Below are 56,957 nucleotides of genomic sequence, written 5' to 3'. Positions count from 1 at the left end.
TAGCGCTTGCCGGTGATCTGACGTTCGGCGCGTTCCTTCTCGACGAGAGGGAGGTGTGTGTCCAGATAGGTTTCGATATGTCCTTCAAGCACTTCGAGATGCTCTGAGAAGAGGTGGTTGGCATCCGGCACGACTTCCGTCGTGATCTCGATCCCCTTCTGCACGCGCACTTTTGACATCACGCGTTCGACATCGTCGGGCGGCACGATCTTGTCGGCGCCGCCATGCACGATGATGCCAGAGGCAGGGCAGGGGGCCAGGAAGGTGAAGTCGTACATATTGGTCGGCGGGGCGACCGAGACGAAGCCGGCGATTTCGGGGCGGCGCATCAGAAGCTGCATGCCGATCCAGGCGCCGAAGGAATGGCCGGCGACCCAGCAGAAGCGGGCGCCCTGGTTATAGCCCTGCACCCAGTCCAGCACCGTGGCGGCGTCGGAGAGTTCGCCCTGGCCCTGATCGTAGCTGCCCTGCGAGCGGCCGACTCCGCGGAAATTGAAACGCAGCGTGGCGAAACCACGCTTGCGGAACACGTCGTACATCATGTCGACGGTGGGGTTTTCCATGTTGCCGCCGCCCAGCGGGTGGGCATGAAGGATGAGGGCAACCGGTGCCGTCTCGTCTTCGCTCGGGCTGTAACGCCCCTCAAGCCGGCCGGCCGGGCCGGGAATGATCACGTCAGGCATTCACACTCGCCTTTTTCGGGTCTTCGGTGTTGATCCTGCGAATATGCGGCAATTCGTCCATTGCGCTTGTGCGACGGTGCGCCCATATTCTTGACTAATCCACTCGGATATTGGACGCGCGTCCCTGCAAGCAGGACCGCCCCCGTTCCGGAATGGCGGGTCTTAGCATGATCGGGCCGCGGGATGCGAGCGTTTAAGGAGGTAAACGCATGAAGCTGAGCACCAAGGGGCGCTATGCGGTGATGGCAATGGCCGATCTCGCCAATGCCAGCGGGGATGGGCCGGTCACGCTGAGCGATATCGCGTCGCGCCAGTCGATCTCCCTGTCCTATCTCGAGCAGTTGTTTGCCAAACTGCGCCGGGCGGACATCGTGTCCTCCATTCGCGGCCCCGGTGGCGGTTATCGCCTGAGCCGCGAACCGGGCGATATTCGCATCTCCGACATCATCGTTGCCGTCGACGAACCGCTGCGTGCAACACGCTGTTCGCAGACCAAGGGCTGCCTGGCCGACGGGCGCCGCTGCGTAACGCACGACCTGTGGGACGAGCTGGGCCGTCATATCTTTCTCTTCCTGTCCTCGATCACGCTGGAGGATGTGCTGGAGCGGCGCCTGCTGGGCGCAGCCAGCGGTGCGACGGGCCGGATGGGACACGGAGCGGCCGGACGGCACGAGCACGCTGCTGCCGAATAGCCATGCGGATCTATCTTGACCACAACGCCACCACGCCGGTGCGGCCGGACGTGATCAGGCTCATGACGGATATCATGGGCGAAACCGGCAATGCGTCCTCGGTGCATGCCGACGGTCAAGCCGCGCTGCGCCGGGTCGAGATCGCACGCCGGCAGGTCGGCAAGGCCCTTTGCGCAAGGCCGGAGGATGTGATTTTCACCGGTTCGGGCACAGAAGCGCTGAACCTGGCACTGAACAGCGCCGTGGCGTCGGCACCGGCGGTGACCATTCTGCATTCGGCCATCGAGCACGAGGCGGTGGCCGCGACGGTGCAGGCGCTGGGCGTGCCGGTTGAGGAGATTCCGGTGACGCCTCAGGGTATTGCCGATCTGGGCTGGCTGGAAGACCGGCTGGCGCACTGGGACGGGGATCGCGACGGACGCCCGGTCCTGGCGCTGATGCTGGCAAACAACGAGATCGGTACGATCCAGCCCGTCGCCGGGGCCGTGCGCCTGGTCAGGGACCGCGATGGTCTGGCCGTGGTCGATGCCATCCAGGCCGCCGGCAAGATCCCGGTCGATACAGCCTCGATGGGTAGTGATTATACGGCCATATCGGCACACAAATACGGTGGCCCGCAGGGCGCAGGTGCCCTTATAGCCAACTGCAATGCCACTGTAAGGCGGCATCTTCACGGCGGCGGACAGGAGAAGATGCGGCGTGCGGGCACCCTGAATGTCGCGGGTATCGCCGGTCTGGGCCTGGCCCTGGAACAATCTACCGCCGGACTCGGGAATTTCGCCGAACTGGCCGAAATCCGAGACCGGATGGCGGCGGGGTTGAAGGCCGTGGCCCCGGATCTCCAGATTCTGGGCGAGGGCGCACAGCGTCTGCCGAATACGCTGGGCCTGGCCTTGGCCGGCTGGAAGGGCGAGACCCAGGTCATGGCTCTCGATCTGGCCGGTTTCTCGATCTCCGCCGGTGCGGCCTGTTCCTCGGGCAAGGCCCACGGATCGAAAATCGGCAATGCGGTCGGGCTCGACAAGAGCACTTCGCTCGGATTCGTGCGTGTGAGCCTGGGTTGGAATTCCACGGCGGATCAGGCAGACGCCTTCGTCGAGGCTTGGAGCGAGGCTTTCCGGCGCGCCTGTCCCGCATCGAACACGAAAACTCTAAACGCGGTGAGCTGATATGCCTGCGGTCAAGGAAACCATCGAAGACGTCAAGAAGCTCGAGGCCGACAAGTACAAGTACGGCTTCACGACGGATATCGAACAGGAATTCGCGCCCAAGGGGCTGAGCGAGGAAACCGTGCGTTTCATCTCGGCCAAGAAGGGCGAGCCCGACTGGATGACGCAGTGGCGTCTGAAGGCCCTGGAGCGCTTCTTTGAAATGAAGGAGCCCGACTGGGCGAAGGTGAAATATCCGCCGATCGATTTCCAGGACATCTACTATTACGCCGAACCCAAGAGCGGCGCGAAATACGACAGTATCGACGACGTACCGGAAGAAATCCTGGCCGATTTCGAGAAACTGGGCATTCCGCTGAAAGAACAGGAGGTCCTCCTCGGCGTGAAGGGCTCGGAAAACCGGGTTGCCGTGGATGCCGTATTCGACTCGGTCTCCGTGGCCACGACCTTCAAGAAGGAACTCGCCAAGGCAGGCGTGATCTTCTGTTCGATCTCCGAAGCCCTGCGCGATCACCCGGATCTCGTGCGCAAATATCTCGGCTCCGTCGTGCCGGCCTCGGACAATTATTTTGCCACGCTGAACACGGCGGTCTTCTCCGACGGCTCCTTCGTCTATGTGCCGCCGGGTGTGAAGTGCCCGATGGAACTGTCGACCTATTTCCGCATGAATGCGGAAGGCACCGGCCAGTTCGAACGTACGCTGATCATCGCCGACAAGGGCGCCTACGTGTCCTATCTGGAAGGCTGCACGGCGCCGATGCGCGACGAGAACCAGCTCCATGCCGCCGTGGTGGAACTGGTTGCGCTGGACGATGCGGAAATCAAGTATTCCACCGTGCAGAACTGGTGGCCGGGCGACGAAAACGGCAAGGGGGGCGTCTATAATTTCGTCACGAAGCGGGGAGACTGCCGCGGCCGGAATTCGAAAATCTCCTGGACCCAGGTCGAGACCGGTTCGGCGATCACTTGGAAATATCCGTCCTGCATCCTGCGCGGCGACAATTCGCGCGGCGAATTCTACTCCATTGCCGTCACCAACGGACATCAGCAGGCCGATACGGGCACCAAGATGATCCATCTGGGCAAGGGCACGACCAGCCGCATCATCTCCAAGGGGATTTCCGCGGGTACGTCGGACCAGACCTATCGCGGCCTTGTTTCGATCCACGCGAAGGCCGAGGGTTCGCGCAATTTCACCCAGTGCGACAGCCTGTTGATCGGCGACAAGTGCGGTGCCCACACCGTGCCCTATATCGAGTGCAAGACGCCGAAATCCGTCCTGGAACACGAGGCGACGACCACGAAATTGTCCGAAGATCAGCTCTTCTACGCCCGCCAGCGCGGCCTCGGTGAAGAGGCGGCAACCGCACTCCTGGTCAACGGGTTCGTGCGCGAGGTGCTGCAGGAATTGCCGATGGAGTTCGCGGTCGAGGCCCAGAATCTCCTGAAGGTGAGCCTGGAAGGGAGTGTGGGATGACCGTGTGCCGCTACGTCGCCTTGGCCGGCCTTTGCGCGGCTCTGACAGGGTGTGTCGTCGTTGCCGACCGCGGATCGGCGGAGACCGGCGTGCATCGCGCGCCGCCACTGGAAACCTGGCGCGTCGACGACCTGCCGGACTGGGCTCCGTTCTCGTCGGTCGTGCGCGGTGGCGATACCCTCTATGTATCGGGGCATCTGGGACGCTTGCCGGGTGGCACTACGCTGATCGAGGGCGGCGCCGGACCCGAGACGACGCGTACCATCGCCAATATCGCACGCTCCCTGAGACTGGCCGGGGCCTCGCTTGACGATGTCACCAGCTGCACTGTCTATCTCACCGACATGTCCGACTATCAGGTCATGAACAACGCCTATGCGGCTGCTTTCGGCGACCACCGGCCGGCCCGGGTCACGGCGGGCGTGCAGGAGCTGGCCCTGGGCGCGGCGGTCGAGATCGACTGTATCGCCTATGCACCGGAGGGAGAGCGATGAGCCGTTCCCCCGTTGCCCATATCGACGACATCGCCATGACGGATACGGCCCATGGCGAGACATTCGGTGCCAAGCTGGGCCGGATCGGGCCGCAGGTCGGCATGGACCAGCTGGGCTGCATGCTGACCGTTGTGCCGCCGGGCAAGCGTGCCTTTCCGCGTCATAATCATCATGTGCTCGAAGAGGCGATCGTGATCCTGGACGGCGAGGGCGAATACCGGCTGGGCGAAAAAACCTATCCGGTGCGGGCCGGCCATGTGATGGCAGCACCGGCGGGTGGCATCGAGCGGGCGCACCAGCTGGTCAACACCGGCAGCAGCGATCTGAAATACCTGTGTTTCTCGACCATGCAGGGTGTCGATATTGTCGAATACCCTGACAGCGGCAAGGTCGCCGCGGTGCGCTGGTCGGATGCTTCCGGCGATGCGCCGGACTTCATGCACCGCGCCTATCGGGGCGAGCCCGTGGACTATTGGGAAGGTGAAGAATAGTGCTGAAAATCGATAATCTCCACTGTCAGGTCGACATTCAGGACGGCGAGGACAAGCCGATCCTCAAGGGTGTTTCGCTGGACGTTCCGGCCGGCGAAGTGCACGCCATCATGGGGCCGAACGGGTCGGGCAAGTCGACCCTGTCCTATGTGCTCACCGGCCGTGAGGGCTATGAGGTAACGCAGGGCTCGATGACGTTCGACGGCGAGGATCTGGCCGAACTGGAACCGGAGGAGCGGGCCGCGCTGGGCCTTTATCTCTCCTTCCAGTACCCGGTGGAGATTCCGGGCGTTCCGACCATGACCTTCCTGAAAGAGGCCCTGAACGCCCAGCGCGCGGCACGTGGCGAGGACGAGGTTTCCGCACCGGAATTTATGAAGCTGATCCGGGAACGGGCCAAACGGCTGGGCGTGGAAATGGACATGCTCAAGCGTGCCGTGAATGTGGGTTTTTCCGGCGGCGAGAAGAAGCGCATGGAAATCCTCCAGGCGCTGGTGCTGGAGCCGAAATTCCTGATCCTGGACGAAACGGATTCGGGCCTGGATATCGACGCCCTGAAAACCGTTGCCGATGGCGTCAACGCCCTGCGCGCGCCCGATCGCGGCATGCTGGTGATCACCCACTATCAGCGCCTTTTGGACCACATCACGCCGGACGTCGTGCACATCATGGCAAATGGCAGGATCGTTAAGTCCGGCGGTCCCGAGCTCGCCAAGGAGCTCGAGGCGGAAGGCTATGACAAGTATCTCGGCGAGGCGGCGTGATGTTCTTTTCGCCTTCACCTCATTTGTCATCCCGGCCGGATACCCCGCAAAAGCGGGGTGCAGAGCCGGGACCCATAATCCCGGTGTTGCACGCTTGTCCCCGGACAGCGAGCCTGCTTCCGACCCGCATCGGCGCGTATGGGTCCCGGATCTTCGCCCGGCTCAAGGCCGGGCATGCGTCCGGGATGACAGCGTTTGAAACCGGAGTGAGCGCATGACAGCCACCACACTCACTCATACCCCCGCCGAAACGGCCCTCATCACCGCGCTGGACGGCGCCACGGGCTGGCGCGCGCAACTGCGCGAGGCGACCCGCGAGCAGGGTTTGCCGACCAAGCGCCACGAATTGTGGAAATGGTCGGACCTGCGCCGTGCGGCGAACGATATCGAAGCGCCGGGCAAGCTGGTCGTCGAGGGGCTGGACGATGCGGTCTTGCGCCCGGATGACGGCGCCCGTCTGAACCTCGTTCTGACGGCGAAACCGGGTGCCAGCGCGGCCGATACCGAGATCGTAGTGCCGGCCGGTCATGCGGTGACCCTGGTCGAGCACTACCGGGCCGAAGCCGGCGCGCTGGGTAATTGGCACCTAAAGATCACGCTTGAGCCGGGTGCGCGGCTGGACCGCATCTGCGTGGCCGCAGCTGCGCCGGAAGGCGTGTTCATCGCTTCAGCCGAAATCCTGCTGGAGCCGGGTGCACAGCTCAATCAGCGCACGCTGGATTTCGGCGCGAAGCTGTCGCGCATGGAAACCCATATCACCCATCCCGGCGAGGGAGCCGAAGTGGATCTGGGCGGGGTCTATCTGCTCGCGGCCGGACATCATGCCGACACCACGACCTTCGTGCGCCACACCGGACCGGGCGGGCAGACCCGGCAGCTGGTCAAGGGTGCCGCCGCCGCACATGGCCATGGCGTCTTCCAGGGCAAGTTCATCGTCGACCGTATTGCCCAGCAGACCGATGCACGCATGACGCACCGGGCTTTGATGCTGGACGAGCGCGCCGAGATCGATGCCAAGCCGGAACTGGAGATTTACGCCGATGACGTTCAGTGCGCGCATGGTAATGCCTTGGGCGCCATAGACGAAACGGCGCTTTTCTATATGCGGCAGAGAGGTCTGCCCGCCTCCCGGGCCCGGGCACTGCTGATCGAGAGCTTCCTGGCCGAACCGCTGGACGGTATCGCCGGCGAAACGCTGCGCGAGACGCTGAAGGGCGAGCTGCGCGAACGGCTGGAGGCCTTGTCGTGACCCATCAGGCCAAAATCCCCGGTGCCCTGAACGTCGAGGCCATTCGCGGCGAATTTCCGATCCTCGAGCGCGAGATCAACGGAAAGCCGCTGGTCTATCTCGACAATGCCGCATCGGCCCAGAAGCCGGAGTTCGTCATAGAGAGCGTGGCGGGCGTTTACCGTGCCTCCTATGCCAATGTGCACCGCGGACTGCACACGCTGGCCAACGAGACCACCGAGGCCTTCGAGGCGGCGCGAGAGGATGTGCGGCGTTTTCTCAATGCGCCGTCGGCCGATCAGATCGTCTTCACCCGCGGGTCCACCGAGGCGATCAATCTGGTTGCCCACTCATTCTGCCAGAAGCTGGCGCCGGGCGATGAGATCATTATCTCCCAGATGGAGCATCACTCGAATATCGTGCCGTGGCGTTTGGCGTGTGATGCCGGAGGCTTAGTCCTGAAATGGGTGCGCGTGACCGATACCGGCGAGCTGGATTACGAACATCTGGCAGACCTGGTCAACGAGAAGACCCGGCTGATCGCGCTTACCCACATGTCCAACGTGCTGGGCACGGTCAACGATACCGCCCGGATCAGGACGATCGCCAGCCATCACGACGTGCCGGTCCTGCTGGACGGGTCGCAGTCTGCCGTACACCTGCCCGTCGATGTGCAGGCGCTCGATTGCGACTTCTTCGTTTTTACCGGCCACAAGCTCTACGGACCCTCCGGCATCGGCGCGCTTTACGCCAGGGGCGACTGGCTGGAGCGTCTGCCGCCCTTCATGGGAGGGGGGGAAATGATCGCCGACGTCTTCGAAACGCATGTGACCTTCGCCGACGCGCCGCACAAGTTCGAGGCGGGCACGCCGGCGATCGCCGATGCGATCGGGCTGGGCGCTGCGATCCGCTGGGTCGAGCGGCATGACCGCACGGCCATCATGGAACATGAGCGGGCCCTGATGGACCGCGCCGTGGCCGGCCTGTCGGAGATTGACGGGTTGCGCATCATCGGCACCGCCCAGGACAAGGGCGCGATCATCAGTTTCGACATGGCTGGGGCGCACCCGCACGATATTGCCCAGATCCTCGACAAGTACGGCGTGGCCGTGCGCGCCGGCCATCACTGCGCCCAGCCGCTGATGGCGCGCATGGGGGTCAGCGCGACGGCGCGGGCGAGTTTTGCGATCTACAATACGATGGATGAGGCCGATGCGTTCGTGGACGCATTGAAAAAGTCCCGCGAGTTTCTCATTTAGGCAGTGCAATGACCGAGACGACCAACAGAGATGTGATCGACCTCTCCGCCGCGCGGAGTGCGGAACCGGCTTCGACAACCCCGTCGACGCCGGAAGAGGTGGCGAATGCGGTGTCGCCGCCCCCGGGCGAGATTCCGCCCGAGGAGCTGGCGCGGATCACCGACGATGTCGTGGCGGCGCTGAAGACCGTCTACGATCCGGAAATCCCGGTCGACATTTACGAGCTGGGCCTCATCTACAAGGTCGACCTGGAGGAGGATGGGACCCTGAAGGTGCAGATGTCGCTGACCGCGCCGGGCTGTCCGGTCGCCGGCGAGATGCCGGGCTGGGTGCAGGAAGCGGTGGAGAAGGTGGACGGGGTCGACAAGGCACTGGTCGATCTGACCTTCGAACCGCCCTGGACGCCCGATCGCATGTCCGACGAGGCCCGTCTCGCCCTCAACATGTTCTAGGATCGAATTATGGCTCTACGCGAACGCCCTAAGGCCGTCACTCTGACCGATGCCGCTGCCGAGCGCGTCAAGGCCATCATGGCCCAGCGCGGAACCGGCTTCCTGCGCGTCGGCGTGAAGAATGGCGGATGTGCGGGCATGGAATACGAGATGGAGTACGTGGACACCCCGGACGGGCTCGACGAGCGCGTCGAGGACAAGGGCGTGGAGATCGTGCTGGAGTCGAAAGCTCTGCTGTTTTTGCTCGGTACGCAGATAGACTATGAAGTCACGCCGCTTCATGCGAAATTCGTCTTCAACAACCCCAACCAGACCGATGCCTGCGGGTGCGGGGAAAGCGTGACGATCGTTCCTGTGAAGGAAATCTGAGGCGCCATGAAACTCATCATCTCCACCACCTCGCCCTATTCGCGAAAATGCCGCGTCATGGTGCGCGAGCTCGGGCTTGCCGGCCAGGTGGAGGAGGTGGAGGCGCATCCCTTCGACGACGATCCCGACCTGTTGAGCGCCAATCCGCTGGGCCGGGTGCCCTGTCTGATGATGGATGACGGCCAGGCGCTCACGGAAAGCGCGCTGATTGCCGACTACATTGCCGAACAGGCCGGGGATCCGTGGCCGCGCGACTGGAATGACCGGCGCCTGGAGGCGTTGGGCAACGGCCTTCTCGATCTCACCGTGATGCGCCGGGTGGAAATGGTGCGCGACGAAGGCATCCGCTCCGATTTCTGGATCGGCCGCCGCGAGCGCGGCATTCTGCGCGCGCTGGACGAGCTGGAAGCGGGCATGGGGGAGGTCGACAATCCCATGGCGCAGGGACCGCTGACCATGGCAGTGGCCCTGTCCTATCTCGATTTCCGCTATCCGGAGAGCCATTGGCGCGAGAACCGGCCGCAATTGCAGGCCCTGGCCGAGGCCTGGTCGGCCCGGCCGAGTTTCCAGGCAACCCGGCCGCCGGCCGACGGCTGATACGAAAAGGCCGCCCGGAGGGGACGGCTTTCTTCATTCCACTGGATTGGGCTCCGCCTCAGGCGGCGTCGCGGGTGGCGCCAGGCGTATCCGTGGTCGACCGGTTGCGGCCTTCCGTCTTCGACTTGTAGAGATTGGCGTCGGATCGCTCGATGAGTTCCTCGATCGATTCGCCGTCGCGATAAGTGGCAACACCCAGAGAGACGGTGATATTGCCCAAATCCTCATTGGTCGATTTGCGCAGCAACTTCTTCGATTCCACGGTCTTGCGGATGCGTTCGGAAATCTCTGCGGCCGTACCGGCATCGGTATTGGGCATCACGATGCCGAATTCCTCGCCGCCATAGCGGGCGACCACGTGATGCTCCTGGGAATGGCGGGTCAGGCAGCCGGCCACAAAGCGGATGATCTGGTCGCCGGTCTGATGGCCCCAGGTGTCGTTGAAGCGCTTGAAAAAGTCGATATCGCACAGGACCAGGCTGAGCGGCTGTTTCTTGGTTTCTGCCTCGCGCCGGGCGCGTCGCAGGGTCTCGTCGAAACGCTTGCGGTTGGCGATACCGGTAAGGGCATCGGTCATGGCTTCCTGGCGCACCTTCTCCAGGTGCGAGCGCAATTGCGTCACTTCGTTTGAGGTCGCCTGCAGCTTGTCTTCCAGAGCCTGGCTGCGGGCCTGCATGCGGGCCGTGGCCGAGACCAGGGATTCCACCAGGCGGCGCATGCTTTCGGCGTCCTGGGCGTTGTCCAGCTGGCTGGTCGCGCCTTCCAGGGCCTTGCCGTAGGCTGCCGTGTCGCGTTCGGCATCCTGCAATTGCTGCTGGACTGAACCAAGCTCGCGGCACATAGCGCCGCCGCTTTCCAGGATGGCGTCCTGGATGGCCTTCCACTGGAAGTACTGCTCGAACAGGTCGGCGTTCAGATTGTCGGTGAAGGCCTGATCGGTCTCGATGTGCTGGCGCACCGATTCGCAGAGTTCTGGATTGGTGTCGCTGGCGTAGCAGATCCAGACAGCATAATTCTCCGGCGTTGGCGGAACGCCGTACTGTTCCATGAGATCCAGCGCCTTGTGCGCGAACTCACGCCCCTCATTGCCCAGCAGTCGACCGTTCACGAATCTGTCCTTTTCTCGGCAGGCGACCCGTCCCTGCCTGCGTTACGTGGAACGCTAGCCCTGAAAGGAAAAGAAGAGGTAAAAATTGCTCATCAAATATGACAGAGCTGCGGTTGAATGCAGGTGAGCGAAGCCTGCGTGGACGCCGCGACGGTCAGGTCATGAAATCGGGAACGTGGTCGCCGAAACCCACAACGGGACCATCATTGTCTTTGGGTTTCTGTGGTTTGGAAGACGATCTTCGCGAGGGCTTTCGGCTTTTCTCGCCCGCGTCCGTCCCGGCTCTCCTCGTCTCCTGCTTTTTATCCTTGGGGGCGCTACGCGACCGTTTCGGCGGTGCGCTGTCTTCCTTGGCAGGAAGCCCGGCCAGGTCGAGTTCGGGGATGTCCTGCTGGATCAGTTTCAGCACTGCGGACAGGGACTTGTCGTCGGCGGGAGTGGCAATGGTAATGGATTCACCCGTCTTCCCGGCACGTCCGGTCCGGCCGATCCGGTGTACATAATCGTCCGCATGATGCGGTGTGTCATAATTGAAGACATGGCTGACATCGGGAATGTCCAGTCCGCGTGCTGCCACATCGCTGGCGACCAGGAAGCGCAGCTCGCCCGACTTGAAGCCCGCCAGCGTCGCGGTGCGGGCTGACTGGTCCAGATCGCCGTGGATCGGAGCGGCGGAAAAGCTGTGGCGCTGCAGCGAGCGGGCCACGATATCGACGTCGCGCTTGCGGTTGCAGAAAATGATGCCGTTCTTCACGCCGTCGCGATTCATCGCCGCGCGCAGGGCGGCACGCTTGTCCTTGGCAACCGAGGAGTTCAGACGCACCAGGAATTGCTTGATATTGGCGCCGGTCGTGGCCGGGCGGGCGACTTCGACACGTTCCGGATCGTTCAGGAAACGATCGACCAGGCTCTTGATTTCCTTCGGCATCGTGGCCGAGAAGAACAAGACCTGCCGGCGCGGCGGGACCATGTTGAAAATGCGTTCCAGATCCGGGATGAAGCCCATGTCCAGCATGCGGTCAGCTTCGTCGACGACGAGGAATTGCACGCCCGTCATCAGCAATTTGCCGCGCTCGAAATGGTCCAGTAGGCGGCCGGGCGTCGCGATCAGCACATCGGCGCCCTTGTTGAGGATCTCTTCCTGGGGACCGAAGGCGACGCCACCGATCAGCAGCGCCATGGAGAGTTTCTGGCCTTTCGAATAGGTCTCGAAATTCTCCGCCACCTGGGCGGCCAGTTCGCGCGTGGGCGCGATGATCAGCGAGCGCGGCATGCGCGCCTTGGCGCGTCCGCGCGAGAGGCGTTCGATCAGCGGCAGGGTGAAGGAGGCCGTCTTGCCGGTGCCCGTCTGGGCGATGCCGAGGACGTCGCGTCCGGCCAGGGCCGGCGGAATGGCGCCGGCCTGAATCGGGGTCGGCTCGGTATAGCCGGCCGCTTCAATGGCTTCGAGGAGTTTCGGGCTCAGTCCGAGTTCGGCGAACGTCATGGCGTCCTTTGGTCAAGACACTAAGAAGTACGGCCGCGCCGTTATGGCGCGGCCGCAGGTGGGCGCAAAATACGGACACGCTGCGTTGTGTCAACGCAACAGGGCTGAAAGCCTAGTCTCTATAGGCAAATGGCGTGTCGTCCGTGATATTGATGTAACGGTCCCGCAGCCGGGTCTGCCGTGATTCCATCTCCGTCGGCTCGCCATCGATGAATATCGCCGTCGGCGCGCTCATCACTTCCAGCGGGTCGCCATCCCAGACCACGACATCGCCTGCATAACCCGGTGCCAGGGCGCCGTAGCGGTCGCCCACGCCGAAGATTTCGGCCGGGGTGAGGGTGATGGCGCGGAAAGCCGCATTCCAGGCAACGCCGTTGGCCACGGCATTGCCGGCATGCTGGGGCAGCAGGCGTGCATTGAAATACCCGTCTGCGGTGAGGGTGGCATAGGCCACCGTCACGCCGGCGGCGTGGAGCCGTGCGGCGTTTTGCAGCGAGGAGCCGATCGTATCGAAGGATGACGGCAGGTCCTGCAGCGGATCGATGATCGCCGGGATGCCGGCCTCGGCCAGTTCGTCGGCCACGATCCAGGCTTCGGCTGCGCCGGCGATAACGATCTGCAGCGGGGCATTGTCTTCCTGGAAGCGGATTGCCCGGCGGATGTCGGCCGCCCGGTTGACCTGCAAGATCAGTGGCATGCGTCCGCGTGCCACCGGCAGCAATGCGGCCGCGTCGAACCGGTTGAGCGCGTCGCCTTCGTGATCGCCGGCGAAACGGCCCGGATAGCCGCGCGCATCGGCGAGGGCGGCTTCCAGATAGGCCCAGGCCGCCGGACGCGAACCGCCGGCTTCGCTGGCCCCGGACTGCGACAGGTCAGCCACGACGAAACTGCCGCTCTGGAACAAGGAATCCGCGGCTCCGGACGTGTCGATCAGCGCACCGTGGCCGGCAAAGATATTGTGTCCGGTCGACGGGAACAGCGCCGCCCGGGTGAGGCCTTCGATCCGGTTGGAGGCGATGTGCGTACCGGCCGGATTGAAGCCGTCGGCCACGTCCAGCGCGACGGAGAACGGGCTTTCGCCGGCACTGTGGTCGGTGGTGGACCCCTCCAGCGCGACCTCGATCAGCCCAAGCTGGGAATAGGGAGCGAAGAGGCCGGGTGTGATCCAGCCGCCTTGGGCATCGATCACCGTGGCGTCGGAGGGCACGTCTGCGCCCGTACCGACCGCAACGATATCGCCGTCGCGAATGACCACCGTCGCGTTCTCCAGAATGCCACTATCGGTATTGGTGACCACGCGGCCATTGGTGACGGCGTAGGTCTGGGCGGCGGCGGGCGCTGCGAGCGTCAGGCCGACCGCCAGGGCTGAAATCAGCTGTCTCATTACTGCTCTCCTTCGCCGGGCTGGCCGAGCATGAAGTCGCGGACGGGCTGTAGGTCTTCATTGCGGCGGTCATAGCTGAGTGCGCCGTCGATCCACACCTGATCGGCCCGTGTGTAGGTGGAGTAGGGATTGCCGGACCACAGGACGATATCCGCGCGCAGGCCTTCCTGCAGGGCGCCCGTCTGATCGCCGATACCCAGCGCGTGCGCCGGATTGGAGGACACCCAGCTCCAGGCCTCCGCCTCGGAAATGTCCAGACCGGCGCGGCGGCCGTCGCCGAGCGCCTTGGCGATTTCCTGGTTCAGCCGCTGGATGCCGTTGTCGTCGTCGGAATGGATCATGGCACAGGCGCCGTTTGCGTGCGTCATGGCCAGGTTTTCGCGAACGCTGTCATAGGCTTCCATCTTGAAGCCGCCCCAATCGGCCCACACGGCGGCACACGAGCCCGCCTCGGCCAGGAGGTCCGGGATCTTGTAGGCTTCGACCGCATGGTGGAAGGTCGTGACCTGATAGCCGAACTCCTCCGACATATCGATGACCTGGGCCATCTGGTCGGCGCGATAGCAGTGCATCTGCACCAGAATCTCGCCCTCCAGCACACCCATCAGCGTGTCCAGTTCCAGGTCCTGGGTCGGCGGATCGGCATCCTCGCCGGCTTCCGCCTCGGCCCAGTATTCCTCCCAGCTGTCGCGATAGTCCGATGCCCGGATCCAGGACGCCCGATAGCCGGCCATATTGCCCATGTCGGTCGCCGGCGAGCGGCCGCGGTTGCCGTACACGCGCGACGGGTTTTCGCCGCAGGCCATTTTCAGGGTGTAGGGCGCATCGGGAAACTTCATTTCCTGCACGGTGCGTGCGGCCACATTGCGCAGGGTGATGCCGCGGCCGCCGAACAGATTGGCCGAACCGGGCAGGATGTGCAGCGTGGTCACACCCCCGGCGAGGGCGTGTTCGAAGCCGGGGTCCTGCGGCCAGACCGAGTGTTCGGCCCAGACTTCCGCGGTCACCGGTTCGGTCGCCTCATTGCCGTCGCTGTGGGCATTGGCGCCGGGCGAGGGATAGACGCCCAGATGCGAGTGGATGTCGATGATGCCGGGCGTGACATAACGGCCGGCCGCGTCGATCACCGTGGCGCCTTCGGGCGCTTCCAGACCGGTTCCCACGGCCGCGATCCGGCCGTTCTCGATCAGTACGTCGCCATTGTCGATCTGTCCGCCTACACCGTCGAGCACGGTGCCGCCACGGATCAGGGTGACGCCGCTCGGGCGCGGCCGGTAGGTCGACGGGTACGGATCCAGATTGATCCGGACGATCTCGCCGTCGCCGGAATCGGATCCGTTTGTGCCGCCATTGTCGGACGGTTCGGAACCGCCATTGCAGGCGGCCAGCGCAAACGCGGCGGTCAATGCCGCTGCGGCTGGCAGGCTTGCTGTCAGTTTCATTGCGATATCCCCATTGGCACCCGCCGACACTCCCTGGCGGGCGAAGAGGGCCGATTGAACGCGCTTCGTGGGCGAGCGTCAAATGACGAAACCGGACATGGCCGGGGAAAACCGTCCTGGGCAGCAGGTTCAGCCGAACAGGATTTCCAGACGCGTACGCATACCGGCGGCGATCGTGTGACGGTCCGCGGGCACCAATCCTGTTGAATGGTACAAACGGCCGGCCCGGACACCCGGGCCGGCCGGCCTTGTCAGTAATCGCCGCGGGCGCGATCGATCAGCCCGCCGAAGAAGACGGCATTCATGAACATTTTCTCGTTGCCGCGATATGTGGCGCGGAAGTTCGGATTGTCGGCGAACAGGATCACCGTGCCCGAACCCAGCCGCTGCGCCACCACGGCCGGCGTGCCGCCGATCTCGTCCCGGCGCCGCTGGGAGGCATAGCCCGACAGCAGCGGGGCGTCGGTATATTCCACCACCACGGCGAAGGGGTCGTCCTCGGGTCGTTCCAGGGTAAGCGTGGTGTTGCGGTGCAGCGCGAGGAAGCGGTCAGCATAGCCGAAACCGATCGGGTGCGTCGTGTCCAGATCGCCCGCGAACAGGGCCCCGCCGATGACGTGTTCGGCGTCGTCGATGGCCATGTCGGCATAATTGCGGCGTTCCAGCGGTTCCGCTTCCGCTTCGTCTTCCTCCTCGGCCGCTTCCACCCCGAGGAAGGCGCCCTGGGCCATCTCGGCGGCCTGCCGCGTGGCGACGAGAATGCCGCCGTCTTCGCGAATCCACTGCGCGATGCGGTCCCGCGCCGCCTCGGGAAGGCTCGTATTTCCGCCGCCGACGATGACCAGGTGGGTGTAACGCGACCAGTCCAGCCCGGAGATCTCGTCCTTGCGGCGCAATGTCACCGGGATATGCATGCGGTGATCGAGCTGGTGCCAGACTTCGCCGGCATCATAGCTGGTCAGTCCGTCGCCGAAGAGAAGCAGCACTTCCGGTCGCTCGACCGAGCGGAAACCGCTGGAATCGCCCAGATCGGGCGAACCGCCCGCCGTCGATCCCGAGGTGACCGAATAGACCGCCACACCGTCTTCCGTGGCCGCCCGGGCAACCAGGTCGTGGATGGCGCGGCGGCCCAGTTCCTGACCGACCAGCGGCACGAAGACGGCGCCGGGACCGAATTCGAGATCGCCCTGGGGGGTCGAAATGGTCGCCGGTTCGGTGGCCACGCGCACGCGGATATCATTGTCGAGCAGACGATAGAGCGCGCGCGGGGCGTAATAGTCCGACCAGCGCAGGACATAGCCGTAGGAGGAGGGCTCCGGTGCCTCGCGGCCGATCGGGGCCGGCTCCACCGCCTCGCCGAGCAGGCCGGCATTGAACCGTCCGCCCAGGGCCGCGTAGTCGAGATCGTAAGCCAGCGGCAGGGTCCAGCCGGACACGTCGTAGAACACATTCTCCTCGAATTCGGTGACGCGGTCGAAGATGGAGCGGATCATCGTGTATTGCGGCTGGGCCAGTTCGACCACATAGGCCTCTCCGGCACGATAGGCCTGCTCGTCGATCTCCACATCGCGCGCCAGCGCGTTGACGCGGATATCGTGGCGGTCGAGCAGGTCGAGGAAGAAGGCCGCCCGCACCGGATCGCCTTCGGCGGTGAAGACGAAGGCCCGGTCATCGTCATTGCGCGCCTGGCGCATCGCATCATTGAAGAACTGGCGCTGATAGGCGCCGATCTCGTCGCGCTGGGCGAGGGCGCCGGAGACGGTTGTCAGCGAGGTGCGAAAATGCGTGCGCACATTGTCGGCATGGCGCACCAGGCCGCGATCGGCCTCGATCAGGCCGCCGCGTGCCGCGCCGACCTCGAACAGGATGCCCAGCGAGCCATTCACCTGGGGATAGGTCGAGCCCTTGCCGACATAGAAGTTGTCGAAGCCTTCCTCTGACGTATAGAGCCGGGCCTCGCTGTCGAGGAAGTTGATGTGGTGCTGGGCGATGCCGCGGGTCAGTTCGCGGGCGCGTTCCGGGATCAGCGGATTGCGCCGGCGCGGTTCGCCGGGGTGGAAGTAGAACGTGCTCTCGGTACCCATTTCGTGGAAATCGGCCGAGACCATCGGTTTCCAGCGATGCCACTGCCTCAGCCAGGCTTGGCTTTCCGGCTGGGTCTGCAACAGCCATTGCCGGTTGAGATCGAACCAGTAGTGATTGGTGCGCGCTTCGGTCCACAGATTGTGCTGTTCATGATCCGGATCGGTGACGGGCACCGTGCCGCCGAACGTCTCGACATGATTGACCCGGCGCGAATGGCCGTCCGGATTGAAGATCGCCGTGATCAGGATCACCGCCTCGCGCAGATCGGCCTCGATCTCCAAGCCTTCCGCGGCGGCGTAGTGGTAGAGGGTGGGGATGGCCGCATCCATGCCGGCCGATTCGGCGCCGTGGACGCCGTAATTGAGCCAGACCACGGCAGGCAAGTCGGCCGGCTGGGCGCCCGGTTCCAGCTGGGCGAGATGGGCTTCGCGAATCGCGTCCAGCCGGGCGTGGTTCTCCGGCGAGGTGACCACGAAGAACAGGATGGGCCGGCCTTCGTGGGTATGCCCGATGGTCTCCACGGTGATCCGGTCGGAGAGCTCTGCCAGCTGGGTAAGATACGTCACCATCTGGTCGTGCCGCACCGGCCTCTCGCCGACACCGAAGCCCAGAACGTCCTCCGGCGCGGGGACGCTCTCGTCATAGGGCATGGCGTCAACCTGGTAGAATTCGATCGGTTCGGCGTGTGCCAGCGAAGTCATCGCGGCGAGCGCACCGGCAAGTGCGGTCAGTCGGACCATGTCTCTCCCCTTGTATCCGTTCGGGAAGGAAGCTAGCGCCGTAGCGGCCCGAGGCCAATGCGCGAAGGTGTGCTTGGTCTAAAGATCCAGCTCCGCTTCGTCGACAAAGGCCGCATTGTCCTGGATGAATTTGAAGCGCGCTTCCGGCTTCTTGCCCATCAGGGTCTCTACCAGCTGATCCAGTGTCGGCAGGTCGTTCTCGTCGATCACCACCCGTGCCAGCGTGCGCTTGTCCGGATCCATCGTGGTTTCCTTGAGCTGGGCCGGTGTCATTTCGCCCAGACCCTTGAACCGGCCCACCTCGACCTTGGCATTGGCCTTGAACTCGTCGCGGACGATCTGTTCGCGGTGCGCATCGTCGCGGGCATAGAGCGTGCGCGAGCCCTGGGTGAGCCGGTAGAGCGGCGGCTGGGCCAGGAAGAGACGGCCGGAATGGATGAGTTCCGGCATGGAGCGGTAGAAGAAGGTGATCAGCAGTGCGGCGATATGGGCACCGTCGACATCGGCGTCGGTCATGATGACGACGCGTTCATAGCGCAGATCGTCCAGATTGAAACGCGATCCGGTCTGACAGCCCAGCGCCTGCAGGAGGTCGGAGATTTCCTGGTTGGCGGCGATCTTGTCGGCTGTGGCCGAGGCGACGTTCAGGATTTTGCCGCGCAGCGGCAGGATGGCCTGGGTCTGGCGCGAGCGCGCCTGTTTCGCAGACCCGCCGGCCGAGTCGCCCTCGACGATGAACAGCTCGGTACCCTCCGAACCGGCGCGCGAACAGTCGGCCAGTTTGCCAGGAAGGCGCAGACGGCGTGAGGCGGTCTGTCGTTTGACGTTTTTTTCCTTGCGCCGCCGCATGCGCTCGTCGGCGCGCTCGATTGCGAATTCGACCAGTTTGGCGGCTTCCTTGGGTGCGCCGGCCAGCCAGTGGTCGAACTGGTCGCGCACCGCGGTTTCCACCAGTTTGGTGGCCTCGGGGGTGGCCAGACGTTCCTTGGTCTGGCCCTGGAATTCCGGATCGCCGATGAAGACCGAAACCAGTGCGCCAGCCCCGCCCAGAACGTCGTCGGGCGTGATATTGGCCGCCTTCTTGGCATGGGTGTGTTCGGCATAGGCGCGCAGGCCCTTGGTCAGCGCCGCGCGCAGGCCCTGCTCGTGGGTGCCGCCCTGGGGCGTGGGTACGGTGTTGCAGTAGGACTGGCAGAATCCGTCGGCCTCGCTGCCATAGCCGTTGGCCGACCAGGTTACGGCCCATTCCACACCGCCGGCGCCGTCCTCGCGCTCGACACGGCCGGCGAAGACGTCGGCCGTGATCAGCGAGCTCTTCGCCGCGAGTTCGCTCATCCGGTCGGCGAGGCCGCCGGGAAAGCAGAGCAGGTCTTCGGACGGGATATCAGTACCGTCCACGAGGCCTGGCGCACAGCGCCACTGAATCTTCACGCCGCGCCGCAGGTAGGCCTTGGAACGGGCCATGGCATAGACCCGGGCCGGCTTGACCTGCATCTTCTCGCCGAAGATCTGGGTATCGGGCCTGAAGCGGATCCTGGTGCCGCGCCGGTTGGGAGCCGGGCCGACCTTTTCCAGCTTGCCCTGGGGCAGGCCCCGGGAAAATATCTGACGCCACAGGGTCTTGTCGCGGGCGACCTCGACTTCGAGCTGTTCGGACAGCGCGTTCACCACCGATACGCCCACCCCGTGCAGGCCGCCGGACGTCTTGTAGGCACTGTCGGAAAACTTGCCGCCGGCATGTAGAATGGTCATCACAACTTCGAGCGCCGACTTGTCGGGATATTTCGGGTGCGGGTCGACGGGAATGCCGCGGCCATTGTCGGTCACGGTGATATAACCGTCCTCGCCGACCACGACCTCGATACGGTCGGCCCAGCCGGCCACGGCCTCGTCCATAGAATTGTCGAGGATTTCCGCAAACAGGTGGTGGAAGGCGCGCTCGTCCGTGCCGCCGATATACATGCCGGGCCGGCGCCGCACGGCCTCTAGGCCTTCGAGCACCTCGATATGCGCGGCCGAATAGCCGGGAGCAGGAGCCTTCTCCGGCGAGGGGGCGGGGGCGCCGCCGAACAGGTCGTTTTCAGAGTTTTGCGAAGACATGTGCCCAACATGCACGAGTCGGGCGCCGACCGGTATTTTTCAGAGCAGCCAGAAGCGGCGCGACAGGCGGCGTTCGCAGCGATCGATCTGGCTCTGATAGCGGTTGGCGTCGCGCGCCACCGTGTCGGCGGCCCGGATCAGCCAGCCCTTGCCGCGATAGGTGCCACGATTATAGCCGCCATGACCTTCGTGATAGGTCAGATAGAGCTCGCGGGCCTGATAGGGCTGTACGCCCGACAATTGGCGGCTCTTCGACGCGTACCAGCCGACAAAATCCACGGCATCGTCGAAATCGTCGCGGTCGGCGCCGCGGCGGCCGGTGTCCTCGCGGTACCAGTCCCAGGTCTGGTCGAGTGCCTGGGCGTAGCCATAGGCGCTGGAGGGACGGGTCGTCGGGATGATGCCCAGGAGGCGGTTGCGGGCAGGACGGGCATGGGCGTTGAAGCTGGATTCGCGGCGCAGGATCGCCAGCTGCACGCCAGGCGGAACGCCCCAACGGCGTTCCGTGCGCTGCAGGGCGCGCCACCAGGAGCGATTGTCTTCCAGGATCAGGCAGGCATCGGTTACCTGGTCCGGCGGCCGGTGGCCGCAGGCGGTGACGCCGAGGACGGCGCATAGAAGAACGAGGCCTGCACGTGTCATGCGTGCAAGCCTCGCTCAACAGGGTTAACCGGCAGTTGCCGGACCCGGGAACGCCTGGGCTAGAATACCAAGCGCATCACCAAGCGTGCGGTATGGCGGATGAACTCGTCGCGTACGTCGGCATCATAGTCGAAAGAGAAGGTGGAGTAGCCGGATCCGGCGCTCACGCCGAAGCCGAACAGGAAGCCCGAGCCCGGCAATTGCTGGGACCTCAGGGTGAAGACCTCGTCATAATCGACGAAGCTGGCTTCGGTTTCGGTGATGTCGTTGGAGAACTCGCTGCGATAGCCCAGGCGCACATGCGGCGACCACCAGCTGTCATCGCCATCGAACACCGCGCCGAATGCCATCACCGCGGATCCGTTGAAACTGGTGGTTTCGCGTTCGCCGACAGACAGGTCGATCCCCGTGCCACCACCGGTTTCGGTATAGGATTCCTCGAACAGGCGCAGATAGTCGACCGACAGGGACGGGCGCACATAATAGCGGCCGCCGAATTCGAAATCGCGCGAGAGACGGCCCGAACCGGTGACGTGGTAGCCGGACCATTCGGCGCTGGGAGACGCATCGAATTCGCCTATGAGGACGCGGCGATTGTGCTCGAAACTGTCGTAGCCGGCACCGGCATAGAGATCGAGATTGACCGAGGAGAAGCTCGCGCCGGCATAGGTGCCGATCTGGGCGGTCAGCGCCGACATCGGATCGTCGACGCCGTCGACCTCGGAGATCTCGCTGGCCGAGCCGACGAAGTTGATACCCGCGGCGTAGAACATGCCCAGCGGCCGGTCGAAACCGACGGCAACCCCGATCCCCTGGCCGCGATAGCCCGGACCGAAGGCCGTGCCGGCCCGGTCGGCAAAATAGCCGAATTCCTGGATCCACAGCCCGCCGCTTTCCTCCGGGCTGCGGCGCACCGCTTCCAGCCGGTTGGCCAAGGCCCCGGTGGCGCTGTCATTGCTGGCAAGGGCGAACTGGATGGCGCTGGCGGCGTATTCCGGCAGCAATTGGTTGTAGGCGTTCAGGAAGGCGTCCTGATTGGTCAGGGAGGCCAGCGCGGCGCCCAGCGCCTCATTGTCGGTCCAGGTGTTGAACGCAGTCTCGTAGGCGGCGGCCTGGTTGGCGTTGAGACCCAGCTCGCTCGCCGATTTGCGCTGCAATGTCAGCAGGATGACATTGTCATTGTCCGGATCGGTTTCGAAGGCCGTGTTGTAGAGGAAAGGCGACGGCGAGTCGTTTAGTGTCGCCAGGTCTTCCTCGATCACCAGATTGCCGGCACGGACGAGTTCGAATTCGCCGCCGCCGCCGACCAGGTTGGACAGCGAGACCGACAGGCGGGAACCGGCTTCGAAGACGATGTCGCCGCTGGCTACGATATTGCGCAGGCTGTTGGCTTCGGCATCCACCTGCAGCAGCAGCAGGCTGCCCTCGCCGAAGCGGGCGTCGGAAATTTCCAGGGCGCCGTCATCGACCAGTTCCAGCGTGGCAAAGTCCACCGCGATGGACAGATTGCCGTCGCTGTCGGTGATGGCGCTGGTGACATAGGGAAGGGAGGCGTAGATCTCCTCCTGCGTCATCTCCTCGACAATGCCTTCATCGATGAGACGCTGGATTTCATCGTGTACGGTCCGCCCGTCGATCACGAGTGCGTCCTGGCCGTCGCCGAAGGAGACCGTGCCGGTGATGCGCCCGGCCTCGACCGTCAGCGTGTCGTCACCGCTGCCGAACAGCATGTCGCCGACAACGAAGATATTGGCGTCCAGAACCGTGGGTTCGGTGGTGTCGTCATTGCCGTCGTCGGGCACGGGTTCCCAATACTGGCGGAAATTTGTGCCCGTCGTGTTGGCGCGCGCGTCCAGGGCGACAAGCTCGTAGTCGTCATTGTCCTCCGGCTCGACCAGATTGCCGTCGGCGTCGAGATAGTCGGAGACTTCGGTACGCGAGACGACGATGCGGCCGGTATTGGTGATCGATTCCAGCGTGCCGGAGCGGTCGATGATGCCGTAGGCGCTGCCGCCGTTTCGGCCGGATGCCAGGATCTGGCCCGAATTGACCAGCGATTCCAGCACCGCCTCGTCTTCGATCACCAGCGCAAAGGCGCTGCCGAAAACCGTGGCACCGCTTGCCGAGTTGGAGGTGGAGCTCAGCACGCCCTCATTGGTCAGGACCGGCAGAATGGCCCCGTCGTCCAGATGGATGGCGATGGACGGTGCGGTCACGGTGTCGGCATAGGAGGTTGCCGAAATGCTGCCCGTGTTCAGCAGGCCTTCGCTCAGTGTGGCGGTGAAGAGCCCGCCGGCGCCATTGTCGCTGCCGCCCACGCGAATGCCCGTGGCCGACCGGTCGTTGAGATCGGATGTCGTTGTCACCGAGCCGCGATTGACGAAGGAATATCCCAGCGGGATTTCCGGCAGACTCTCGTCTTCGTCCTCGGTGTTTTCATTGTCCTCGACGGCGGGCTGGATGGCCTCGCCGATCACGATGTCGCCGGTGGCGGCCAGAATCTGCACGGCCGGGGCTTCACCGCGGAAATTGACCGCGCTGGCCCCGGACAGGCCGTTTTCCGCAGTCGGTGCGTCGAACAGGATCCCGCCGGCGATATTCGACCGCACCAGAACGGCGGGCCCGCTCTGCAGCATGTCGTCGTCTTCCAGCGTGGCGAGATAGACGTCGTTGTTCGAATAGCGGGAGAAGCGGTAGCCCGTCGCGTTCACGGTGCCGTGCAGGTAGAAGCCACCGCCGACATCGCCGGCCACATTGACCGCGGTGGAATTGCCGCCGCGCGTGCTGACGCCCGAGGTCACGGCGAGATCGCCGGTCAGGCCGGCGGACAGATCGACGCCGTAGGAGTTGTCGCCCACCACCGAGATCGCGCCATCCAGGCGCATGTCGCCATCAACGCCGGTCAGCACCCGGATGCCGGCCGAATCGTTGCCGGTAACAGTGATCGTGCCGCTGGCGTCCATGATGACATTGCCGACAAAGGCGCCGGTACCATCGATCAGAACGCCGATGCGTTCGCCGCCGATCGCAGTGGGACCGTCCAGATCGGAAAAGCCTTGATCCTCGTCCTCGCCCTCGTCTTCCGGCTGCGTTTCGGAATCGAGCACGATATCGCCGCCGATATTAAGATCGCCGGAATTGCCGCCGACGACATGGATGCCCACGGCGCCGTCGTCGTCGGAGATGATCTCGATTTCGCCGTCCATGGTGACGTCATTGTCGCTGTCCAGCGTCACCGCCGTGCCGGGCGAGGAAAGTACGACGCGGCCATTGCTGGTGATGACGATATTGTCTGCACCGCCGCCGGAGCCTGCTGTGGAGGTTGCCACCGGAGAGGTGATTTCGCTGTCGATCTCGCGGTCGGCAAGGGCGGTCGGGGCCGCAACGGTCAGCGTGACAAGGGCGCTGGCAAACAGAAAACGGCGACGCATACGAACTCCTGACAGGATTTCCCGGGAGGGATTTGCCGAATGGTTGAGGATTTGTAGCGAATGCTTCGCCCCGCGTCGACCGTGGCAGATGCACGAAAGCGCAACGGAAACGGCCGGGCGCTGGGCCCGGCCGTCCGGCGGTCTCGCAATCCTGCCGCCAGGCGTGCTGCCTAGCAGGAGTAATACATGTCGAACTCGACCGGATGCGGGTGCATTTCGAAACGCAGCACCTCTTCCATCTTGAGATCGATATAGGCGTCGATCTGGTCGTCATCCATGACGCCGCCCTTCTTGAGGAAGTCGCGGTCGGCATCGAGCGATTCGAGGGCTTCGCGCAGCGAGCGGCAGACGGTTGGTATGTCCTTGAGCTCTTCCGGCGGCAGGTCGTAGAGATCCTTGTCCATGGCGTCGCCCGGATCGATCTTGTTCTCGATCCCGTCGAGACCGGCCATCAGCAGCGCCGAATAGGTCAGATAGGGATTGCCGGCAGGATCCGGGAAGCGTGTCTCGATACGCTTGGCCTTGGGCGAGGAGACCCACGGAATACGGATCGAGGCGGAACGGTTGCGCGCGGAATAGGCCAGCAGGACCGGCGCTTCGAAGCCCGGCACCAGGCGCTTGTAGGAATTTGTCGAGGCGTTGGCGAAGGCATTGATGGCGCGTGCGTGCTTGATGATGCCGCCGATATAGTGGAGGCAGGTCTCCGACAGGTCGGCATAGCGGTCGCCGGCGAACAGCGGATTGCCGTCCTTCCAGATCGACTGGTGCACGTGCATGCCGGTGCCGTTGTCGTTCCAGACCGGTTTGGGCATGAAGGTCGCGGTCTTGCCGTAGGCGTGGGAGACCATGTGCACCGTATACTTATACAGCTGCATGCGGTCGGCCATCGTTGTGAGCGAGGAGAATTTCATCCCCAGCTCGTGCTGGGACGGCGCCACTTCATGGTGGTGCTTTTCCGGCTCGCAGCCCAGTTCCTCAAGAACGGCCAGCATTTCCGAGCGCATGTCCTGGCCGCTATCGACCGGATTGACCGGGAAATAGCCGCCCTTGATGCCGGGACGGTGGCCCAGATTGCCGCCCTCGAAGTCGCTCGAGGAATTCCAGGGCCCCTCTTCGCTGTCCAGCTTGTAGCCGGTCTCTTCCTGCGAGGCGCGCCACTTGACGTCGTCGAACACGAAGAATTCGGCTTCCGGACCGAAATAGGCGGTGTCGCCGATGCCGGAGGATTTCAGGAAGGCTTCGGCCTTCTTGGCCGTGGTGCGCGGGTCGCGGTTATAGGCCTCGCCCGTACCCGGTTCGAGGATGTCGCAGATCATCACCAGGGTGGGCTGCTGATAGAACGGGTCAAGCGTGGCGTAGTGCGTGTCCGGCTTGAGCACCATGTCGGACTCGTTGATCGCCTTCCAGCCGGCGATCGAGGAGCCGTCGAACATGATCCCGTCCTCGAAAAAGTCCTCGTTCACCTGGGAACGATCGAAGGTGACGTGCTGCCACTTGCCGCGCGGGTCGGTAAAGCGCAGGTCGACATACTGGATGTCTTCGTCCTTGAGTTTCTTCAGGATGGCATCTGACATGGGCCGGGCTCCGGGGTTTTGTCGTCGGTTTCGGTGTTAAAGCGCGTCGCGGCCGGTTTCGCCGGTGCGGATGCGAATGACGCTTTCGATCGGGCTGACGAAAATTTTGCCGTCGCCGATCCGGCCGGTCTGGGCCGCGTTCTGGATCGCCTCGATGGCCGCATCGACCCGGTCGGCCGGCAGCACGAGTTCGATTTTGATCTTGGGCAGGAAGTCGACGACGTATTCGGCGCCGCGATAGAGTTCCGTATGACCTTTCTGCCGCCCGAAACCCTTGGCCTCGATGACGGTGAGCCCCTGCACGCCGATTTCCTGCAGGGCCTCCTTCACGTCGTCGAGCTTGAAGGGCTTTATGATGGCTTCGATTTTCTTCATCACCGACTCCAATGATCTCGCCGCGACGCTAGAGCCGGGCCGAAACGTGACAAGGTTGAAACCGTACTCTCAAACAGCCGGTTCGATAAATGCCTCACAAACGGGCGCCACTGCTACACAATGGAGCGACCATGCACGATGACGTCCTGTCGACCAAGGATTGCGGTGCCTGTGACCGTTATGCCGTTGAAAACGGTGTGGCGTCGCAAGGCCTTATGGACAAGGCGGGGCGTGCGATGGCTGACGCGATTCGCGCTCGCTGGGCACGGCGCCCGGTGCATGTCCTGTGCGGGCCGGGCAATAATGGCGGCGACGGATTCGTGGCGGCCGCGGCCCTGCGCGAGGCGGGCTGGGATGTGCGCGTGGCGCTGCTGGGCGATGCCGGATCTCTCAAGGGCGATGCCGCCTGGGCGCGGGATGCCTGGGGCATGGCGGCCGAACCGGCCGAGCCGGGATTTCTCGAAGGGGCCGGGCTGATCGTGGACGCCCTGTTCGGCGCCGGGCTCAGCCGTCCGCTGGACGGGCCTGCCGCCGCCCTGGCGGATGCAATGACCAGGGCGGGAGTTCCGGTCATCGCGGCGGACCTGCCATCGGGACTTCCCGGAGACGGCACCGCGAAAGCCGGTCCCGTGGCCCCGGCGACGCTGACCGTCACCTTCCACGCGCGCAAACCGGCTCATGTGCTCGATCCGGCGGCATCCCTGTGCGGCGAGGTGGTTGTGGCCGATATCGGCATTCCCGGCGGCTGGCGCTCGGTCGTAACACCCGTGGCGGCCGTGAACACGCCGGCCGGCTGGCTGGCAGGCCTGCCGGTGGAGCGCAGGGACGATCACAAACACGCACGCGGCCGGTTGGCGGTGTTCACCGGCGGGGTCTCCTCGACCGGGGCGGCGCGCCTGGCCGCGCGGGCGGGGCTGCGCATGGGGGCCGGGCTGGTAACGCTGGTCAGCCCGCCGGAGGCGTTGCTGGTCAATGCCGCCGCCTCGACGGCCGTCATGGTGCGGCGCTGGGCTGACGCGCCCGAGGCCGGGCCGGTGCTGGCCGAACTGCGTGCGGATGCCGCAGTTTTGGGGCCGGCGCTGGGCGTGGGGGAGGCGGCGCGTGAGGCCGTCCGCAGCGCGGCCGGGCAGGGCGCCGCGCTGGTGCTCGACGCCGACGCCCTGACCAGTTTCGAAGACGATCCGGCGGTTCTGTTCAGCCTCCTTCGCACCGGCGATGTGCTGACGCCGCACGAGGGCGAGTTTCGCCGCCTGTTCCCCGATCTGGGTCCGGAGAGCGGCAACAGGATCGAGCGCACCCGCCGGGCCGCGGAGCGGGCCGGCTGCATCGTCCTGCTCAAGGGGCCGGACACGGTCGTGGCCGCGCCCGGCCACACGCCCGCGGTCAACCGGCATGCCTCGCCGGCCCTGGCGACAGCGGGCAGCGGGGATGTGCTGGCCGGCATGATCGGCGGCCTTCTGGTGCGCGGCATGCCGGCCGTCCAGGCCGCCTGTGCTGCGGCCTGGCTGCATGGCGATGCCGGGCGGCGCCTGGGCCCGGGGCTGATCGCCGAGGACCTGCCGGAAATCCTGCCGGAATGCCTGCACGATCTCGCCCGCGCACAACGCCGCCGGGCCGCCGCGAGCCATCTGCTGGAGCATAAGAGCTAGGCGCTTGCCGGGGCTTGGCTACCGCGGCGGCGCGGTCCATGTTCGCCTCCCACCCTCGACCGGACGACCCCCATGCCTTCTGAATCCACTGTTCGCCCCAACGATCAGATCGACGCCGACGCACTCGCCTTTCACATGAAACCCGTGCCGGGCAAGCTCGGCGTCGCGCCGACCAAGCCCATGGCCACCCAGCGCGATCTCGCCCTGGCCTATTCGCCAGGCGTGGCCGCGCCGGTACGGGCGATCGCGGAAAACCCGGAAACGGTCTACGACTACACCTCCAAGGGTAATATGGTCGCGGTCGTGTCCAACGGCACCGCGATCCTGGGACTGGGCAATCTGGGGGCGGCGGCCTCCAAGCCGGTAATGGAAGGCAAGGCGGTGCTGTTCAAGCGCTTTGCCGATATCGATGCGGTCGATGTCGAGGTCGACTACACCGATCCCGACAAGTTCATCGAATGCGTGCGCGGATTCGGCAATACGTTCGGCGGCATCAATCTGGAAGACATCAAGGCGCCGGAATGCTTCGAGATCGAAACACGCCTGCGCGAAGAGCTGGACATTCCGGTCTTTCACGACGACCAGCACGGCACGGCGATCATCGCCGCGGCGGGCCTGATCAATGCCTGCGATCTGACGGGACGAAGGTTCGAGGATCTGAAGGTCGTTCTGTGCGGGGCCGGGGCGGCGGGCCTGTCCGTGCTCGAACTGATCGAGTCGATGGGCGTGAAGCCGGAAAACACTACCGTCGTCGATATCGACGGCGTGGTCTATACCGGCCGGCCGGGCGGGCATGAACGCCTGATGAAGCACGCCATCGACACGGACAAGCGCACCCTGGCCGAGGCCGCCGAAGGCGCCGATGTCCTGCTGGGCCTGTCGGCAGCGGGCGTCTTCACCAGGGAAATCGTCGCCTCGCTGGCGCCCAATCCCATTATCTTCGCCATGGCCAATCCCACCCCGGAAATCACACCGGAGGAGGTGGCCGAGGTGCGCGACGACGTGATCATGGCGACGGGACGTTCGGACTATCCCAACCAGGTCAATAATGTGCTGGGTTTTCCCTACATTTTCCGCGGGGCTCTGGACGTGCGGGCGCGCACGATCAACGAGGAGATGAAGATCGCGGCGGCCCAGGCACTTGCGGCGCTGGCGCGCGAGGACGTGCCCGACGAGGTGGCCAGGGCCTACCGGGTGGAGCGCCTGCAATATGGCCGCGACTACATCATTCCCACGCCGTTCGATCCGCGGCTGATCTCCTGGGTGCCGCCCTTCGTCGCCCAGGCAGCGATCGATACCGGCGTCGCCCGCCGGCCGATTTCCGAACAGGACAACTACAAGCAGGTGCTGGCGCGACGGCTCGATCCGACGGCGGCACTGCAGCAGCGCATTTCCGCTTCCATCCGGGCCGAGCCGAAGACCATCGTCTTTGCCGAGGGTGAGGAGCCGGCCGTGATCCGGGCGGCCTATGCCTTCCAGACCCAGGGTCTGGGTAAGCCGGTCCTGGTGGCGCGCGAGGATGTGGTCGAGGCCAACATGAAGGAGCTCGGCATTCCCAAGGGGACGCTGGAGGTCTGCAATGCGCGCCTGTCCGAATACAATGCCGACTATTCCGACTATCTCTACGAACGCTTGCAGCGGAAGGGCTATCTGCGCCGCGACGTGCAACGCCGGGTCAATAATGACCGCAATGTCTTCTCTGCCTGCATGCTGAAAATGGGCCATGCCGACGGCATGGTGACCGGGGTGACGCGTCACTCCAATGTCGTCATGAACGATGTCGAACTGGTGCTGGATCCGGTGGAGGGCAGCCGTACCGTCGGCGTCACAGCCGCTGTGACGCGCGGGCGCACCCTGATCATCGGCGATGTGTCGGTAACCGAGTTCCCCGATGCCCAGGCGCTGTCCGAAATCGCCATCGCCACGGCCAACGCCGCCAAACGGCTCGGCCTGACGCCGCACCTGGCCTTCTTGTCCTATTCTTCCTTCGGCAATCCGCCGGGCGAGCGCACGACGAAGGTCCAGGATGCGGTCAGCCGGCTCGATGCGCTGGGCGTGGATTTCGAATACGAGGGCGAAATGGCGGCGGACGTCGCGCTCGACCCGGATCATCACCAGCTCTATCCGTTCTCGCGCCTGACCCAGCCGGCAAATGTGCTGATCATGCCGGCCGTCCACTCAGCGTCGATCGCGGTGCGGCTCCTCAAGGCGGCCGGCGGGGCGACGGTGATCGGGCCGATGCTTGTGGGGCTGGAAAAACCGGTCCAGATCGCCCGTCTGGGGGCCTCGGTCAGCGATATCGTCAACCTGGCCGGCATTGCAGCCTACGATCTCAACGCACCAGCCGCCTGATCGCGGATCGGTGCAGAGCTGTCATACGCAGACTGGCGGGCGACAGGCGAGCCGGCCTGTCCTAGGTCTGAGGGTGGATCGCAGCCGCCTCACACCGAATTGACGGCATTGTGCTGCAGACAGGCTGCGGCCTTCCTATCTAAGGTCGACGCCGACCAAGCGAGGGGATTTTCATGGCCGGACGGTCTGCACGCGATATGACGGAAGGTCCGGTCTTCGGGCACATCCTGCGAATGCTGATGCCGATGAGTTTCGGCATTCTGGCGATGATGCTGGTCGGGATCATCGACACCTATTGGGTGGGTACGCTGGGCACGGCCCAGCAGGCGGCCGTGCAGATGAGTTTCCCGGTCACCATGCTGGTGATGAGTGTCTCGATCGGCCTGGGCGCCGGATCGGTATCCGCCGTCTCGCGGGCCGCCGGCCGCAAGGACAGTTCCTCCATCCCGCGTATCTCCACCGATGCGATGATGCTGGCGATCCTGCTGGTCGGTGCGGTGTCGGTTGTCGGCATTCTCAATGTAGAGACCCTGTTCCGCGCGCTCGGCGCCAGCGACAGCATGATGCCGCATCTGGTGGACTACATGACGGTCTGGTTTGCCGGTATCGTGCTGATCGTCGGACCGATGGTGGCGGGCAATATCCTGCGCGCCCTGGGCAATGCCGTCATTCCCTCGGTGATGATGATGGCGGCGGCGGCCGTGAATCTGGTGCTCGACCCGATCTTCATTCTCGACGATGTGTTCGGCCTGTTTCCGGGCCTGGGCTGGGGCGTGTCGGGGGCGGCGCTGGCCACCGTGGCCGCCAATGGCTGCACGTTCCTGATGGTGCTCTGGTATCTCGTCGTCCGGGAAAAGCTGATCGATTTCAACTGGGAGGACTTCGGCGAAGTCTGGCATCACTGGCTGGATATCGCCCGGGTGGGCATCCCCGCCTGTATCTCCAACATCTTCAATCCCGTCGCCATGACCGTGGCCATGTCGGGACTGGCCATGGCGCGCTTCGGCGATGCTGCGGTCGGCGGGCTGGGCGTGGCGGGCCGGATCGAGGCCTTCGCCATCGTGCCGCTGTTTGCGCTGTCGGCCTGCATCGGCGCTGTGACCGGCCAGAATGGCGGTGCCGACCGGCTCGACCGGGTGCGCCAGGCCTTCCGCTCCTCCTTCCTGTTCTGCATCGGCTGGGGCCTGGCCGTGGCGGCGGTGCTGTGGATCGGCGCGGACTGGTTCGCCGCCGCCTTCCTGCCGTCCGAGGCCGGCCAGGCCACCGCGGTCACCTACTGGCGCGTCGTCTCGCTGACCATCGCCGGTTATGGCATCACGATTGCGGCGAGTGCGGGTTTCAACGGTCTGGGCCGTCCGGCCCACGGCATGGCGATTACCGCCGGCCGGGCCCTCGGCCTGATGGTACCGCTGGTCCTGGCGGGATCCTTCCTGTTCGACACGCCGCTAGGTGTGATCGGCGGAATCGCCGCGGCCAACCTGCTCTCGGGCACGCTGGCCGCGATCTTCGTACTCACCCGCGCCCCCATGACGGCCAAGCACGGCAAGCAGCGCCGCCGCAAACAGACCCCGCTTGCGGATGCGGCGGAGGATCCGGCCTAGCGGCGGACCAGAATGCCGCCGAGCTCCGGCTTGCCGCCCAGGCTGGGGTGCGGGTAGGGGATGAAGCGGTTGTCGTCCGGCCAGATCCAGCGTTCGGCCGGAAACAGGATCCGCATCGCCTCCAGAGAGCAGCCATAGGGCGGCCCGCCTTTCTCCTCCTTTTGCATGAAGAGGGCGAGCAGATGTCCGCCTGGCTTCAGCCAGTCGAAGACGGCATGTTCATAGGCCTCGCGCAGGCGGGGCGGGATGGCGCACAGGAAGGTCTGCTCGTAGACGAGATCGGCCGGCGCTTCGGGCCGCCAGGCCAGGACATCGCCTTCGATCAGCGTGGCCGTCGCTCCGGCCTCGGCCAGCTGGGTTCTTTGCCACGCAATTGCAGTGGGTGAAATGTCGGCACCGGTTGCGGCAAGCCCCATGCGGGCGAAATGCCCGAGCTCCGGCGCGCGTCCGCATCCGGGTATGATGACGCTGCAGCCGGCGGCGAGTTCGCCTGCCTGTGTCCAGTCGGCAACGGCCGGATGCAGGTCCGGGCGTTCCCAGGGCGTGTCGTCGTCGCGAAACCGGGTGTCCCAGTCGAAGGCGGTGCGTTCGGGCGTCTCGTTCATCTGCCCATATCGGCGCGCTTCCGGCCGGGCGTCCAGAGCATTTTCAGCAGCGGCGGGAACCGTTCTATGGTTCGAAAGCGCTATCGTTCAATAGCTTATGCCGATTTCTGCATCCTGTAGATGTCCATCATCGACAACGCCTGCATCGGCGCGGGCGTTTGCCGGTCCGCCACGACGGTTTGGCCGGAGAAGAAGCGGATGCCGCAGGCCATGGCCTCCTTGAGCACATAAATGTCGCGCACATCCTGCAGACAAGTGGCGCCGCCGCGGGCCTGGGCGGTCCTGACCAGCGCGCTGAGCGCTGCCTTGTCGTGATCCAGCAGGCCTTCGGAATTGAGGTTGGCGGGCGGCCGGCAGCGGCAGCCGAACAGCTGGATATCAAGGTCGTCGAAAGCCGACAGGTCGGTCTCGCCGAACGGAATTTCCGCCACCAGGCTGACCCCCGTCTCACCCAGTTCGCGCAGGGCTTCGGCCGTGGCCGGCAGATCGCCGGCCAGGCCGTCGAAACGGACCAGGAAGGCGGAGCGCACGCCATCTGGTAACCGGTTGAACCGGCCGAGAATGGTGTCGCGCTCGGTCTTTTCGGCCCAGGTTTCGGCGTGAATGGTCAGGCAGATCTGGGTCGGCTTCTGCGCGCGGACCGCCCGCATCAGGGCATCAAATCCCGCCGTCTGGGCGATGTGATCCAGTTCGGCATAGGTGACCGGGGCCATGCGTGTCTCGATGACGCGCCGGCCGTCCAGCGCCCGTCCGCCGACCGTCACCTTGGTGTGGCAGGCATTCGCCGCGATCGCGTGTTTCTGGGCGTCCCAGACCGGCCGGAAGAAGGGAATGCGGGCACCATCCCTGGACGGGTCGGTCTCGGCCGGAGCCGGTCGCGGGGCATGCCGGCGCTCCACATCGGTCTCGCCGGTTGAGACGGTCCGGGCCAGGTTCTCGGCTTCCTCTGCCTTTGCCGTGCGGACGGACGTCTCGACGGCCATCGCCTCGAGGTCCGCCGCCCCGAGAAAGAAGTCGCGCAGTTTTGCGCCGATTGCATCGAGCCGGGCCGCCTTGTCCTCGCAGGTGTCGGCCATAAGCACCAGGAAACCGTCGCCGCACGGCATGACGATGTCATTCGGGCCGGCATGGCGGGCGATTAGCTGGCTGCCAGCCGTGAATACGCGGCTTTTGAGCCTGGGCCAGTTGTCGCCGGCCGCCGTGCGGATCTCGCTGAGGCCGAGGAGTTTGAACTGGCCGATATCGATATCGGCCCGCCCGGCAAGCAGGGTCTTCAGTTTCGATTTGAAATCCTGGCTCATCGGCCCCGATGCCCGCACACGGCTAACTATCACCGACCATTCTGTGCCGCAGACCCTTAATGCGCCATTGAGCTTGTCCGAGGCGCCGGCGGCTTGCACGCGGACAAGGTGCATGCGATGACCCCACCGCCTGTTCACATGCGGATGTGGCGGAACTGGTAGACGCGCTGGATTTAGGTTCCAGTGGGGCAACCCGTGGAGGTTCGAGTCCTCTCATCCGCACCATTCGTAGTCGGTCTGCCGGAGGCAGAAAATCGATCCAGTGAATCGATTTTGGACGGAGAATGCCCCGGCGGGGCCTTCGCCCCTGGTGCGTATCCGGGGCGAAGCGGTCGCTGCTTCGACGCCTTTGCACCGGGGGCGGGCCGGCACGCACCGGGCCTGCCGTCTCGCTGCAATCCGCACCCGCCAGCGGCGTCGCAGCGTTGCACGGGGCGAATCCCCATGACATAACGCGCGCTCGATTTTGCTCGCGGATATGCTCCGCCCCAAAAACAGAACTCTAAGGCCAACCCATGAACGTCATCGAGAAATCCTCCGAAGGCTTGAGCCGCACTTTCGAGATCGTCTTTCCCAAGGACGATCTGCAAGCTCGCCTGGATGCGAAGATCGAGGAGATCCGTCCGGAAGTCCGCCTGAAGGGCTTCCGCCCGGGCAAGGTGCCCGCCAGCCACATCCGCAAGATGTTCGGCGAAAGCATCATGGGCGACCTGCTGAACGAACTCGTGCCGGACACCACCCAGAAGACCCTCGACGAGAAGAAAATCCGCCCGGCCTCCCAGCCTGACGTCAAGGTGACGAGCGAAGCCCAGGACGTGATGGCCGGCAAGGCCGACTTCTCCTTCGAGATTTCGCTGGAAGTGATGCCGGAATTCGAACCCGCCGACCCGGCCAAGCTGAAGGTCGAGCGTCCGGTGGCCGATGTCGAGGACGACGAGATCAACGAGGCGCTGGAGCGCCTGGCCAGTGAGAACCGCGAATTCTCGGCCAAGAAGGGCGGCAAGAACGCCAAGGCGGAAGAGGGCGATGTCGTGGTCGTGGATTTCGTCGGCAAGATCGACGGCGAGGCCTTCGAGGGCGGTGCCGCCGAGGATGCCCGCGTCGCCATTGGCGACGGTGCCTTCATTCCGGGTTTCGAGGAGCAGCTGGTCGGTGCCAAGACCGGCGAGGAGCGCGTGCTCAAGGTAACCTTCCCCGACCAGTACCAGGCCCAGCACCTGGCGGGCAAGGAAGCCGAGTTCGATGTGACCGTGAAGGCCATCGAGGCCCCGGGCGAAGCCAAGATCGACGACGAGCTGGCCAAGCGCCTGGGCCTGGAGGATCTCGACGGTCTGAAGGATGCGCTGAAGAAGAATTTCGAACGCGAGCATGCCCAGCAGTCCCGCCTGAAGGTGAAGCGTGCGCTGCTCGACGAGCTCGATGCCCAGCACACCTTCGATCTGCCGCCGAAAATGGTCGAGGCCGAGTTCGAGAATATCTGGCGCGAAGTCTCCCATGCGATCGAGCACGATCACCTGGAAGAGGAAGACAAGGGCAAGTCGGAAGACGAGCTCAAGGCCGAGTATCGCGGCATTGCCGAGCGCCGGGTGCGCCTGGGCCTGGTCCTCGCCGAGATTGGCCGCCGCAACAATATCGACGTGACCCAGGAAGAGCTCTCCCGCGCCATCAACCAGGAAGCCGTGCGCTATCCGGGCCAGGAGCGCCAGGTCGTCGAATTCTACCAGAAGAAACCGCAGGCCGTGGCCCAGCTGCGCGCGCCGCTCTATGAGGAAAAGGTCGTCGACTACATCCTCGAACTGGCCGATGTGAGCGAAAAGAGCGTGTCCAAGGAAACGCTCTACGCCGAGGAGGACGAAGCTCCGGCGCCGGCCAAGAAGAAAGCTCCGGCCAAGAAGAAGGCACCGGCCAAGAAGGCGGCGGCCAAGGCCGGGAACGGCGAGAAGAAGCCGGCCGCCAAGAAAGCCCCCGCGAAGAAGACCGCCGCCAAGGCGGACGGGGACAAGCCGGCGGCCAAGAAGAAGGCTCCTGCCAAGAAAAAGGCAGCGGCCAATAAGGACGCCTGATACTTCGGTCTGATCGGACAGCAGAACGCCGGTGTTTCAGCACCGGCGTTTTTGTTTTTGCCGGGTATTCGCAGGCGAGTGTGCAGGTGGTGCCTTGCACGCCGGTGCGAGCGCCGCAATATTTGGTCCATCCCGTCTGAAGAGAATCGGCGCCAGCCGGCGGCCGAAATCCCAAGGAGCGCGACATGTATGATCCCCAGGACGTGGCGATGAATCTGGTTCCGATCGTCGTCGAGCAGACCAGCCGGGGCGAACGCTCCTTCGATATCTATTCGCGCCTCCTCAAGGAGCGCATCATTTTCGTGACCGGTCCCATCGAGGATCACATGGCGAGCCTGATCGTGGCCCAGCTCCTCTTCCTGGAGTCGGAGAACCCGAAGAAGGAAATCTCCATGTACATCAATTCGCCCGGCGGTGTGGTCTCGGCGGGGCTGGCGATCTACGACACGATGCAGTACATCCGCTCGCCGGTTTCCACGATCTGTCTGGGCATGGCGGCGTCGATGGGCTCGCTGCTGCTGACTGCGGGCGAGAAGGACATGCGCTTCGCTACACCGAATGCGCGCATCATGGTGCACCAGCCTTCCGGGGGTTTCCGCGGCCAGGCCTCGGATATCGAGCGTCATGCGGCGGATATCCAGAAGATCAAGCGGCGGCTGAACGAGATCTATGTGCATCACACCGGCCGCAAGTATGACGAGGTGGAAACCGCGCTCGACCGCGACAACTTCATGTCGGCGGAGGAAGGCAAGGAGTTCGGGCTGATCGACCAGGTGATCGAACACAGGACGGGCGGTGAAAAGGAAGGATCTGACGGCTAGGTTCTGGCCGGGACGCGGTCTGGATGGTTGATCCCGACTGCATCTCTGTGATCGAATGACCACCGTCGGAAACCTTTCGCTAAAGTTCGGCCTTGATTTTGCACGAGGCTGAAGGCGAAAGCGGGCATTATGGAAATGCCTGCGGGTTGAATTGGAGCTGTCATGAGTAAGACGACGGGCGGAGACGGCGAGTCGAAGAACACCCTCTACTGCTCTTTCTGCGGGAAGAGCCAGCACGAGGTGCGCAAGCTGATTGCCGGGCCCACCGTGTTCATCTGCGATGAATGCGTCGAACTCTGCATGGACATCATCCGTGAGGAGAACAAGTCCTCCCTGGTCAAATCCAAGGAGGGGGTTCCCACGCCGCAGGAAATCTTCGGTGTCCTCAACGACTATGTCATCGGCCAGGCCCATGCCAAGCGCGTGCTGGCCGTGGCGGTGCACAATCACTACAAGCGCCTCAACCACGCCTCCCAGAACGCGGATGTGGAACTGGCCAAGTCGAACATCCTGCTGATCGGTCCGACAGGGTGCGGCAAGACGCTTCTGGCCCAGACGCTGGCGCGCATTCTCGACGTGCCCTTCACCATGGCCGATGCGACGACGCTGACCGAAGCGGGTTATGTGGGCGAGGATGTCGAGAATATCGTCCTGAAACTGCTGCAGTCGGCCGACTACAATGTCGAGCGGGCCCAGCGCGGCATTGTCTATATCGACGAGATCGACAAGATTTCCCGCAAGTCCGACAATCCGTCCATAACGCGCGACGTGTCGGGCGAGGGCGTGCAGCAGGCCCTGCTGAAAATCATGGAAGGCACCGTCGCATCGGTGCCGCCGCAGGGCGGGCGCAAGCATCCCCAGCAGGAATTCCTGCAGGTCGACACGACCAATATCCTCTTCGTCGTCGGCGGTGCGTTTGCCGGTCTCGACAAGGTCATCTCCCAGCGCGGCCAGGGCTCGGCCATCGGTTTCGGGGCCGATGTGCGCGAACCGGATGCCCGCCGCACCGGCGAGATCCTGCGCGAAGTGGAGCCGGATGACCTGCTGCGCTTCGGCCTGATCCCGGAATTCGTCGGCCGCCTGCCGGTCATCGCGACGCTGGAAGATCTCGACGAGGACGCCCTGGTGCAGATCCTGACCGAGCCGAAGAACGCGCTGGTAAAACAGTATCAGCGCCTGTTCGAGATGGAGGGGGTCGGCCTCACCTTTACCGAAGATGCGCTCAAGGCGGTCTCCCACAAGGCCATCGCCCGCAAGACCGGTGCGCGCGGCCTGCGCTCGATCATGGAAGGCATCCTCCTGGAGACGATGTTCGACCTGCCGGGTCTGGAAGGCGTGGAGGAGATTGTGGTCAATGGTGAAGTGGTTGAAGGCAATGCCAAACCGCTCTTCATCTACGCCGAGCGCAAGGACGACAAGCGCACGGGCGCTTGATTTCGGCCCTGGCGATCGCCACTTTCTGATCCAGACGGGTTGCGCCGGAGGCCGATAGCCGGCTCCGGCAGACCCGAATCGAGCCACGATCTGAAAAGAGATCTGCACGCGCCCGGGTGTTGGGTGCGCATGGAGTCATAATGTCCAATACCAAGACACTTCCGCTTCTGCCGCTTCGCGACATTGTCGTATTTCCGCACATGATTGTGCCGCTCTTTGTCGGCCGCGAGAAATCCGTCAAGGCGCTCGAAGAGGTGATGAAGGCGGACAAGCAAATCCTGCTGGCGACGCAGAAGAACGCCGCCGACGACGAGCCGGCCACCGACGCCATCCATGCCACGGGCGTGGTCGCCTCGGTGCTGCAATTGCTGAAACTGCCCGATGGCACGGTGAAGGTTCTGGTCGAAGGCGGAACGCGCGTGGACATCACCGGCTACACGGCGCGCGACGATTATTACGAGGCCATTTGCGAGCCGATCGCCGAGGACCCGGGCGACGAGGCCGAGCTTGAAGCGCTGATGCGCACGGTTGCGGCCAAGTTCGAGGACTATGTCAAACTCAACAAGAAGGTCCCGCCAGAGGCCCTGGCCTCACTGTCGCAAATCCAGGAACCCGGCAAGCTGGCCGACAGTATTTCCGCCCATCTCGCGGTGAAGATCGACGAAAAGCAGTCGCTGCTGGAAGAACCGGACGTGACCCGCCGGCTCGAGCGCGTGCTCGGCCTGATGGAGGGCGAGATCGGTGTGCTGCAAGTCGAGAAGAAAATCCGGTCGCGCGTGAAGCGCCAGATGGAGAAGACCCAGCGCGAATATTATCTCAACGAGCAGATGAAGGCGATCCAGCGCGAGCTGGGCGAGGGCGATGACGGCCGCGAGGAGCTGGCCGAGCTGGAAGAGCGCCTCGCCGAGGCCAAACTGTCCAAGGAAGCCCGCGCCAAGGCCGATGCGGAGTTCAAGAAGCTGCGCCAGATGAGCCCGATGTCGGCGGAAGCCACGGTCGTGCGCAATTATCTGGACTGGCTGCTGGCCCTGCCCTGGAACAAGCGCAAGCGGCTGAAGAATGATCTGGCGCGTGCCGAAGACGTCCTCGAAGACGATCACTACGGGCTGGAAAAGGTCAAGGAACGCATTCTCGAGCATCTCGCGGTGCAGTCGCGCACAAGGAAGATGCGCGGGCCCATCTTGTGCCTCGTAGGCCCGCCCGGCGTCGGCAAGACTTCGCTGGGCCGTTCGATCGCCAAGGCGACGGGCCGCGATTTCGTGCGCATGTCGCTGGGCGGTGTGCGCGACGAGGCCGAGATCCGCGGTCACCGGCGCACCTATATCGGCTCCATGCCGGGCCGCATCATCCAGTCGATGAAGAAGGTGAAATCGTCCAACCCGCTTTTCCTGCTGGACGAGATTGACAAGCTGGGTGCCGACTATCGCGGCGATCCGGCGTCGGCCCTCCTGGAAGTGCTGGACCCGGAACAGAATTCGACCTTCAACGATCACTATCTGGAGGTGGATTACGACCTGTCCGACATCATGTTCGTGACCACGGCCAACACACTCAACCTGCCGCAGCCGCTCCTCGACCGGATGGAGATCATCCGCATCGCCGGCTATACGGAGGACGAGAAGGTCGAGATCGCCAAACGCCACCTGATCCCCAAACAGCTGAAGAACCATGCGCTCAAAGAGGGTGAGTGGTCGCTGTCGGAAGACGCGCTGCGCGATCTGATCCGCTACTACACCCGCGAGGCGGGCGTGCGGAATCTCGAACGCGAGATCGCCAATCTGGCCCGCAAGTCGGTGCGCCAGATCGAAAGCGGCAAGGCCGAGTCCATCGAGATCACGCCTGAAAACCTGGGCGATTATTCCGGTGTGCGGAAATTCCGCTTCGGCGAGACCGACAAGGAGGACCAGGTCGGCATCGTGACGGGCCTCGCCTGGACGGAGGTCGGCGGCGATCTTCTGACCGTTGAAGCCGTGCGCATGCCCGGCCGCGGCAAGATGACGGTCACCGGCAATCTCAAGGACGTGATGAAGGAATCGATCTCCGCAGCAAGTTCGTTCGTGCAGTCGCGCGCGCCCTCGCTGGGAATCAAGCCGACCGTGTTCCGCTCCTCCGACATCCACGTCCACGTACCGGAAGGCGCCACGCCCAAGGACGGTCCCTCCGCCGGTATCGCCATGATGACGGCCATCGTCTCGGTGCTCACCGGTGTGCCGGTGCGCAAGGATATCGCCATGACGGGCGAGATCACCCTGCGCGGCCGCGTCCTGCCGATCGGCGGGCTGAAGGAAAAGCTCCTCGCGGCCCTGCGCGGCGGCGTGAAGACGGTGCTGATCCCGCAGGAGAACGAGAAGGACCTGGCCGAGATCCCGGACAATGTGAAGTCCGGCCTGGAGATAGTTCCTGTCGAGACCGTCGATGAAGTACTCAAGCGGGCCCTGACCGAGCCAGTCGAACCGGTCGAATGGACCGAGGCCGACGAAGCTGCACTGGCGGCGGTGGCCGCGCAGCAGGCCGGCGAGACGGGCGAGAGCCCGATCGCGCACTGAGGTTCGGGACATTCAAGTTCCGCAATCGGGAGGGCCGGAACTGATGTTCCGGCCCTTTTTTGTGGCGCGCCTTCGAATTGCTCGTCAAAGCGTAGCACGTGCGAAGTCCCGTTATCGACGCATCGAGATGAGCTTTGCCAGGGAAGGGGAGCGTTCGAGCTGGGCCGGCTGCGCATTCGGGGAACGATGAGGCTCCCCGACTGTGACGGAGGTTTCGCTTTCAGTTCGAAGGCGGCAACGTGAATGCGGCCACTTTGCATCACTCCAGGCATGAAGAGGCCCCGGGCATATCCGGACTGTTTTTTGCACTCGCCGCACGCAAATCCGGTATTTCTGCATTGACCTTGCGCGAAAGCCCCGCCAAGCTCCGGTTCATGACTTGCGCGACGTTTTATTTTGCCGGCTATTTTACCAACGCAACCCGGGTGGGGGCGGTGGCCGGCTGACGCGCGCGCAAGCGGCGAGTTTACCAGGGCCTCCCCCGCCGGGGAGGCCCTTTTCGTTTGTCGATGAGAAGGGGTGAAATCATGTCGGGTGTTAAGAGCCGGGACGAGATCCGCGCGGCGATCTCGGATATCGACCGGCAATTGATCGAGGCGATCGCACGGCGTTCGCAACTGGTGGAGCAAATCCTGGAGGCCAAGGCCGCCAGCGGCCAGCCGGTGCGCGACCGCGAGCGCGAGCAGGCGGTGCTGCGCGAGGCGCTGCGCCAGGGCAAGGAGCAGGGCGTGCCGGCCGAGTTGGTCGAAAGCCTGTTTCACAACCTGTTCGAGGTCTCGATCCGCCGCCAGCGCGAGCGGTTCGATTCCATGCGCAATGAGGAGCTCAACGAGGCCAGCGTGGCCTATCTGGGCGGGCCGGGCAGCTACAGCCATATCGCCGCCCAGAAGGTCTTCGAGCGCCGCAATGCCACTGTCGTGCCGTCACCCAAGCGCGATTTCGTGTCGATCTTCCGCTCCGTCGAGACCGGGGAGGTCGATTTCGGGGTGATACCGATCGAGAACACCACGACCGGCTCGATCAACGAGGTCTATGACATCCTGATCAATTCGCGCACCCAGATCGTCGGCGAATTCTTCCTGCGTGTGGATCATTGCCTGGTGGGCCGGGCCAGCGGGCAGGGGCGTGTCACGCGCGTCTTCGGCCATCCCCAGGCGCTGGCGCAGTGCCGCCGCTACATCGCCTCGCATCCCGAGCTGGAGACCCATATGGCGGCCTCGACCACGCGGGCGCTGGAACGGCTCCTGGAAGACGACGACACGGCGGCGGCCGTAGCCGGCGAGGATGCGGCACGCCTGTTCGGCATGGACATACTGGCGCGCGGCATCGGCGATCACGAGCAGAACATCACGCGTTTCATCGTCATTGCCCGCCAGGCCAAGCTCCCGACCCGCGAGGTGGAATGCAAGACCTCGATGATGTTCACCACGCGCGATACCGCCGGCTCGCTGGTCGATGCGCTGACCGGCTTTCGCGACAACGGCGTCAATCTGGTCAAGCTGGAATCGCGCCCTATCGCCGGCAATCCCTGGGAAGAGATGTTCATCATGGACGTCGACGGTCATGTCGAGGACAAGACCCTGCGTGCGGCGATGGGCGTGCTGGAGGAGCATACCCGCGAGATCAAGCTGCTGGGCTGTTATGCTGCCGATGCGATCGATAAGGTGTCCGTCGCCGAATAGGCGAGGGGCGGTGCGGCCGCCATTCTCCATTCCGGTGAGGGCGGCCGTTCCTGGATCGGCTTTGGGCGCGTCCCCGGCCGGAAAATGAACTTTGTTCGTTCGGATTTATCCGTTTAGACTGGGCACATGCAGACTGTTGAAAACACCGGCAGGCCGCGCGGGCGGCCCGGCCTGACACCGGAAGTGCGTGAACAGGCGCTTCAGGCGGCGGGCGAACTTCTGGCCGAAAAGGGTCTCAAGGGCATGCAGGCGCGCACCATTGCGAGCCGCGCCGGCCTGTCTGTCGGATCGATCTACAAGCTTTTCGGCGATATCGACGATCTGATCCGCGAGCTCAATCTTCAGACCTATCGCGACATCGCCGTTCATCACGAGGCCGCGCTGGACAAGGCGGGCCTGCCGGAGACGCAGGTGTTCGACCGCGTGATGGTCCTGGCCAGGGCCTATATCGAGTTCGTGGTGACGCAGAATGCCCGCTGGATGGCGCTTTTGTCCTTCAACAGCCGCCATGGCGCCATGGCGCCCAGGGAATACCGCGAAACCGAAGATGCACTGTTCGGATTTGTCGAGTCGGTGCTGGCACCCGCGCCGGGTTTCGCCGATCCGCGGTTCCGCGCCCGTGCCGCGCGGGCCCTTTGGGCCTCGGTGCACGGTATCGTCACCGTCACCCTGCCCAATTCCGCCTATGACGATCCGGTCGCCGACGCGCTCGACCAGATCGGCATGATTGCGGGCGGTGTCATCCGCGACGCTGCGGCCAGGGCGTAGGCGCCACTTGCCAGCGGCATGGCGGCCGGACTAGAAAGCGCGTCCCTGGATGATTGGGGCGGTTAGCTCAGCTGGGAGAGCATCTCGTTTACACCGAGAGGGTCGGGGGTTCGAGCCCCTCACCGCCCACCATCCTTCGCAGGTGCCGGTATTCCTAGCCCGTGACGACCGGCTTGCGGGTCTCCAGAAGGTCCAGCAGGGGGGCGGCATCGCCTGCAAACACCCGCACATCGCTGCGGGGTGCAAAGCGACGGATCGAGCGCGCGGTGTCCTCTGCGGGAACCGGGCTTGCCTGGTGATCGTTGACGATCACCGTGCAGGACGTGTCCAGCACGCGCAGCGCCGTCAGCGTATGCGAAATGGCGCCGAGATAGGCGCCCGTCACGAGGATGGGGCGGGCATCGAGTTCGCGAATGAGGTCGAGATTGAGCCCGTCTTCGGCCAGGGGCGACATCACCCCGCCGGCGCCTTCGACAACGGTCGGGATGGAACGATCGACACGATCCAGGCACCAGTTCACCACCTGGTCGATGGCGAGGGGCCGCCGCTCCCGCGCGGCCGCCATGTCGGGCGAGAGCGGTGCCTTGAACCGCCAGGGGGAAACCGCCTGCACGCCTTCCCCGGTGAGGTCGTCGCCATTGGCGCGCATCAGGCGGATCGTGTCGGTTTCATTGAGTCTGGCGGGGTCGAAGCCGGAGATGACGGGCTTGAGGATCCGCGCCTTGCCACCGGCCCTGCGATGGGCTTCCAGAAGAGCGCAAAGAATGTGGGTCTTGCCGACATCGGTGCCGGTCCCCGTGACGAAAATGGGGCGCATTATTCGGCCGCCTCGGGTTGTTTCAGGATGGATTTCAAGGCTTTGGCCAGCCGGTCGATATCACTCTCGCTGTGTGCGGCAGAAAAGGTGATGCGCAGGCGGGCCGTGCCTTCCGGCACGGTGGGCGGGCGGATGGCGGTGACCAGAAATCCGGTCTCTTCCAGCGCCGCCGACGCGGCCAGGGCCAGATCGGCGCTGCCCAGGATCACCGGCACGATGGGTGAGACGGGTTCGGGCAGGCGCATCCGGCTGCAAAAGCGTCTCGCCAGAGCGAGCGGCCGGTTGCGCAATTCGGCATCGGTTTCGATCAGGTCCAGCGCTTTCAGGGCGGCAGCGGCCGAGGCGGGCGGAAGCGCGGTGGTAAAGACCAGCGGCCGGGCCCGGGTGCGCAGCAGTTCGCACACGCGCTGCGAGGCGCACAGATAGCCGCCATAACTGCCCAGCGCCTTGGACAGTGTGCCCATCTGCAGGGGCGCAGCGGCGGGCGGGGCAAAGGCATGGGCCGATCCGCGGCCATCGCCGACAATGCCGATCCCGTGCGCGTCGTCGACCAGTGTCCAGGCATCGTATTGTTCGCCCAGCGCCAGGATTTCCGGCAGGGGCGCGAAATCTCCGTCCATGGAGAAGACGCCGTCGGTCAGGATCATGGCGTGGCGCGCCTCGGCCCGGTGTGCAGCCAGAAGCGTACGCAGATGCGCCAGATCATTGTGCCGGAACACCTCCACCCGCGCGGCAGACAGGCGGGCACCGGCGTGCAGGCAGGCATGGGCGAGGGCATCGATGAGGATGAGGTCGTCCGGGCCCACAAGCGCCGGCGTAATCGCCAGATTGGCCAGAGAGCCGGAGCCGAAGACGATACAGTCCTCGGTTCCCTTGAATCCGGCCAGCCGGCGTTCCAGCTCGAACAACAGCGGATGTCCGCCGGTCACCAGGCGGGAGGCGCCGGCGCCGGCGCCCCATTCCGCAGCCGCTTCGCGTGCGGCCTCGATCACTTCGGGGTGATGGGCCAGGCCCAGATAATCGTTCGAACACGCATTGATCAGTTCGCGACCGTCACGCTCCACATGCACGGCATCGCGATGGCGTGTCTCCACGGGTTTGCGGCGCAGGGATTTGCGGTCGAGCTGGCCCAGCTTGTCGGCGGCGAAGCGTTCCAGAGAGGCAGTGGCGGATGTCATATTTAGCCCTGTTGCACAGAATGAAGGCCTGCTAAAGCCCGCCCATGACGTTGGATACATTGAACCCTGTGTCGCCCCGCCGGGGCAAGTGTGCGGACATGCACCTCTGGCGGCCCTATACCCAGATGAAGACCGCGCCGGACGCGCTGCCGGTGGTCTCGGCCGAGGGTGTCCGGCTGACACTCGCCGACGGGCGCGAACTGATCGACGGCGTCTCGTCCTGGTGGACAGTGTGCCACGGCTATCGCCATCCCCATATCATGACGGCTGTGAAGGACCAGCTGGACCGTCTGCCGCATGTCATGCTGGGCGGGCTGACCCATGACCCGGGCGAACGCCTGGCGCAGCGGCTGGCCGAACTGGCGCCGGGCGAGCTGAACCATGTCTTTTTCTGCGAGTCGGGCTCGGTCTCGGTCGAGATCGCGATGAAGATGGCGGTCCAGTCCTGGCTCAATCGCGGGGTGAAGGGGCGCACGCGCTTTGTCTGTTTCCGGGGCGGTTATCACGGCGACACCATCGCCACCATGTCGGTGTGCGATCCCGAAGAGGGGATGCACGCCCTGTTTGCCGGTTCCCTGCCACAGCAGATCGTGGCCGATCTGCCCGAGGACGAGGTCTCGGCGGCGCGGTTCGAAGCGCTTCTTGATGCGCATGCGGACGAGATCGCGGGCATTGTCACCGAACCGCTGGTCCAGGGCGCGGGCGGGATGAAATTCCATTCCCCGCAAACCTTGCAGCGCATTCGAGCGGCCTGTGACGCACGCGGCCTGCCGCTGATCCTGGACGAGATCATGACCGGGTTCGGCCGTCTGGGTACGATGTTCGCCTGCGAGAAGGCCGGCGTGGTGCCGGATATCATGACGGTGTCCAAGGCGCTCACGGGCGGCACGCTGCCGCTGGCCGCTGCCATCGCCTCGCGGGAGATGTTCGGACATTTCTGGTCCGACGATGCCGGCGCCGCCCTGATGCACGGGCCGACCTATATGGGCAATCCGGCGGCTTGCGCCGCCGCCAATGCCTCGCTCGATCTGTTCGAGGGCGAGCCGCGGCTTGAACAGGTGGCGGCCATCGAAGCGGCCTATGAACGTTTCCTGCCGCAGGCGCGGGACATTCCCGGAGTCGTCGATGTGCGCTGGCAGGGCGCGGTCGGGGTGATCGAGATGAAGGGGTTGCCCGGGCTGGACCGGCTGAAGGCGGATTTCGTCGAGGCTGGCATCTGGGTGCGGCCCTTCAACAAAATCGTCTATCTCATGCCGCCCTATGTGATCTCCGCGGAGGATCTGGAGGCACTGATTTCGGCGACGATTGGGGTCACGCGCACCTGGGCGGGCAGGCATTTTGCGCCGCGCTGACACTGGTACTGCAATATGTGCAGATCGCTTACATTCGTCGCTTGACGGTGCCGCGGTCTGCCCATAAACAACGCACCTCGCTCAGGCGAGCCGCGCAAGCGGGTGTAGCTCAGTTGGTTAGAGCGCCGGCCTGTCACGCCGGAGGTCGCGGGTTCGAGTCCCGTCACTCGCGCCATTCCTTTTGATCGGGAGTGAGCGCATGAACCGAAAACGGCCGCCCTCCGGGGCGGCCGTTTTCGTTTGCCAAAGCCGCCGAAACATGAAACACAGCGCGCACTCCTGCCGTGAGTAGGCGGCCCGAGTGGCTGCGCGGCAGGCGTTGGCGAGACTTTCCGCCTTGTGGTCCCTACAGGACCTGGCGCGTATTGATCATTGCCACCCTGGCGCCAGGCCGGCGCCGACGAATTGGCGGCTGATCTACGCAAGCTTCCGTATTTTGAAACCTGACGCCGCGGTGCGCGCCAAGCTGGCAGCGCAGCCGGCCAAGAAAGATATAAGTTTTTGACTCAATTCAATGAACTCGGCCTGGCCGATCCCATTCTCCGCGCACTCAATGAGGCGGGCTATACCCAGCCCACGCCGATCCAGGCCGAAGTCATCCCGGCGCTGCTGCAAGGCCGCGACGTGCTGGGCATTGCCCAGACCGGTACCGGCAAGACGGCGGCTTTCGTGTTGCCGATTCTCCACCGGCTGGCGGGCCTGAACAAGCGCCCGGCACCGAAGACATGCCGCGCCCTGATCCTCTCGCCCACGCGTGAGCTTTCGGCCCAGATCCGCGAAAACCTGCAGAACTATTCGGCACATATGCGCCTGTCCTCGGCCCTGGTGGTCGGCGGGCTGAAAGCCGGTCCCCAGGTGAAAGTTCTGGCCCGCGGCGTGGATGTTGTCGTGGCCACGCCGGGCCGCCTCCTGGACCTGGTCAAGTCGCGGGCGCTGAGCCTGTCCCAGGTGCAGACCCTGGTGCTGGACGAGGCCGACCAGATGCTCGATCTCGGCTTTTTCCCGGCGATCCGGGAGATCGTCTCCATGCTTCCGGCCGACCGTCAGACGGCGCTGCTCTCGGCGACCATGCCCAAGCCGATCAAGGCGCTGGCGCACGATCTGCTGACCGATCCGAAACAAATTTCCGTCGCGCCGGTATCCCGGCCGATCGAGCGTATCGAGCAATCGGCGATCCTGACGCCGCAGGATGCCAAGCGCGAACTCCTGCTGGAAATCCTGTCCGACAAGGCGGTCGAGCGCGCCATCGTCTTCACCCGCACCAAGCGCGGGGCCGACCGGGTCAACAAGCACCTGGTCGCCTTCGGCCTCAAGGCTGCCGCGATCCATGGCGACAAGTCCCAGGGCCAGCGGGTGAAAGCCCTGGCCGGCTTCAAGGCCGGCTCTGTGAAAATCCTCGTGGCCACCGACATCGCTGCGCGCGGCATCGATGTCGATGACGTCTCCCACGTGGTCAATTTCGAACTGCCCAACATCCCGGAAAGCTATGTGCACCGCATCGGCCGCACGGCCCGGGCCGGCAAGACCGGCGTCGCGGTCTCGCTGTGCGATCCCAGCGAGTACGACTATCTGCGCGATATCGAACGCCTGACCGGCCATGAAGTCGACAAGGCCATTGTCGGAGAGGAGGCGGATTTCCTGGCCCAGGCCAGGGCCGCGTCCGGTGCGTCCAAGCCGAAAAAGTCGCGCAATCGCCGGCGCCGCGGCGGGGCCCTCCAGAGCGGAAACAGCCAGGCCGGCCATAGCCGGCGGCCCCAGGCGGACACCTCCGGCAAGCCGCAGCGCCGCCGCCGGACCCGCCGGCCGAAATCCGCCGGCCGGCCGCAAGGATCGGGTGTCGAAGCGGGCGCCATCTGACGAGGATCCGGCCTCCATCAACCGGAGGACGGATCATCATGACACTACTTGAAGGCAAGACCGCCATCGTCACGGGCGCCAGCGCGGGTATCGGCCGCGCGGCCGCCCTGCGCTTCGCGCGGGAAGGGGCCAGCCTGGTGCTCAATGCCCGCGGCGGCGAGCGGCTGGCCGATCTGGCCGGCGAAATCGCCGCGGCGGGCGGCCGGGCCATCGCCGTGCCCGGCGATGTGCGGGAAGAAGCGCTGATGCGCAATCTCGTGGAGACCGCGACGGCGCACTTCGGCGGGCTGGACATTGCCTTCAACAATGCCGGCGGTCTGGGCGAACTGGCGCCGGTCGAGACACAGACGGTCGAAAACTGGCACGCCACGATCGACGCCAACCTGACCAGTGCCTTCCTTGCGGCGAAGTACCAATTGCCCGCGCTTTACGAGCGCGGCGCCGGCTCGCTGATCTTTACCGGCTCCTTTGTCGGCCATACCGCCGGCATGCCGGGAATGAGCGTGTACTCGGCCGGCAAGACCGGGCTGCTCGGTCTGGTCAAGGCTCTGGCGGCCGAGGCCGGCCCGCGCGGCGTGCGCGTCAACGCGCTGCTGCCGGGCGGGACGGATACGGCGATGGCCGCGGAATTCGCCTCGACGGACGAGATCCGGGCCTATGTCGAGAGCATTCACGCGCTCAAGCGCATTGCCGAGCCCGCGGAGATCGCCGATGCGGCGCTCTATCTGGCCAGCGATCTGTCCCGTTTCGTCACCGGAACGGCGCATCTTGCCGATGGCGGCGTTTCGATCACGAAATAACGCTGCGGACGAACGGGGGCGTCAGCCGCCCCCGTTCGCCGGGTCGATACCGGCCGGCAACTCGTAGAAGAACTCCGCCCCGGCGGGGCCCAGCGGCAGGCCCAGGGCGAACCAGATACCCAGCATCGCGGTCGAAGTGGCAAGAATGGCGATGGAATAGGGCAGCATGGTCGCGATCAGACTGCCCAGGCCGAACTCGGGCACATAGCGCTGGGCAAACACCAGGACCAGCGGCAGATAGGGCATCAGCGGAGTGATGATGTTCGTCGCCTGGTCGCCCATGCGATACGCCAGGGTCGAGGCTTCCGGCGAAATGCCCTGCAGCATCAGCATCGGCACCAGGACAGGCCCGATCAGTGCCCATTTCGCCGAGGCCGAACCGATGAAGAGGTTCAAAAAGGCCACCAGCAGGATCATCACCAGCAGGAGAAGCGGGGCCGGCAGGTCGAGCCGGCCCAGGAGATCGCCACCGCCGATCGCGGTGAGAATGCCCAGATTGGACCAGTTGAACAGGGCGATGAAGTGGGCCATCGCAAAGGCCAGCACGATATAGAGCCCCATATCGCCCATCGACTTCGCTGCCAGGCCGACGGCATCGCGATCGGACTTGATCGTGCCTGCGGCGGCGCCGTAGGCCAGACCCATGGCAAGGAAGGCCAGGAAGATCAGTGCCACGATGGCGTTGAGGAAGGGTGTGAAGGTGTTGAGCTCGTTCGTCGGGTCCTGCAGCGCCTGGCCGGGGCCGAAGATCAGGAACAGTGTCACGGCGACAACGGCCAGCAGGGCCATGCCCGCAGCGCCCAGGCCCTTGCGCTCGGCGGGCGTGAGCTCGGCATTTTCGTCGGGCTGCCGGAAATCGGCGGGCGGCGTCCACGTGCCCAGACGCGGTTCGACGATGAGATCGTTGACCACGGTGACCACCACCATCAGAACGGGCGTCAGGACCAGGGTGAAATACCAGTTGCCCAGGATGTTCATCTCCCAGTCCGGAACCAGGAACTGGGCCGAGCTCTGGGTTATGCCGAACAGCAGGGCTTCCAGGGCGCCGACGACCAGATTGGCGGAAAAGCCCGCCGACACGCCTGCAAACGTCGCCGTCATGCCAGCAACGGGATGACGGCCGGCGGCGGCAAAGACAATGCCGCCCAGCGGGATCAGCACGACATAGCCGGCATCGACCGCCAGGTTGGACATGATGCCTGCAAAGACCAGGGTCGGGGTCAGGAGAATGCCCGGAATGCCCTTGACCAGCTGGCGCAGGCCCGCGCCGAACAGGCCGGCGCGCTCGGCGATGCCGGCACCGATCATCACCACCAGGACCATGCCCAGCGGATGGAAGCTGGTGAACGTATCCGGCATTTCGATGAGCAGGCGGCGGATATTCTCCCCGGAGAGAAGGTTCTGTGCGGTGACGGTTTCGCCGGTCAGCGGATGGACGGCGTTGAGACCCGCAAAGGTGGCGATGACCGACGCTATCATCACCACGCCGATCAGGATCAGGAAGATCGTCACCGGGTCCGGCAGCCGGTTCCCCGCCCGCTCCACCGCGTTCAGAATCGAATTGCCGATGCTCATGAATTCTCCCCCTGTCACAATTCTGCGCAGATTGGACGCATTTGGCGCGATGGCGCAACTCCGCCGGTGCACTCAGGGTGCCGGCCCGGGCCCGCCATAGCGCTGCATGGCGTCGTCGCCGGCGCGCAGGGCGGCGAGGGCAGGGCCGGCGAATTGCCGGTAGGCGAGAATGGCCGCCACGGCGAGTGTCACCCCGATCTGCGCCAGGGGTCCGCCGATCCAGGCCAGATAGCCGATCGACATGAAAAGCGTGCGCAGGCCGCGATTGAACTGGCGTCCGGCAACGACATTCATTGCGCCGGCCCGATAGGCAGCGGCCAGGGCGTCGGGCGTGACCTCGCCGTCGCGCGACGTGTCGGGCGTGGCGCCCAGCAGCATGGCGGAATAGTTCACCAGCCGGTAGGCCCAGCCGAACTTGAAGAAGGCATAGGCGTAGATTGCCAGAAGGCCCAGCGACATCACCTCCCATTGCGTGCGCGAGCCCGCATCGAGAAAGGGCACATCGCCCACGGCGGCCATCACCGGGTCGAGCGCGGTGATCAGGGTGAAGGCGGCGCCGATGCCCAGGAGTGCGGTGGAGGCGAAGAAGGCGATGCCGTTCTGCAGGCCGGCGATGATCTGGCTGTCCATGATGCGCACCGAGCGGCCGGCCATGTTGACCATCCAGTGGCGCCGGTGCTCGTCCATGGCGCGCGACAGGCTGTGCCTGGCCCAGGGGCTGTGATCGACCAGAAAGGAAAATCCGCCGGCGATCACGATAAAGCCGATAACCCCGATATAGTCTGCAAGCATGTCCACCGCCCCAGCCCGTCCGATACGGCCAGTCTAGGCGGATTCACGCACAGGAAAAGCTGTGCGCCCGGACAGGGCGCCTTGCCCTCCGGTACCGGCCGCGCTCAGGCAGCGGCGGCCAGGAACAGGAAGAGTGCAATCACGGCAAAGGCCAGGGACAGACCCAAGACCCAGCGTACGCCGTGGCCTTTTTCCGCCTGGCTGGCCTGTTCAAAACTGAAATCGGCCATGCGATCATCCTTCTCGGATCGTGTTCGGCCATTCTACAGGAATCGGGCGGCCCTGTCCGGTCACGATTGGCGTGAGCGCAGGAGAGGGACGCCGTCGCGGCCAGTCCCGCTAGCACTTGGACTTGCGGCGGGCACACTGGCTGCATGTCGATCTGGATTGCCCACACACGCCAACTGTCCTGGCTTTTGCGTGCGACCTGGCCGCCGCTACTGCTGGCGGGCGGCTGCCTCGCCGTGCTGGCCGTGTCGCCGCCGGTATGGATTGCCGCCCTAGCCTGTGCCGGCCTTGCGCTTTTGACCTGCGACGCTTTGGCGCGGCATCGCCAGTACCGCGACTTGCGCCTTGTGGTCCGGGCCGCACAGGGCTTGTCCGGCGGGGCGCTGATCGAATTCCGGCGCGCGCGCACATCCTGGTGCACGCGGCGGGCGGCGCTGGCGGCCGCCGGGGCGGAAGGGTTCGGCCGCGATGCCCGCCGGCTGGTCGAGAAATGGGGCTACAGGCCGTGGCACGTCTTCCCCGACCGCGCCTTTACCCGGCACTCGCCCTTCCTGCGGCGGGGCTTCTGGCGCAGTGTCGTCGGCCTGCGGTAATGCCACGGGCCACATTCTGATATTGCAAGTCAGTTGCAATTTCTGCTACATCGGTCAGGATCGGGAATATCGAACTGATACAAGGCCGCCTTTAGGCCTTGCCCGCAGCGCCGCTGCGCTCTAGCTTCCGCGCCAAATCGGGCAGGGGGCCTGCCTGGCAGTGTTCGATTCGCGTTTTCGCGTTTCGCACCGCCGGGAAAACGGTCTCCCGCACGGCAAACCCGACGCTAGAAGGCGAGGCTTGGCGATGGACGCGCTGCTTCTCGATTACCTGCCCATCCTGATCTTCTTCGGCATTGCAGCGGCGCTCGGCCTGGGCTTCATGCTCGCCGCCTTCGTCATCGCGCCGTCGCGGCCGGATCCGGAAAAGGTCTCGACCTATGAATGCGGGTTCAACGCCTTTGACGATGCGCGCATGAAGTTCGATGTGCGATTCTATCTCGTCGCCATCCTGTTCATCATCTTCGACCTGGAAGTGGCCTTCCTCTTCCCCTGGGCCGTGACCCTTCGCGAGCATCTCGGCGAGTTCGAATTCTGGTCGATGATGGTCTTCCTGACGGTTCTCACCATCGGCTTCATCTACGAGCTGAAAAAAGGCGCGCTGGATTGGGAGTAGTCCACCATGGCATCTGATCTCACCCCTCATGCCGGCCTGGCCGGGCGCGCAACCGTTCCCGGCTATGATCCGAAGAAGCACGATCCGTTTTTCGACGGCGTGTCCGATGCTCTGGCCGACAAGGGCTTTGTTGTCGCCGCGGCCGACGACCTGATCACCTGGGCGCGCACCGGCTCGCTGATGTGGATGACTTTCGGCCTGGCCTGCTGTGCCGTGGAAATGATGCAGGCCTCGATGCCGCGCTATGATGTCGAGCGTTTCGGCTTCGCGCCGCGCGCCTCCCCGCGCCAGTCCGACGTGATGATCGTTGCCGGCACGCTCACCAACAAGATGGCGCCGGCCCTGCGCAAGGTCTACGACCAGATGCCCGAGCCGCGCTACGTCATCTCGATGGGCTCCTGTGCCAATGGCGGCGGGTATTATCACTATTCCTACGCGGTCGTCCGCGGCTGCGACCGCATCGTTCCGGTGGATGTCTACGTGCCCGGCTGCCCGCCCACGGCGGAAGCGCTGGTCTACGGCATATTGCAATTGCAAAAGAAGATCCGCCGTGAAGGCTCGATCGAGCGCTAGGAGAGACGGACGATGAGTGAAGCGCTCAAGGTTCTCGGCGAACACATCCAGGCGGCCCGCAATACGGCCGTGACCGGGTGGGAGATCGCCCATGGCGAGCTGACGGTGTCGATTCACCGCGACCGTATCGAGGAGGTGCTGACCTTCCTGCGCGACGATCCGGCCTGCAAATTCACCACGCTGATCGATATCTGCGGAGTGGATTATCCCCAGCGCGCTGAACGGTTTGAAGTGGTCTACCATCTTCTGTCGATGCACCAGAACCATCGTGTCCGGGTGAAGCTGTCGACGGACGAGGAAACGCCGGTGCCGTCGGTACACGCGGTCTATCCGGTCGCCGACTGGTTCGAGCGCGAGGCCTTCGACATGTTCGGCATCGTCTTCTCCGATCATCCCGATCTGCGCCGCCTGCTGACCGACTACGGTTTCGAGGGCTATCCGCTGCGCAAGGACTTCCCGCTCACCGGCTATGTCGAAGTGCGCTGGGACGAGGAGCAGAAGCGCGTCGTCTACGAACCGGTCGAACTGGTCCAGGAATATCGCGACTTCGATTTCATGAGCCCGTGGGAAGGCGCCAAATACGTCATCCCGGGCGACGAGAAGGCGGAGGGCTGACACCATGGCTGCCGACGACATGACCCAGGACGCCCCGCGCACCTTCACCCTCAATTTCGGTCCCCAGCACCCGGCCGCCCACGGCGTGCTGCGCCTGGTTCTGGAGCTGGACGGGGAAGTGGTCGAGCGGGTCGACCCGCATATCGGCCTTCTCCACCGCGGCACCGAGAAACTGCTGGAACACAAGACCTATCTCCAGGGCATCGGCTATTTCGACCGTCTCGACTATGTCGCGCCGATGAACCAGGAACATGCCTTCTGCATGGCGGCGGAGCGCCTGGCCGGCATCACCGTGCCCAGGCGTGGCGAATATGTGCGCGTCCTCTACTGCGAAATCGGCCGTATCCTGAACCACCTCCTCAATGTGACGACCCAGGCCATGGATGTCGGCGCACTGACGCCGCCGCTCTGGGGCTTCGAGGAGCGCGAAAAGCTGATGGTGTTCTACGAGCGCGCTTCGGGTTCGCGCATGCATGCCCACTATTTCCGCCCCGGCGGCGTGCACCAGGACCTGCCACCGAAGCTGATAGAGGATATCCGCACCTGGTGCGACGAATTCCCCGCCAAGCTGGACGATATCGACAGCCTTCTGACCGAGAACCGCATCTTCAAGCAGCGCAATGTCGATATCGGCGTTGTCACCAAGGAAGATGTGCTGGCCTGGGGTTTCTCCGGTGTCATGGTGCGCGGCTCTGGCCTGGCCTGGGACCTGCGCCGCTCGCAGCCCTATTCGGTTTATGACGAGCTGGATTTTCGCATCCCGGTCGGCAAGAACGGCGATTGCTATGACCGCTATCTGTGCCGCATGGAAGAGATGCGCGAGAGCGTGAAGATCATGATCCAGTGCTGCGACTGGCTCATGAAGGAAGAGAATGCGGGCGAGGTGCTGGCCACCGACTCGAAATTCTCCCCGCCGCGCCGCGCCGAGATGAAGCGTTCGATGGAAGCGCTGATCCAGCACTTCAAGCTCTATACCGAGGGTGTTCACGTGGATGCCGGCGAGGTCTATGCCGCCGTGGAAGCGCCCAAGGGCGAGTTCGGCGTCTATCTCGTCGCCGACGGCACCAACAAGCCCTACCGTCTGAAAATCCGCGCCCCCGGCTTCCCGCACCTGGCGGCCATGGACTTCATGAATCGCGGCCACATGCTGGCGGACGTCTCCGCCATCCTGGGCTCGCTGGACATCGTGTTCGGGGAGATCGACCGCTGATGAAGCGTGGTGTTGCCATACTTGCGCTGCTTGCGGCGGCCGCCTGCTCCCAGGGCGGTGGCGGGATCGATCCTGCGACCCGGGCGCAATACGACGTCGCCGTTCTGAACGCCGCGCCGAACGAGGTGCCGGTCTATACCGAAATGGCGCTCAACGGGTGCCGCATGGCCGGCGATGTGCCGCTATGCGGGTCCTGCACGGTGACGGTCGCGACAGCGCAGCATGCGCATCGCGTCGGCGCCACGCTCGAGGAACACGAGGTCGGCCGCACGGATGATGCGGGCGCGCCTGCTGTTTCCGTGACATCCGAACTCGATTATGCGGACTTCCCGCACAATGGCACCAGGGGCGGAATCGAGGCTGCGATCTCCGATGCCCATGCCTGGTGCGAAGCCTTTCATCCGGAACAGGTCGTGACCCTGCGGGACGTTCGCGACGCCGAGATTTCGACAGGGGATGAGGAATGAGCGTCCGACGCTTGGCAAAGGAACAGCCCGACAGCTTCGCCTTCACCAAGAAGAGCGAAGACGAGATCAAGTTCTGGCTGGCGAAATATCCCGAGGACAAGAAGGCCTCGGCCGTCATCCCCATGCTTTGGATCGCGCAAAAGCAGGAAGGCTGGGTCTGCGAACCGGCGCTGCGCGAGATCGCCGACCGGCTGGAGATGCCCTATATCCGAGTCTACGAGGTCGCGACCTTCTACACCATGTTCAATCTGGCGCCGGTCGGCGAGAACCTGGTCCAGGTCTGCGGCACGACGCCCTGCATGCTGCGCGGATCGGACGAGCTGATCTCGATCTGCAAGAACCGCATCGGCAAGCAGCACGAGATTTCCGAAGACGGCAAGTTCACATGGGTCGAGGTGGAGTGCATGGGCGCCTGCGCCAACGCGCCGATGATCCAGCTCGCCAATGCCGATGGCGACCACTACATCGAGGATCTCGACGCGGAGACGTTCGAGAAACTCCTGGACGATCTGGCCGCCGGAAAGACGGTCAAATACGGCCCGCAATCCGATCGCAAGGCTTCCGAACCCCACGGCACGAAAGTGCTGACCGACAAAAGCCTCTATGACGGTTCCGCGGCCAAGCCGGTCAAGCTTCCGAACACCGAGAAAGAGGAGGGCTGAGCCATGACACAGCTTCTCCAGGACAAGGACCGGATCTTCACCAACCTGTTCGGGCATCACAGCCCGGATCTGGACGCAGCCAAGCAGCGCGGTGCCTGGAACGGCACGCACGAAATGCTGCAGCAGGGCCGCGATTGGATCATCGACCAGATGAAGGCCTCGGGCCTGCGCGGCCGCGGCGGCGCCGGTTTCCCGACCGGGCTGAAATGGTCCTTCATGCCCAAGGAAGTGGGTGCGCGTCCGCACTATCTCGTCGTCAATGCCGACGAGTCCGAGCCCGGCACCTGCAAGGACCGCGAGATCATGCGGCACGATCCGCACCTTCTCATCGAAGGCTGCCTGATCGCCTCCTTCGCGATGCAGGCGCATGCCTGCTACATCTATCTGCGTGGCGAATACGTCACCGAACGCCTGGCGATGGAAAAGGCCGTCAGGGAGGCCTATGACGCCAAACTTATCGGCGACGACAACGTCCATGGCTGGGACTTCCATGTCTATATCCACCACGGCGCCGGCGCCTATATCTGCGGCGAGGAAACGGCCCTGCTGGAAAGCCTGGAGGGCAAGAAGGGCCAGCCGCGCCTGAAACCGCCTTTCCCGGCCAATGCCGGTCTCTATGGCTGTCCGACCACGGTGAACAATGTCGAATCCATCGCGGTGGCGGGCACCATTCTGCGCCGCGGCGCGCAATGGTTCGCCGGCTTCGGTCGCGAGCGGAATGTGGGCACCAAGATCTTCTCGATCTCCGGCCATGTGAA

The 56,957-nt window shown here is 64.4% G+C and carries 51 protein-coding genes and 3 tRNA genes (2 of these 54 only partly in view); 36 read left to right on the top strand and 18 right to left on the bottom strand.

Going from position 1 to position 56,957, the window contains the following annotated elements; all coding sequences use genetic code 11:
• Positions 1–16 carry the final stretch of an anhydro-N-acetylmuramic acid kinase gene (locus Q1U94_RS04945; RefSeq protein WP_300542404.1) on the top strand. Its footprint begins 1,100 nt before the window's first position, so only the last 16 of its 1,116 coding nucleotides appear in the window; its start codon lies beyond the left edge, outside the window; its stop codon occupies positions 14–16.
• Here Q1U94_RS04945 and Q1U94_RS04940 read toward each other — a convergent pair.
• Positions 1–683 carry the 5' portion of an alpha/beta hydrolase gene (locus Q1U94_RS04940; RefSeq protein ID WP_300542403.1) on the bottom strand. It extends 1 nt beyond the left edge of the window, so only the first 683 of its 684 coding nucleotides appear in the window; its start codon is at positions 681–683; the stop codon is cut by the window's left edge — 2 of its three bases fall inside, at positions 1–2. The two genes, Q1U94_RS04945 and Q1U94_RS04940, sit on opposite strands and share 17 nt — an antisense overlap.
• A 209-nt stretch (positions 684–892) precedes the next feature.
• Between Q1U94_RS04940 and Q1U94_RS04935 the strand changes: the two genes are divergently transcribed.
• From Q1U94_RS04935 to Q1U94_RS04885, 11 genes are all read left to right on the top strand, one after another.
• Positions 893–1,375 carry an Rrf2 family transcriptional regulator gene (locus Q1U94_RS04935; protein WP_300542401.1) on the top strand — a complete coding sequence of 161 codons (483 nt, stop codon included), beginning with the start codon at positions 893–895 and terminating at the stop codon, positions 1,373–1,375.
• A 2-nt stretch (positions 1,376–1,377) separates the two neighbouring features.
• Positions 1,378–2,544, top strand: coding sequence for a cysteine desulfurase family protein (locus Q1U94_RS04930; protein WP_300542399.1), 1,167 nt, complete (start codon positions 1,378–1,380; stop codon positions 2,542–2,544).
• A 1-nt stretch (position 2,545) separates the two neighbouring features.
• Positions 2,546–4,021: a Fe-S cluster assembly protein SufB gene (gene sufB, locus Q1U94_RS04925; protein ID WP_300542398.1), complete on the top strand. Its 1,476-nt coding sequence runs from the start codon at positions 2,546–2,548 to the stop codon at positions 4,019–4,021.
• Positions 4,018–4,515 carry a RidA family protein gene (locus tag Q1U94_RS04920; RefSeq protein ID WP_300542397.1) on the top strand — a complete coding sequence of 166 codons (498 nt, stop codon included), beginning with the start codon at positions 4,018–4,020 and terminating at the stop codon, positions 4,513–4,515. Before sufB ends, Q1U94_RS04920 begins: the two co-directional genes overlap by 4 nt.
• The gene (locus Q1U94_RS04915; RefSeq protein ID WP_300542396.1) at positions 4,512–5,006 is read left to right on the top strand and encodes a cupin domain-containing protein; all 495 of its coding nucleotides are present in this window, start codon (positions 4,512–4,514) and stop codon (positions 5,004–5,006) included. Before Q1U94_RS04920 ends, Q1U94_RS04915 begins: the two co-directional genes overlap by 4 nt.
• Positions 5,006–5,770, top strand: coding sequence for a Fe-S cluster assembly ATPase SufC (gene sufC / locus Q1U94_RS04910; protein ID WP_300542395.1), 765 nt, complete (start codon positions 5,006–5,008; stop codon positions 5,768–5,770). Before Q1U94_RS04915 ends, sufC begins: the two co-directional genes overlap by 1 nt.
• Positions 5,771–5,984: 214 nt before the next feature.
• Positions 5,985–7,019, top strand: a complete 1,035-nt coding sequence (gene sufD / locus Q1U94_RS04905; protein ID WP_300542394.1) for a Fe-S cluster assembly protein SufD — start codon at positions 5,985–5,987, stop codon at positions 7,017–7,019.
• Complete coding sequence (locus Q1U94_RS04900; RefSeq protein WP_300542393.1) at positions 7,016–8,257, top strand: cysteine desulfurase; 1,242 nt, start codon at positions 7,016–7,018, stop codon at positions 8,255–8,257. Before sufD ends, Q1U94_RS04900 begins: the two co-directional genes overlap by 4 nt.
• Before the next feature lie 8 nt (positions 8,258–8,265).
• Positions 8,266–8,709, top strand: coding sequence for an SUF system Fe-S cluster assembly protein (locus tag Q1U94_RS04895; RefSeq protein ID WP_300542392.1), 444 nt, complete (start codon positions 8,266–8,268; stop codon positions 8,707–8,709).
• A 9-nt stretch (positions 8,710–8,718) separates the two neighbouring features.
• Complete coding sequence (locus tag Q1U94_RS04890) at positions 8,719–9,078, top strand: iron-sulfur cluster assembly accessory protein (protein ID WP_300542390.1); 360 nt, start codon at positions 8,719–8,721, stop codon at positions 9,076–9,078.
• A 6-nt stretch (positions 9,079–9,084) separates the two neighbouring features.
• Positions 9,085–9,675: a glutathione S-transferase N-terminal domain-containing protein gene (locus Q1U94_RS04885; RefSeq protein WP_300542389.1), complete on the top strand. Its 591-nt coding sequence runs from the start codon at positions 9,085–9,087 to the stop codon at positions 9,673–9,675.
• Positions 9,676–9,733: 58 nt separating this feature from the next.
• Here the strand turns inward: Q1U94_RS04885 and Q1U94_RS04880 are convergent, their stop codons facing one another.
• From Q1U94_RS04880 to Q1U94_RS04835, 10 genes are all read right to left on the bottom strand, one after another.
• Positions 9,734–10,783, bottom strand: a complete 1,050-nt coding sequence (locus Q1U94_RS04880) for a GGDEF domain-containing protein (RefSeq protein WP_300542387.1) — start codon at positions 10,781–10,783, stop codon at positions 9,734–9,736.
• A gap of 154 nt (positions 10,784–10,937) precedes the next feature.
• The gene (locus tag Q1U94_RS04875) at positions 10,938–12,269 is read right to left on the bottom strand and encodes a DEAD/DEAH box helicase (protein WP_300542386.1); all 1,332 of its coding nucleotides are present in this window, start codon (positions 12,267–12,269) and stop codon (positions 10,938–10,940) included.
• Between the two features lie 112 nt (positions 12,270–12,381).
• Positions 12,382–13,653 carry an amidohydrolase family protein gene (locus Q1U94_RS04870; protein ID WP_300542384.1) on the bottom strand — a complete coding sequence of 424 codons (1,272 nt, stop codon included), beginning with the start codon at positions 13,651–13,653 and terminating at the stop codon, positions 12,382–12,384.
• Positions 13,653–15,095, bottom strand: coding sequence for an amidohydrolase (locus Q1U94_RS04865; RefSeq protein WP_300542382.1), 1,443 nt, complete (start codon positions 15,093–15,095; stop codon positions 13,653–13,655). The genes Q1U94_RS04870 and Q1U94_RS04865 overlap by 1 nt, the downstream gene beginning before the upstream one ends.
• 251 nt (positions 15,096–15,346) lie before the next feature.
• Positions 15,347–17,920, bottom strand: a complete 2,574-nt coding sequence (locus Q1U94_RS04860) for a M14 family zinc carboxypeptidase (protein ID WP_300542380.1) — start codon at positions 17,918–17,920, stop codon at positions 15,347–15,349.
• Positions 17,921–17,998: 78 nt separating this feature from the next.
• On the bottom strand, positions 17,999–20,020 hold the full coding sequence (gene parE, locus Q1U94_RS04855; RefSeq protein WP_300542379.1) for a DNA topoisomerase IV subunit B: 2,022 nt from the start codon (positions 20,018–20,020) through the stop codon (positions 17,999–18,001).
• A 39-nt stretch (positions 20,021–20,059) separates the two neighbouring features.
• Positions 20,060–20,662, bottom strand: a complete 603-nt coding sequence (locus tag Q1U94_RS04850) for a hypothetical protein (protein WP_300542378.1) — start codon at positions 20,660–20,662, stop codon at positions 20,060–20,062.
• 59 nt (positions 20,663–20,721) lie between these two features.
• Complete coding sequence (locus Q1U94_RS04845; protein WP_300542377.1) at positions 20,722–24,093, bottom strand: autotransporter outer membrane beta-barrel domain-containing protein; 3,372 nt, start codon at positions 24,091–24,093, stop codon at positions 20,722–20,724.
• A gap of 170 nt (positions 24,094–24,263) precedes the next feature.
• Positions 24,264–25,667, bottom strand: coding sequence for a type I glutamate--ammonia ligase (gene glnA / locus Q1U94_RS04840; protein WP_300542376.1), 1,404 nt, complete (start codon positions 25,665–25,667; stop codon positions 24,264–24,266).
• Between the two features lie 36 nt (positions 25,668–25,703).
• Positions 25,704–26,042: a P-II family nitrogen regulator gene (locus Q1U94_RS04835; RefSeq protein ID WP_271186785.1), complete on the bottom strand. Its 339-nt coding sequence runs from the start codon at positions 26,040–26,042 to the stop codon at positions 25,704–25,706.
• Positions 26,043–26,173: 131 nt separating this feature from the next.
• On the opposite strand from Q1U94_RS04835, the gene Q1U94_RS04830 reads away from it, so the two are divergent.
• The 3 genes from Q1U94_RS04830 (at position 26,174) to Q1U94_RS04820 (ending at position 31,644) form a co-directional block, all read left to right on the top strand.
• On the top strand, positions 26,174–27,691 hold the full coding sequence (locus tag Q1U94_RS04830) for an NAD(P)H-hydrate dehydratase (protein WP_300542372.1): 1,518 nt from the start codon (positions 26,174–26,176) through the stop codon (positions 27,689–27,691).
• Between the two features lie 72 nt (positions 27,692–27,763).
• The gene (locus tag Q1U94_RS04825; RefSeq protein ID WP_300542371.1) at positions 27,764–30,043 is read left to right on the top strand and encodes an NADP-dependent malic enzyme; all 2,280 of its coding nucleotides are present in this window, start codon (positions 27,764–27,766) and stop codon (positions 30,041–30,043) included.
• Positions 30,044–30,216: 173 nt separating this feature from the next.
• On the top strand, positions 30,217–31,644 hold the full coding sequence (locus Q1U94_RS04820) for an MATE family efflux transporter (RefSeq protein ID WP_300542370.1): 1,428 nt from the start codon (positions 30,217–30,219) through the stop codon (positions 31,642–31,644).
• Here Q1U94_RS04820 and Q1U94_RS04815 read toward each other — a convergent pair.
• Positions 31,641–32,249: a methyltransferase domain-containing protein gene (locus Q1U94_RS04815; protein WP_300542368.1), complete on the bottom strand. Its 609-nt coding sequence runs from the start codon at positions 32,247–32,249 to the stop codon at positions 31,641–31,643. The genes Q1U94_RS04820 and Q1U94_RS04815 overlap by 4 nt on opposite strands.
• A 95-nt stretch (positions 32,250–32,344) precedes the next feature.
• Entirely contained in the window at positions 32,345–33,664 is a 1,320-nt protein-coding gene (locus Q1U94_RS04810) for a hypothetical protein (protein ID WP_300542367.1), read from the bottom strand.
• 26 nt (positions 33,665–33,690) lie between these two features.
• On the opposite strand from Q1U94_RS04810, the gene Q1U94_RS04805 reads away from it, so the two are divergent.
• From Q1U94_RS04805 to Q1U94_RS04765, 9 genes are all read left to right on the top strand, one after another.
• Positions 33,691–33,775, top strand: a tRNA-Leu gene (locus Q1U94_RS04805).
• Between the two features lie 290 nt (positions 33,776–34,065).
• Positions 34,066–35,613 carry a trigger factor gene (gene tig / locus Q1U94_RS04800; protein ID WP_300542365.1) on the top strand — a complete coding sequence of 516 codons (1,548 nt, stop codon included), beginning with the start codon at positions 34,066–34,068 and terminating at the stop codon, positions 35,611–35,613.
• Between the two features lie 185 nt (positions 35,614–35,798).
• Positions 35,799–36,434, top strand: a complete 636-nt coding sequence (locus Q1U94_RS04795; RefSeq protein ID WP_300542363.1) for an ATP-dependent Clp protease proteolytic subunit — start codon at positions 35,799–35,801, stop codon at positions 36,432–36,434.
• A gap of 162 nt (positions 36,435–36,596) precedes the next feature.
• Positions 36,597–37,868, top strand: coding sequence for an ATP-dependent Clp protease ATP-binding subunit ClpX (clpX, locus tag Q1U94_RS04790; RefSeq protein ID WP_300542362.1), 1,272 nt, complete (start codon positions 36,597–36,599; stop codon positions 37,866–37,868).
• Between the two features lie 140 nt (positions 37,869–38,008).
• Positions 38,009–40,414 carry an endopeptidase La gene (lon, locus tag Q1U94_RS04785; protein WP_300542361.1) on the top strand — a complete coding sequence of 802 codons (2,406 nt, stop codon included), beginning with the start codon at positions 38,009–38,011 and terminating at the stop codon, positions 40,412–40,414.
• Between the two features lie 239 nt (positions 40,415–40,653).
• Positions 40,654–40,860, top strand: coding sequence for a hypothetical protein (locus Q1U94_RS04780; RefSeq protein WP_300542359.1), 207 nt, complete (start codon positions 40,654–40,656; stop codon positions 40,858–40,860).
• An 81-nt stretch (positions 40,861–40,941) separates the two neighbouring features.
• Positions 40,942–42,096 (top strand): prephenate dehydratase, encoded by a 1,155-nt coding sequence (gene pheA / locus Q1U94_RS04775; protein WP_300542357.1) that lies wholly within the window; start codon positions 40,942–40,944, stop codon positions 42,094–42,096.
• Positions 42,097–42,222: 126 nt separating this feature from the next.
• Positions 42,223–42,864, top strand: a complete 642-nt coding sequence (locus Q1U94_RS04770; protein ID WP_300542355.1) for a TetR/AcrR family transcriptional regulator — start codon at positions 42,223–42,225, stop codon at positions 42,862–42,864.
• 56 nt (positions 42,865–42,920) lie between these two features.
• Positions 42,921–42,996, top strand: a tRNA-Val gene (locus Q1U94_RS04765).
• Between the two features lie 22 nt (positions 42,997–43,018).
• Here the strand turns inward: Q1U94_RS04765 and bioD are convergent.
• Together bioD and bioF are read right to left on the bottom strand one after the other, a co-directional pair.
• The gene (gene bioD / locus Q1U94_RS04760; protein WP_300542354.1) at positions 43,019–43,681 is read right to left on the bottom strand and encodes a dethiobiotin synthase; all 663 of its coding nucleotides are present in this window, start codon (positions 43,679–43,681) and stop codon (positions 43,019–43,021) included.
• Positions 43,681–44,859, bottom strand: a complete 1,179-nt coding sequence (gene bioF, locus Q1U94_RS04755) for an 8-amino-7-oxononanoate synthase (protein ID WP_300542352.1) — start codon at positions 44,857–44,859, stop codon at positions 43,681–43,683. Before bioF ends, bioD begins: the two co-directional genes overlap by 1 nt.
• 98 nt (positions 44,860–44,957) lie before the next feature.
• Between bioF and Q1U94_RS04750 the strand changes: the two genes are divergently transcribed.
• The 4 genes from Q1U94_RS04750 (at position 44,958) to Q1U94_RS04735 (ending at position 48,868) form a co-directional block, all read left to right on the top strand.
• Positions 44,958–46,211, top strand: coding sequence for an adenosylmethionine--8-amino-7-oxononanoate transaminase (locus Q1U94_RS04750; RefSeq protein ID WP_300542350.1), 1,254 nt, complete (start codon positions 44,958–44,960; stop codon positions 46,209–46,211).
• 98 nt (positions 46,212–46,309) lie between these two features.
• Positions 46,310–46,386 (top strand) — tRNA-Asp (locus Q1U94_RS04745).
• Positions 46,387–46,712: 326 nt separating this feature from the next.
• On the top strand, positions 46,713–48,068 hold the full coding sequence (locus Q1U94_RS04740; RefSeq protein ID WP_300542348.1) for a DEAD/DEAH box helicase: 1,356 nt from the start codon (positions 46,713–46,715) through the stop codon (positions 48,066–48,068).
• A 38-nt stretch (positions 48,069–48,106) separates the two neighbouring features.
• Positions 48,107–48,868: an SDR family oxidoreductase gene (locus Q1U94_RS04735; RefSeq protein ID WP_300542347.1), complete on the top strand. Its 762-nt coding sequence runs from the start codon at positions 48,107–48,109 to the stop codon at positions 48,866–48,868.
• Between the two features lie 21 nt (positions 48,869–48,889).
• Here Q1U94_RS04735 and Q1U94_RS04730 read toward each other — a convergent pair whose 3' ends face one another.
• From Q1U94_RS04730 to Q1U94_RS04720, 3 genes are all read right to left on the bottom strand, one after another.
• A complete protein-coding gene (locus tag Q1U94_RS04730) occupies positions 48,890–50,443 on the bottom strand; it encodes an AbgT family transporter (protein WP_300542346.1) in 1,554 nt (517 codons plus the stop codon).
• A 72-nt stretch (positions 50,444–50,515) separates the two neighbouring features.
• Positions 50,516–51,235 carry a DUF599 family protein gene (locus Q1U94_RS04725; RefSeq protein WP_300542482.1) on the bottom strand — a complete coding sequence of 240 codons (720 nt, stop codon included), beginning with the start codon at positions 51,233–51,235 and terminating at the stop codon, positions 50,516–50,518.
• A 104-nt stretch (positions 51,236–51,339) separates the two neighbouring features.
• Positions 51,340–51,465, bottom strand: coding sequence for a hypothetical protein (locus Q1U94_RS04720; protein WP_300542345.1), 126 nt, complete (start codon positions 51,463–51,465; stop codon positions 51,340–51,342).
• Positions 51,466–51,609: 144 nt separating this feature from the next.
• Between Q1U94_RS04720 and Q1U94_RS04715 the strand changes: the two genes are divergently transcribed.
• From Q1U94_RS04715 to nuoF, 8 genes are all read left to right on the top strand, one after another.
• A complete protein-coding gene (locus tag Q1U94_RS04715; RefSeq protein WP_300542344.1) occupies positions 51,610–52,056 on the top strand; it encodes a hypothetical protein in 447 nt (148 codons plus the stop codon).
• A gap of 247 nt (positions 52,057–52,303) precedes the next feature.
• Positions 52,304–52,672 carry an NADH-quinone oxidoreductase subunit A gene (locus Q1U94_RS04710; protein ID WP_300542343.1) on the top strand — a complete coding sequence of 123 codons (369 nt, stop codon included), beginning with the start codon at positions 52,304–52,306 and terminating at the stop codon, positions 52,670–52,672.
• A 6-nt stretch (positions 52,673–52,678) separates the two neighbouring features.
• Positions 52,679–53,245, top strand: a complete 567-nt coding sequence (locus tag Q1U94_RS04705) for an NADH-quinone oxidoreductase subunit B family protein (RefSeq protein ID WP_300542342.1) — start codon at positions 52,679–52,681, stop codon at positions 53,243–53,245.
• Positions 53,246–53,257: 12 nt separating this feature from the next.
• Complete coding sequence (locus tag Q1U94_RS04700; RefSeq protein WP_300542341.1) at positions 53,258–53,860, top strand: NADH-quinone oxidoreductase subunit C; 603 nt, start codon at positions 53,258–53,260, stop codon at positions 53,858–53,860.
• A 19-nt stretch (positions 53,861–53,879) separates the two neighbouring features.
• A complete protein-coding gene (locus Q1U94_RS04695; protein WP_366917258.1) occupies positions 53,880–55,070 on the top strand; it encodes an NADH-quinone oxidoreductase subunit D in 1,191 nt (396 codons plus the stop codon).
• Entirely contained in the window at positions 55,070–55,537 is a 468-nt protein-coding gene (locus tag Q1U94_RS04690) for a hypothetical protein (protein WP_300542339.1), read from the top strand. Before Q1U94_RS04695 ends, Q1U94_RS04690 begins: the two co-directional genes overlap by 1 nt.
• Positions 55,534–56,199, top strand: coding sequence for an NADH-quinone oxidoreductase subunit NuoE (gene nuoE / locus Q1U94_RS04685; RefSeq protein WP_300542338.1), 666 nt, complete (start codon positions 55,534–55,536; stop codon positions 56,197–56,199). Before Q1U94_RS04690 ends, nuoE begins: the two co-directional genes overlap by 4 nt.
• A 3-nt stretch (positions 56,200–56,202) precedes the next feature.
• The coding region (gene nuoF / locus Q1U94_RS04680; RefSeq protein ID WP_300542337.1) for an NADH-quinone oxidoreductase subunit NuoF at positions 56,203–56,957 on the top strand (755 nt) is incomplete at its 3' end.

The organism is Maricaulis sp. (assembly GCF_030149515.1).
Taxonomy (GTDB): Bacteria; Pseudomonadota; Alphaproteobacteria; order Caulobacterales; family Maricaulaceae; genus Maricaulis.
Note: the sequence above shows the minus strand (reverse complement) of the source record. Positions and strands in the feature narration are given on the sequence as shown.

What these genes read in the sequence shown, in the direction of transcription:
- Q1U94_RS04890 (WP_300542390.1), top strand. Translation starts at nt 8,719, where the DNA reads ATGGCTCTACGCGAACGCCCTAAGGCCGTCACTCTGACCGATGCCGCT.
- Q1U94_RS04930 (WP_300542399.1), top strand. Translation starts at nt 1,378, where the DNA reads ATGCGGATCTATCTTGACCACAACGCCACCACGCCGGTGCGGCCGGAC.
- Q1U94_RS04700 (WP_300542341.1), top strand. Translation starts at nt 53,258, where the DNA reads ATGAGTGAAGCGCTCAAGGTTCTCGGCGAACACATCCAGGCGGCCCGC.
- Q1U94_RS04720 (WP_300542345.1), bottom strand. Translation starts at nt 51,465, where the DNA reads ATGGCCGATTTCAGTTTTGAACAGGCCAGCCAGGCGGAAAAAGGCCAC.
- Q1U94_RS04860 (WP_300542380.1), bottom strand. Translation starts at nt 17,920, where the DNA reads ATGGTCCGACTGACCGCACTTGCCGGTGCGCTCGCCGCGATGACTTCG.
- clpX (WP_300542362.1), top strand. Translation starts at nt 36,597, where the DNA reads ATGAGTAAGACGACGGGCGGAGACGGCGAGTCGAAGAACACCCTCTAC.
- Q1U94_RS04690 (WP_300542339.1), top strand. Translation starts at nt 55,070, where the DNA reads ATGAAGCGTGGTGTTGCCATACTTGCGCTGCTTGCGGCGGCCGCCTGC.
- Q1U94_RS04810 (WP_300542367.1), bottom strand. Translation starts at nt 33,664, where the DNA reads ATGCACCTTGTCCGCGTGCAAGCCGCCGGCGCCTCGGACAAGCTCAAT.
- Q1U94_RS04735 (WP_300542347.1), top strand. Translation starts at nt 48,107, where the DNA reads ATGACACTACTTGAAGGCAAGACCGCCATCGTCACGGGCGCCAGCGCG.
- parE (WP_300542379.1), bottom strand. Translation starts at nt 20,020, where the DNA reads ATGTCTTCGCAAAACTCTGAAAACGACCTGTTCGGCGGCGCCCCCGCC.
- Q1U94_RS04885 (WP_300542389.1), top strand. Translation starts at nt 9,085, where the DNA reads ATGAAACTCATCATCTCCACCACCTCGCCCTATTCGCGAAAATGCCGC.
- Q1U94_RS04725 (WP_300542482.1), bottom strand. Translation starts at nt 51,235, where the DNA reads ATGCTTGCAGACTATATCGGGGTTATCGGCTTTATCGTGATCGCCGGC.
- Q1U94_RS04730 (WP_300542346.1), bottom strand. Translation starts at nt 50,443, where the DNA reads ATGAGCATCGGCAATTCGATTCTGAACGCGGTGGAGCGGGCGGGGAAC.
- Q1U94_RS04710 (WP_300542343.1), top strand. Translation starts at nt 52,304, where the DNA reads ATGGACGCGCTGCTTCTCGATTACCTGCCCATCCTGATCTTCTTCGGC.
- Q1U94_RS04845 (WP_300542377.1), bottom strand. Translation starts at nt 24,093, where the DNA reads ATGCGTCGCCGTTTTCTGTTTGCCAGCGCCCTTGTCACGCTGACCGTT.
- glnA (WP_300542376.1), bottom strand. Translation starts at nt 25,667, where the DNA reads ATGTCAGATGCCATCCTGAAGAAACTCAAGGACGAAGACATCCAGTAT.
- Q1U94_RS04850 (WP_300542378.1), bottom strand. Translation starts at nt 20,662, where the DNA reads ATGACACGTGCAGGCCTCGTTCTTCTATGCGCCGTCCTCGGCGTCACC.
- bioF (WP_300542352.1), bottom strand. Translation starts at nt 44,859, where the DNA reads ATGACATCCGCCACTGCCTCTCTGGAACGCTTCGCCGCCGACAAGCTG.
- Q1U94_RS04935 (WP_300542401.1), top strand. Translation starts at nt 893, where the DNA reads ATGAAGCTGAGCACCAAGGGGCGCTATGCGGTGATGGCAATGGCCGAT.
- Q1U94_RS04835 (WP_271186785.1), bottom strand. Translation starts at nt 26,042, where the DNA reads ATGAAGAAAATCGAAGCCATCATAAAGCCCTTCAAGCTCGACGACGTG.
- Q1U94_RS04705 (WP_300542342.1), top strand. Translation starts at nt 52,679, where the DNA reads ATGGCATCTGATCTCACCCCTCATGCCGGCCTGGCCGGGCGCGCAACC.
- nuoE (WP_300542338.1), top strand. Translation starts at nt 55,534, where the DNA reads ATGAGCGTCCGACGCTTGGCAAAGGAACAGCCCGACAGCTTCGCCTTC.
- bioD (WP_300542354.1), bottom strand. Translation starts at nt 43,681, where the DNA reads ATGCGCCCCATTTTCGTCACGGGGACCGGCACCGATGTCGGCAAGACC.
- Q1U94_RS04815 (WP_300542368.1), bottom strand. Translation starts at nt 32,249, where the DNA reads ATGAACGAGACGCCCGAACGCACCGCCTTCGACTGGGACACCCGGTTT.
- sufB (WP_300542398.1), top strand. Translation starts at nt 2,546, where the DNA reads ATGCCTGCGGTCAAGGAAACCATCGAAGACGTCAAGAAGCTCGAGGCC.
- Q1U94_RS04825 (WP_300542371.1), top strand. Translation starts at nt 27,764, where the DNA reads ATGCCTTCTGAATCCACTGTTCGCCCCAACGATCAGATCGACGCCGAC.
- Q1U94_RS04750 (WP_300542350.1), top strand. Translation starts at nt 44,958, where the DNA reads ATGCACCTCTGGCGGCCCTATACCCAGATGAAGACCGCGCCGGACGCG.
- Q1U94_RS04770 (WP_300542355.1), top strand. Translation starts at nt 42,223, where the DNA reads ATGCAGACTGTTGAAAACACCGGCAGGCCGCGCGGGCGGCCCGGCCTG.
- Q1U94_RS04715 (WP_300542344.1), top strand. Translation starts at nt 51,610, where the DNA reads ATGTCGATCTGGATTGCCCACACACGCCAACTGTCCTGGCTTTTGCGT.
- pheA (WP_300542357.1), top strand. Translation starts at nt 40,942, where the DNA reads ATGTCGGGTGTTAAGAGCCGGGACGAGATCCGCGCGGCGATCTCGGAT.
- Q1U94_RS04830 (WP_300542372.1), top strand. Translation starts at nt 26,174, where the DNA reads ATGCACGATGACGTCCTGTCGACCAAGGATTGCGGTGCCTGTGACCGT.
- Q1U94_RS04870 (WP_300542384.1), bottom strand. Translation starts at nt 13,653, where the DNA reads ATGAGACAGCTGATTTCAGCCCTGGCGGTCGGCCTGACGCTCGCAGCG.
- Q1U94_RS04820 (WP_300542370.1), top strand. Translation starts at nt 30,217, where the DNA reads ATGGCCGGACGGTCTGCACGCGATATGACGGAAGGTCCGGTCTTCGGG.
- Q1U94_RS04920 (WP_300542397.1), top strand. Translation starts at nt 4,018, where the DNA reads ATGACCGTGTGCCGCTACGTCGCCTTGGCCGGCCTTTGCGCGGCTCTG.
- tig (WP_300542365.1), top strand. Translation starts at nt 34,066, where the DNA reads ATGAACGTCATCGAGAAATCCTCCGAAGGCTTGAGCCGCACTTTCGAG.
- sufD (WP_300542394.1), top strand. Translation starts at nt 5,985, where the DNA reads ATGACAGCCACCACACTCACTCATACCCCCGCCGAAACGGCCCTCATC.
- Q1U94_RS04875 (WP_300542386.1), bottom strand. Translation starts at nt 12,269, where the DNA reads ATGACGTTCGCCGAACTCGGACTGAGCCCGAAACTCCTCGAAGCCATT.
- Q1U94_RS04795 (WP_300542363.1), top strand. Translation starts at nt 35,799, where the DNA reads ATGTATGATCCCCAGGACGTGGCGATGAATCTGGTTCCGATCGTCGTC.
- lon (WP_300542361.1), top strand. Translation starts at nt 38,009, where the DNA reads ATGTCCAATACCAAGACACTTCCGCTTCTGCCGCTTCGCGACATTGTC.
- Q1U94_RS04895 (WP_300542392.1), top strand. Translation starts at nt 8,266, where the DNA reads ATGACCGAGACGACCAACAGAGATGTGATCGACCTCTCCGCCGCGCGG.
- Q1U94_RS04695 (WP_366917258.1), top strand. Translation starts at nt 53,880, where the DNA reads ATGACCCAGGACGCCCCGCGCACCTTCACCCTCAATTTCGGTCCCCAG.
- Q1U94_RS04865 (WP_300542382.1), bottom strand. Translation starts at nt 15,095, where the DNA reads ATGAAACTGACAGCAAGCCTGCCAGCCGCAGCGGCATTGACCGCCGCG.
- Q1U94_RS04915 (WP_300542396.1), top strand. Translation starts at nt 4,512, where the DNA reads ATGAGCCGTTCCCCCGTTGCCCATATCGACGACATCGCCATGACGGAT.